The following is a 56,659-nucleotide window of genomic DNA, read 5'->3' on the forward strand; positions in this document are numbered from 1 at the left end:
CTGGCTTGGATTGAAGGATGTTCACGTGGCGGCGGAAACGATACGCACCCTACGCGAAATGGGGGCGCTCAAGAGTTGTGTATAACGAGGTGGGTTCAAAGTCACCGAGATTTATCGCAAGTATTACGATCCACTTCCAGAAAAATCGATGCGAGCCTTTCTGATGGTGATTGCGTCGCGTGAGGCCAAGACGATTTTCCTGGCCGACGCCTATCAGAAAGCGTATCGTACGCTCCCGGCTATGAAAGGACGGCCAAAAGACAAGTTTGATGGTTTTATAACGCATCCCGAGAACGCGTTGAAGCTGGTAAGAACAGGGGAAATCGAGGACGCCGCAAAAATTCTTGCGAGAAGAAAGCAATGGACTTCGCTCCCTACTGGCAGCGAAAACAATGACTTTACCAATGAAGATATGATGCAATCGTATCAAAAATTTATGAGCCAGATAAAATGAATTCCAGTAAATTCAAGCCAGTTATCGTGGTCCTAGCCGTTTCTTTTTTCACGGCTTGTTCAAGCAATTTGCACGCAGGGAGCGCTCAAGCCAGCTGTTCGGCCCTTTCCAGTACAAAGCAATCCACCACTGTTCTCTTGGACGAAAGTGGTCATAAAATTGATCATTTCAAATTTGATGCAGGAAACGCAAGCTTTTCATCGCTAAAAAACGATTTTATCTTCTCGAAGGCAAAATATAGACTGGTACTCTTCCCGGCAAGCCGCACCATTGAAAATGATTGTTCTTTGAGCGTGTGTGTGGAAACAAAAAAAATAAAGCCCCGCTGTGTACAATCGAACGAATACATCCTGTCAATTGGCATCAGTCCAGCCAAATTCGGACCGGAAACGTTCAGGACCGAGTTCGATTTGAAAATCGTTTCCCCGGAAGGTCCCGATATCAACCGTTCGGGTTTTTCTTTTCAGGAAATAATCGAAGGCACGATAGCGATGCCTTGGCTGTCGACCGTCAAATCGCCTCAGCTATCGGCTGCCGTTCTCTCTTTGTACAAGGCAGAATTGACAACTATTAAAATTCCCATTAAAAATTCTGGAATGGTGAGCTATAAATTTAGTGACTGGCAAATGGAATCCAAAGGAGGAAAGGATTTCGAGTTACTGCCAGGTAGCTGCAAGAGCGCCACCCTGCGGCCAAATACGACGTGCTCGGTCCAGATAAAAAAATTGGCAGTTGGTGTTCCTACGACGAGCATACTTGAATGGTGGAACAAATTTGAAGGAGAGGGTTTAAATATTCGACTTCAAATTGAAAAAATCAATGATAACAAGGCTGGGATAACTATCTACAATTCAGAGTAGGCTATGCCTGTATGCAATATTTCTGGAGTAGGCTATGCCTGATGGTATATTGCTTTGCATCGATATCGCAGAATTATCACGCATTACTTCCACACCCGGCGCTACATCCGGAGCGGCTCTAGTGCACGGCATCATCTGTGATCTAGCGGTCTCGGCAAGGTAGCAGCCGCAAGAGCGCTGCGGAGTAGTATGACTTGCTTTCGAAGATACTTAGGAAGCCAAGCGAGATATTATTGCACGGGATAGAGAATGAAATGTGCGCGGGCGGAGTTCTGATTATAGTGACGCCTCGCTAAAGTATTTGCAATTTCGCCATCGCACATACCCGATCAAGCCCTCGTACGACCACGGCGTGCTCAATTCCGGCAAGATCGACGAAAAATTGGTAAGCCGTCCCGGCCCGCCCACGAACACGACAACGGCTTCCTCGAAACGGCCCCGGATCATGAGCCAATTCGAACACCGACGATGGCAGACGAAAATGTATTTCAGATGACGGGCTATGCTTGACGGTGCTCTGTCGCGGAACCGACATGGTGACAAAAATATCCGATGCTGAGAATGGAATATTAGAGGAGTGTGGCTTGGGAACGCAATACATGAATTATGCCGTTTTTAGACGGCATGTAACGTGGGCATTGAAAAAACCACAAACAATAATGCTGACAGGATCTCCGTCGGATACGCCATCCACTTATTAATCCGAAGATAAATGATGAATAAAAAAAAATTTAAGAAATATTTTATATGCCTATGTGTATCATTATTACTAAATGGATGCGGAATGAAAGAACCAAAAGCTTCGACCGAAATTTCCGAACTAAATAAACTGGTTCAGGTTTCAATACCGATGAAATCTGTACAATGGGAAATATTGATGTGGCCTTACGACGACGGCTTTCTTCCCAGTAGCACCGAATTAATAACCTTAGTTGCCGAGTTTGAGCCGTCCGATCCGAAATGGTTCGGCACGGCAAAAGAGCCCATCAAACCACACCGTCTTGCGCCGGAAGCTGGACGGGCTTGGATGTCTCCCCAGTTTAAGACATTGCTAGCGGCGGAATACCTTGATACTACCAAATATAACTGCACGGGCTACAATTCAAAACTTATAAAGAGTGGCGATCCGGTTGATGGCTTCGTCTGTGAATCCGGTGGCCGCGGGTTTCTTTACCTGCGGCTTGCCGATTACTCACCGCAAGTTGAACCTGCCTCCAACGTTACCCCGGCGCCGCCTGAAACCAAGCAAATAAAAATCACCGAGAAATGAGTTCGGAATGATGAATTCTGTAACAACCCATACAATGAAGATGATGAGGTTTTCCAACAACCACGCGTTGGCGGACCTGGCGCGCGTGGGACGGCCCGGCCTACGCGGCGTCCGCCGTGGCAATGAAGGCGTCGAACTGCTCGGCCGATAACGGCCGGCTCAGCAGGTAGCCCTGGTAGGCGCCGCAACCGTGGCTGAGCAGGAAGTCGCGCTGGGCCTCGGTTTCGACGCCCTCGGCCATGACCGACAACCCCAGGCTCTGCCCCAGCGCGACGATGGTGCGCACAATGGCGGCGTCGTTCGGGTCGGTCAGTACGTCGGCGACAAACGACTGGTCGATTTTGAGCTGCTCCAGCGGCAGGCGCTTCAGGTAGCTCAGCGAAGAGTAGCCGGTGCCGAAGTCGTCCAACGAGAAACCGACGCCCCTGCCCTTTAGCGCCACCATTTTGGCGATCGTGACCTCGACGTCGTCGACCAGCAGGCTTTCGGTCAGCTCGAGTTTGAGCAGCGCCGGGTCGGCGCCACTGCTCGCCAGCACCGCCAGCACGTCCGCGACGAAATCCGGATGGCGCAGCTGGCGCGCGCTGACGTTGACTGCCACGCTGAGCCGCGCCGTCGCCGGCCACGCCGACCACGCCACCAGTTGCGCGCACGCCGTCTCCAGCACCCACTGGCCAAGCGCCAGGATCAAGCCGGTTTCCTCAGCCAGCGGAATGAACGCGGCCGGCGACACCACGCCGCGCTGCGGATGGCGCCAGCGCACCAGCGCCTCGGCGCCGGTGATGCGGCCGCCCTCGCCCAGCTGCGGCTGGTAGTGCAGGTAGAACTCGTCCCGCCGCAGCCCCTGGCGCAGGTCGGCCTCCAGCGCCACGCGGGCGTGCACCGCCACTTGCATCTGCGGGTCGAAGAAGCGCAGCGTGTTGCGCCCGGCCGCCTTGGCCTGGTACATCGCCAGGTCCGCGCGCTTGAGCAACTCGCCAACGTCGCCGTCGTGCTCGAACAGTGTGGCGCCAATGCTGCAACTGCTATGGTGCGCGCCACCCTTGAGCAGGTACGGCTGGTTTAACGCCAGCAGCAGGCGCTCGCCGATGGTGGTGGTCTGGGCCGCCGCCACCACCCGGTCCCGGCTCAGCTCTTCCACCATGACGACGAATTCGTCGCCGCCAAAGCGCGCCACGGTATCGCTGTCGTAGACCGCCGCCTGCAGCCGCGACGCCACTTGCTGCAGCAGCAGGTCGCCCTGGTCGTGGCCGAGGGTGTCGTTGAGCGTTTTGAAGTTGTCCAGGTCGATAAACAGCAGCGCGCCGGTGCGGCGGGCGCGGCCGCTGACCGCCATCGCGTGTAGCAGCCGGTCCAGCATCAGGCGCCGGTTCGGCAGCCCGGTCAACGCGTCGTAGAACGCCAGGTACTGGATTTCCCGTTCGGCCGCCTTACGCTCGGTGATGTCGGTGTCGATCGACATGATGGCCTTGGGCCGGCCGTCGTCCTCGCTGACCAGGGTCCAGCGCACCTCCACCGTCAGCGCGCTGCCGTCCTTGCCGCGGCGGGTCACTTCGCCGCTCCATTCGCCGCTGCGCAGCACGATGGCGGTGGCGGCCTCGAGGGCGTCCTCGTCGTCGTCGAGCAAGGCGTCGACCGAGCGGCCCAGCACCTCGTCCTGCGACCATCCATACAGGCGCTGCGCGCTCTTATTCCAATACAGCACGCGCTGGTCGACGCTGCGCACGATGATGGCGTCGCGCGCCTGGTCCAGCAGCGAGGCCTGGTCGCGCATGTGCGCCTGGATGCGGCGTTGCGCGTCGCGCACGCGGATGTTGCCGACGCCGAAGGCGAGGTTGTCGGCCAGCTCGCCGAGCAGCCCGATTTCGCGCGCCGGGTCGCCGAACGGCTCGCCGGAATACAGCGCCAGCAGGCCGAAGCAGCGCTGCCCGTCGCGCAGCGGCAGGTACGCCGCGGCCCGGTAACCCGCCGCCAGCGCGACCTTGACCCATGGCTGGCAGGCGTCCAATTGTTCCAGATGCTCCAGCAGCAGCGGCGCGGCGGCGCGCACCACCCGCCCGGCCGGGCATTCACCCGGCCCGGCGGCGGCGTCGGACCAGCTCAGCGTCATGCTGCGCAGATAATCCAGGTCGTCCTCGCCGGCGTGCGCTTCCACGCTGATGCTGCGCGCGGCGTCGTCGTTGGCGTAGCCGACCCAGGCCATGCGGTAGCCGCCGACGTCGACGGCGATGCGGCAGATGCGCTCGACCAGCGCCGCTTCGTTGCCCTCGCGGATCAAGGCCTCGTTGCAGCGGCTGAGCAGTTGTAACGCGCGGTTCGAGCGCACCAGCGCCAGCTCGGCGTGCTTGCGCGCCGAGATGTCGCGAAAATGCACCGCCAGCCCCTCGTCGGACGGATAGGCGTGGCCCTCCAGCCAGCGCGCCAGCGGCGCGTAGTATTCGACGAACTCGACCGCGCAGTTGTCGCGCAGCGCCCGGTGGTATGCGCCATACGAAACGCCGCCGACGGCCTCCCGGAACTCTTCCCACGCCACCTTGCCAAGCAGTTCGCCGCGACTGCGCTGCAGCAGCAGCTCGGCCTGCCGGTTCAGATAGGTGAAGCGCCACGCGTGGTCGAACGTGAAAAAGGCGTCGGTGATGCTTTCGAGCGTGGTGGTCAGGCGCGCGGCGAGGCGGTTGGCGCGCTCCTCGGCGCGCTTCTGGCCGCTGATGTCCTGCATCGCGCCGCGCACCCGCGTGATGACGCCGCCGTCGCCGCGCACGGCCTGGCCGAGCGCGCGCACCCACAGCCGGCGGCCGCCGGCGCTGACCACCTCCAGCTCCTCGTCGTAGGGCAGCCCCACTTGCGCGCAGCCCTCGAAGGCGGCGCGCAGCCGGGCGCGCGACTCCGGTACGCACAGGCCGATCGCCTGCTCGAAGCTGGGCGGCGGCCCCGGCGCCATATCAAACAGCGCGTAGATTTCCTCGGACCAGACCACCTGCCGCGAGGGCAGCTCCACTTCCCAGCCGCCCAGGTGGGCGATGCGCCCGGCGATGTGCACCAGCGCCTCGTTCTGGCGCAGCGTGCGCTGGCCGAGCTTGGATTCGGTGACGTCGTGTAGCGAGCCGGCGAGCAGGCGCTGGCCGCGCGCGTCCGTCTCCAAGCGGCCGCGCGCGTACAGGTGGCGCTGCTCGCCGTCCGGGCGCACGATGCGGTGCTCGCGGTTCAGCGCGGGGCCGCCGCGCAGTACGTCGGCGAACGCCTGGGCCAGGTCCGCGCGGTCGTCGGCGTGGACAAAGGCCAGGAAATCGTCGAGCGCGCGCGGAAAGCGCGACGGCGCGAGCGCCAGGATGCGACCGGCCTCGTCGGACCAGTGCTGGAAGGCGCCGGACGCCCGCATCTGCCAGTGGCCAAGGTAAAAGACCGGCTCGCCCTGCGGCAGTGAGGCCGCCGGCGGGCCTTGGGTGGAAAGATCCGACGATGCCATGGCGGGATTCGACCTCAGATGTTGAACAAGTTGGTTGAACGCTGAAATTGATTCCTTCCCAGTGTAGCAACTTCCCGTTTGCCGCACACGACATTCTCGCGGCATTGGCCGTTTACCAACGTCAACAACGGGACGCCGCCAGGCCGTCACAACATTACCGAGAAATAATTTGTATTGCAAACATTTGTAAGCAATTGTAACTGCGCCGGATGCGCCGGGATCGCAGGCGTAAGGTAATACGCGTTCGCATTAATTACCACAATGCTTTTTTGCGCACGTCGGACGCCTCGCCGCGGCGCGCAAATCCACGCCGAAGCGCAGGTCCCGGGGCACGTTGCAATGAAGGAAAAATCATGCTGACTGCCACCTATGCCCTGATGACCCTGTCGATCGAACAAAAAAGGGAGCGCAATTTCATCTCGCGCTTTCGCCACTACCTGCAGGTGAACGCCGGCGCGCCCCAGAAAATGGACCCGGTGCGGCTGGCCAACCAGCTCGACGAACTGACCCGTTTCGCCGAAATGCGCCACCAGCGCAAAGTCGAAGGCTGCCTGATGCCGGCCTTGCGCCAGGCGACCCACGACGCCGACACGCTGCTGGCGGACTTGGAGACGCTCAACCGGATCGGCCGCCACACGCTGGGCTCGGCGCGGCGGCGCCTGCGCTTGGCCTTTGCCGAGAGCGCGACGCATGTCAAGATGCTGTGTTTTACCCTGGAGCGCTACTGCGAGAACTTGCTGGAGCGCCTGGCGAAGGAAGAGCAGGAATTGCTGCCGCTGGCGCAGCGCGTCATCTCCAGCGAGCAATGGTTCGCCATCGGCACCACGTTCCTGTCGTACGACGCGGCGCAAAACGAGCGCCGGCGCAAATCCACGCTGCCGCGGCTGCGCTGGCACTCGCGCCCGCCGGCGTCGTAAGCGGCCGCGTAGCGCTTATTCAAGCCGCCTGCAACTCCGCATACAGCGCCAGAAATTCCTGGCTCATCTTATGGCGCGCGTCCAGATGCACCATGGGCAGGTTGCGGTCGTGCGACTCGCGTATCCTCACCGAGCTGGACAGCTTGTTCTCGAACACCGGCAAGCCCTCCGCCTTGAGTTCGTCGACCAGGCGCTGCGGCAGGCGCGCGCGCGGCTGGAACTGGTTCACCACGATGCCTTCGATTTCCAGCCGCGGATTATGGTCGGCCTTGATCTCGGCGACATTGGCGACCAGGGTGTAGAGCGCCTGGCGCGAAAAATCGTCGCAGTCGAACGGAATCAGGCAACGGTCGGCCGCGATCAGCGCCGACTGGGTGAAGAAATTGTAGGCCGGCGGCGTATCGACGAAAATTTCGTCATAATCATTGGCCAGTTCGTTGAGGGTGTCGCGCAGCTTGTAGATCTTGTGGCGCGACTCGAGTTTCGATTGCAACTCGCCGATTTCCGGGTGCGCCACCATGATCGACAGGTTCTCGAACGGCGTCGCGTGGACGAAGCTGGCCGCCGCCTTCGGGAACATCGTGAACGCCAGCATCTGCTCGAAATACGCCGCCATGGTCGGCGCCGTCTCGCGCGCCGCGTCGCCCAGCAGGTAGCGGCTCGAATTGCACTGCGGATCAATATCGATCAAAAGCGTCCTTTTCCCCTGGTGCGCCGCGATGGCGGCGAGGTTCACGGCGATGGTCGATTTGCCGACCCCGCCCTTTTGATTGAAGATCACACGTTTCATGGCATTCCAAGAAGATGATTGATTGCACGATTCTAGCAGAGTGCTGCGGTGCAGCAACGCGCTGCACCGTTCGCCAGATGTAAAAAGTGCAATATCACAACAACAATGCGCCGGCCGAGCCGTGTTTCCAACGCTCCGGCGCGCCGGAACGGGCGCCGACGCCCTATTCGAGCATGTTCAGCTTGAGCTGGCGCGACAACTCGGTGCGCAACAGCACGTCCGGCGGCGGCGCATGGTGGGTGCCGCTCATTTCCAGTCCCACCGCCAGGGCCAGGTCCATGCTCGACAGGTGCCCCAGGAACCAGCGCGGCAGGAAGCGCACGACGTCGCGCCCGGCCGCCGTCTCCCCTTGCAGCACGTCCGACTCGGCGTAACGCAAGCCGGCCATGACCCGCGCGTGCTGTTCGGCATGCTGGCGCCGGCCCGGAAAGCGGATCTTCTCCATCAGTCCCTCTTCCTCCCGGAAGTCTTGCTCGAGCGTGTCGATCAGGTCCAGGTAGGCCGCCGCGAATTGCTCGTCCGGCGCCGCGTCCAGGCGTTCGATCTGCCCAAGCAGGGCGCGGTGCGCCCGGTCCATCGCCGGCACCCCCAAGGCCATGTCTTCCGACCATCTGACTGTCTGCATTGCATCCCCCTTTTTTGCTTCGGTCTGGTTGCCGGCGCCGCTGCGCCGGCGCCAACATCCCCCAGTGTGGGCGTTGGCGCGTCCGAAATCCTTGATTGAAGTCAAAAATGGGGAAGCGAACTGAGGAACTTCAAAAGCGGCATCGCGATCCACCGCGTTTTTCTCCTCCTTGAGCGAGATCAAAGAATATCGGGCGTGGGCGACCACACTGGACTGGTACTGGCTACGGGACTGGCACGCGCCGCTTACTTCATTAGCAAACGTTGCCGCACGCAATCTTCGGCGCTGCCTTACAATAAAGGTGAACCGAGCCTTAACCTACAGGAGCCACCCATTGCATACGCCAGCCTTCATTGCATCGACCCGCTTCAACGATCCGCGCCTGGCGCTGGAACAGGTTCAAGCCATTTACCGCAGCAGCATCGAGCACCTGCGCGACGCGCTGCAGCGTTTCGTCGGCGGCGAGGACCTGAACGGGCGCACGCGCGCCTGCTATCCCTTCGTGCGCATCCAAACCGACACCGTGGCGCGCGCCGACTCGCGCCTGGCGTACGGCTTCGTGGCCGGCCCGGGCGTCTTTGAAACCACCGTCACGCGCCCCGACCTGTTCGCCGACTACTACTTGCAGCAGTTCACGCTGCTGCTGAAGAACCACAGCCGCGACCAGAACGTGCAACTGGAAGTGGGGGTGAGCGCGCAGCCGATCCCGGTGCACTTCTCGTTCGCCGAGCACGACCACATCGAGGGCAATATGTCGCCCGAGCGGCGCATGGCGATGCGCGACATGTTCGACCTGCCGGACCTGGCGGCGATGGACGACGGCATCGCCAACGGCACCATGGAAATCGCGCCTGGCGCGGCCCAGCCGCTGGCGCTGTTCACGGCGCCGCGGGTCGACTACTCGCTGCAACGCCTGCGCCACTACAGCGGCACCGCGCCGCAGCACTTCCAGAACTACATCCTGTTTACCAACTACCAGTTTTACATCGACGAATTCGTGCGCCTGGGGCACGAGATGATGGGCCGGCCGGTCGATCCGCTGGCCGAAAGCGAGGACGACGGCTACATCGCCTTCGTCGAGCCGGGCAACGTCACCACGCGGCGCGCCGGTTGCGCCGTCGACCCCGAGGACGCCTTCGGCGCGGCGCCGCCACGGCTGCCGCAGATGCCGGCCTACCACCTGGTGCGCGCCGACGGCAGCGGCATCACGATGGTCAACATCGGCGTCGGCCCGGCCAACGCCAAAACCATCACCGACCACATCGCCGTGCTGCGCCCGCACGCCTGGCTCATGTTGGGCCACTGCGCCGGCCTGCGCAACACCCAGAACCTGGGCGACTACGTGCTGGCCCACGCCTACGTGCGCGAAGACCACGTGCTCGACGAGGATTTGCCGCTGTGGGTGCCGATCCCGCCGCTGGCCGAGGTGCAGCAGGCGCTGGAGGCGGCCGTGGCCGAGGTGACGCAGCTGACCGGTTACGATTTGAAGCGCATCATGCGCACCGGCACCGTGGCCAGCACCGACAACCGCAACTGGGAATTGCTGCCGCATCGCACGCCGGAGCGGCGCTTCAGCCAGAGCCGGGCGATTGCGCTGGACATGGAAAGCGCGACCATCGCCGCCAACGGTTTCCGCTTCAGGGTGCCGTACGGCACGCTGCTGTGCGTCAGCGACAAGCCGCTGCACGGCGAGATCAAGCTGCCGGGCATGGCCAACCACTTCTACCGCGAGCGCGTCGACCAGCATTTGCGCATTGGGATCCGGGCGCTGGCGCTGCTGCGCCAGCAAGGCATCGACCAGCTGCACAGCCGTAAGCTGCGCAGCTTCGCCGAGGTGGCGTTCCAGTAGCGGTTTGGTGGCGGAATAAAAAACCAAGGGCGTCAAACCGGGGTCGGACCTGAAGCTCCGACCCCGGCTCGACGCCCTTGGTGTATTTTGGCGCCGTCGGCGCCTTGATGCCGTTACGACTTGATGTTGAAGGCGTCGCGGCCGGCGTACGAGGTGGCGATGCCCAGTTCTTCTTCGATGCGCAGCAGCTGGTTGTACTTGGCCATGCGGTCCGAACGCGACATCGAGCCGGTTTTGATTTGCAGCGCGTTGGTGCCGACGGCGATGTCGGCGATGGTCGAGTCTTCCGTCTCGCCGGAGCGGTGCGAAATGACGGCGGTGTAACCGGCGCGCTTGGCCATTTCAATCGCGGCGAAAGTTTCGGTCAAGGTGCCGATCTGGTTGATCTTGATCAGGATCGAGTTGGCGATGCCCTTCTGGATGCCCTCTTTCAGGATCGTCGTGTTGGTCACGAACAGGTCGTCGCCGACCAGTTGCACCTTCTTGCCCAGCGCTTCGGTCAGAATCGCCCAGCCTTCCCAGTCGCCTTCGGCCATCGCGTCTTCGATCGAGATGATCGGGTACTTGTCGCACCAGCTCGCCAACAACGCGGTGAAGCCGGTTGCCGTCAGGCTCAGGCCCTCGCCTTCCAGTTCATACTTACCGTTCTTGTAGAACTCGCTGGCGGCGCAGTCCAGGCCCAGCGCGATCTGCGTGCCCGGCTGGTAGCCGGCTTCCTCGATCGCCTGGATGATCAGCTTGATGGCTTCCTCGTGGCTGGCCACCGACGGCGCGAAACCGCCCTCGTCGCCGACCGCCGTGGTCAAGCCCTTTTTCTGCAAGATCTTCTTGAGCGTGTGGAACACCTCGGCGCCGTAGCGAATCGCCTCCTTGAAGGTGGGCGCGCCGACCGGGATAATCATGAACTCTTGAATATCGAGGTTGTTGTCGGCGTGCGCGCCACCGTTGATGACGTTCATCATCGGCACAGGCATGCGCATCTCGGCGGAGCCGCCGAAATAGCGGTACAAGGGCAGCCCGGCTTCCTGCGCGGCCGCCTTGGCGACTGCCATCGACACGGCCAGCATGGCGTTGGCGCCCAGGTTGCTCTTGTTGTCGGTGTTGTCCAGGTCGATCAGCATGCGGTCCAGGAAAGCTTGTTCGTGCGCTTCCAGGCCGGTGACGACGTCGGCGATGACGGTGTTGATGTTTTCAACGGCCTTCAGCACGCCCTTGCCGAAATAGCGCTTCGGGTCGCCGTCGCGCAGCTCGATCGCTTCGCGCGAACCGGTCGACGCGCCCGACGGCACGGCCGCCCGGCCGGTGGCGCCGGATTCGAGCAACACGTCGCATTCCACGGTCGGATTGCCGCGCGAGTCGATGATTTCACGGCCGGTCACTTCTACGATAACGCTCATTGTTCTGTACTCCAGTGTAATTCGTTGATTATATGGTTGCTTCTTTTTTAGGCCGGATCACGCCTTGCCAATCCGGCCCACGGTACTCATATGCGGCGGCACTTTAACTCAGTGCTGGCCGATCTTCGTAATTTTAAGCGAATTGGTGCCGCCCACCTGGCCCATCGGCTCGCCCCAGGTCATGACGACGGTGTCGCCGCGCTCGACCAGGCGGTGTTCCAGCAGCAGGTCTTCGGCCGCTTTCAGCACCGCGTCGCGGTCGTTCGATTGGATCAGGTTCAGCGTGCTGACGTTGCGATACAGCGCCAGCTTGCGCTGGGTCGACACGCTTTGGGTCAGCGCGACGATCGGCACGTCGATATGGTGGCGGCTCATCCACAGCGCCGTCGAACCGGACTCGGTCAGCGTGGCGATCGCTTTCACGCGCAAATGGTGCGCCGTGAACAGCGCGCCGTAGGCGATCGACTGGTCGATGCGGGTAAACGTCATGTTCAAGAAGTCGGCGTCGAGCTTGCAGCTGTCCCATTTTTCCGCGTCCAGGCAGATCGCGGCCATCGCCTCCACCGTTTCAACCGGATACCGGCCGGACGCCGTTTCGGCCGAGGTCATGACGGCGTCGGTGCCGTCCAGCACGGCGTTGGCGACGTCGGACACTTCGGCGCGGGTCGGCACGGCGTTGACGATCATCGACTCCATCATTTGCGTGGCGGTGATGGCCAGCTTGTTGGACGCGCGCGCCATCTTGATCATGCGCTTTTGCAGCGCCGGCACGGCCGCGTTGCCCACTTCCACCGCCAAATCGCCGCGCGCGACCATGATGCCGTCGGACGCGTCGAGGATTTCCTGCAGCGCGGGAATCGCCTCGGCGCGCTCGATCTTGGCGATCATCAAAGGCTTGTGGTCGTACTGTTCGCCGGCGATGTTGGCCAGCTGGCGCGCCATCACCATGTCGGTGGCGTTTTTCGGGAAGGAAATGGCCAGGTAGTCGGCCTGGAAGCTCATCGCCGTCTTGATGTCTTCCATGTCTTTCGCCGTCAGCGCCGGCGCGGTCAGGCCGCCGCCCTGGCGGTTGATGCCCTTGTTGTTCGACAGCTCGCCGCCGATGCGCACGGTGCAGTGGATGGCGCTGCCGATGATCTTGTCGACGACCATCACGATCAAGCCGTCGTTGAGCAAGAGCACGTCGGCGTTCTTCAGGTCGCGCGGCAGTTCCTTGTAGTCGAGGCCGACGCGTTCCTGGTTGCCCAGTTCGCCGTTTTCGCCCCACTTGGCGTCGAGGATGAACTTGTCGCCGTTTTCCAGCTGGATCTTATTGTTTTCGAACTTGCCGACGCGGATCTTCGGACCCTGCATGTCGGCCATGATGGCCACTTCGCGGCCGCAATAGGCCGCCGCCTCGCGCACCATGGCGGCGCGGTCGATGTGGTCCTGCGCCTTGCCGTGCGAAAAGTTCAAGCGCACGACGTTGACGCCGGCCTTGAACATCTTGATGAGGGTTTGCAGGTCGTTGGACGCCGGTCCGACGGTGGCTACAATTTTTGTCGCGCGTTGCATAGGGCTTTGCATGGCTTTAGCGGCACGGGCCAGGGCTGGCGTGCCGTCCTTTCTGTAGATGGTGGAGTGGCGGGTTTATTGCGCTGCCATCAAGGCAACGGTGGTGTCGAGCATGCGGTTCGAGAAACCCCATTCGTTGTCGTACCACGACGATACTTTCACCAGGCGGCCCGATACCTTGGTCAGCGTCGAATCGAAATTCGACGACGCCGGGTTGTGGTTGAAGTCGATCGACACCAGCGGCTCGGTCTGGTAGGTCAGAATGCCCTTCAGTTCGCCTTCCGAGGCGGCCTTCAGCAGCGCGTTGACTTCGTCGACGGTGGTGTCGCGCTTGGCGATGAAGGACAGGTCGACCAGCGACACGTTGATGGTCGGCACGCGAATGGCGAAACCGTCCAGCTTGCCGTTCAACTCGGGCAGCACCAGGCCGACCGCGGCGGCGGCGCCGGTCTTGGTCGGGATCATGCTCATCGTGGCCGAACGGGCGCGGCGCAGGTCTTCGTGCATCACGTCGGACAGCACCTGGTCGTTGGTGTAGGCGTGGATGGTGGTCATCAGGCCGGTTTCGATGCCGATGGCGTCGTTGAGCGGCTTGACCAGCGGCGCCAGGCAATTCGTGGTGCAGGAGGCGTTCGAGATGACGGTGTCGGACGCTTTCAACACGGCGTGGTTGACGCCGTAGACGATGGTGGCGTCGACGTCCTTGCCACCCGGCGCCGAAATGATCACTTTCTTGGCGCCGCCGACCAGATGAGCCGAGGCCTTTTCCTTGGTGGTGAAAAAACCGGTGCACTCGAGCACGACGTCCACGCCCAGCTCGCCCCACGGGATTTCCGCGGGATTGCGCTGCGCGAACACGCGGATGGTGTCGCCGTTGACGATCATGTTGTCGCCTTCGACCGTGACGGTGCCGGGGAACTTGCCGTGCGCCGTGTCGTAGCGCGTCAGGTGGGCGTTCGACTTGGCGTCGCCCAGGTCGTTGATGGCGACGATCTGGATGTCTTGCCGCTTGCCGCCTTCGTAGAATGCGCGCAAGACATTGCGGCCGATGCGGCCATAACCGTTGATTGCAACTTTGATCGTCATGCTGTCTCCTATATATCTATTGTTAAGGCGCTGATACGCCGCTGGCTTTCATTGCATTGCTAACTACTAGCCGCTGTTGCGCAGGCCGGCGGCGATGCCGTTGATCGACAAATGGATGCCGGTGCGGGCCTTGTCGTCCTGGCGCCCGTCGCGGAAGCGCTGCAGCAACTCGACCTGCAAGTGGTTTAGCGGATCGATGTAGGGGAAGCGGTGGCGGATCGAGCGCTGCATCAGCGGATTGGCCTGCTGCAGTTCCTCTTGCCCGGTGATGAGCTTGAGCGCGTCCAGCGTGCGCGTGTGCTCGGCGCGGATGCGCTCGAAAATCGCTACGCGCAGCGCCGCGTCCTTGACCAGCGCCGCGTACTTGCCGGCGATGGCGATGTCGCTCTTGGCCAACACCATGTCCATGTTCGACAGCAGCGAGGTGAAGAACGGCCAGTCGCGGTACATTTCGCGCAGCAGCGCCGGGCCGTCGGCCGGATGCGCCGCCAGGTAATGCCGCACCGCCGAACCGAAGCCGTACCAGCCCGGCAGCATCAGGCGGCACTGGGCCCAACTGAGCACCCAGGGAATGGCCCGCAGATCCTCGATCGACGTCGATTTCTTGCGCGAGGCCGGGCGGCTGCCGATGTTCAGCGCGGCGATCTCGGCGATGACGGTCGATTCCCAGAAATATTTCTCGAAGCCGTCGGTCTCGTACACCAGCGAACGGTAGGAGCGCAGCGCTTCGCCCGACAATTCCTCCATCGCGCCCAGGTAGGCGCCGCTCGGCTCGGGCCGCTGCGGATGCAGCAGGCTCGCTTCGATCGTCGCGGCGGCCAGCACCTCCAGGTTGCGCCGGCCCACTTCCGGGTTGGCGTACTTGGCGGTGATGACTTCGCCCTGCTCGGTCAGGCGGATCTGGCCCTGCACGGCGCCGGCCGGCTGCGCCAGGATCGCCTCGTAGCTCGGCCCGCCGCCGCGGCCGACGGAGCCGCCGCGGCCGTGGAACAGGCGCAATTGAATGCGGTGTTGCTTGAACACCGACACCAGGTCGATTTCGGCCTTGTAAAGTTCCCAGCCGGAGGTCAGGAAGCCGCCGTCCTTGTTGCTGTCCGAATAGCCCAGCATGACTTCCTGCTGGTTGCCGCGCGACTCCAGCAGGCGCCGGTACAAGGGCAAGCCGAAGGCGCGCGCCATGATGTCCGGACCGGCGCGCAAGTCGTCGATGGTTTCAAACAGGGGAATGATGTTGACGTCGAGGGTGCCGTCCTGCTGGCTCAGCAAGCCCACTTCCTTCAGCAGCAAGGCCACCTCAAGCAAGTCGGAGACGCTGGCGGCCTTCGAAATGATGCAGTTCGGCACCGATTCGGGGCCGTATGTGCGGTGCGCTTCCTTGATCGCGCGGAAGATGTCCAGCTCGGACAGCGTTTCCTCGGAATACGTCTGGTATGGGGACACCAGCAGGCGCGGCGAACCCAGCTCGGACAGCAGCAGGTCGACGCGCTGGTCTTCCGGCAAGCCCTGGTAGGCCAGGCCCGGGCGCACGCTGGCGAACAGCTCGCCGATGACGCGCTCGTGCACGTCGGAGTTCTGGCGCAGGTCGAGCGGCGCCAGGCTGAAGCCGAACACCTTGACGGCGCGGCGGATCTGCCGCAGGCGGCCGCGGGCCAGCGTGCGCAAGCCGTTGTGGACCAGCGACTGGTGGACGACGTCTAATTCGGCCAGCAACTCGGCGGCCGACGCGTACGGCGCCTCGGCGGCGTTGGCGCCGGCTGCGCGCGGCGCCCCGGCGCCGGCCGCCATGCCGGCGCGGGTCGCCTCGACGCGGGCGTGGATGCCGTAGATGGCGCGACGGTACGGCTCGTCGAGGCGGTGCGGCGACTGGTCGGCCGAGCGCTCGGCCAGTTGGCGCAGCGCGCCGGTGCAGGCGTTGAGCTTTTCGGCCAGCGACAGTTGCGAGGCCAGCTTGTGCAGTTCGCCCAGGTAGAAGTCGAGCGCCTTGTCGGATTGGCGTTGCAGCGTGCTGCGCAGCACCGCGGCGGTGACGAAGGGATTGCCGTCGCGGTCGCCGCCGATCCAGCTGCCGACCTTCATAAAGGTCGGCAATTCGGTGTCGACCCAGCGCTCGTCCCGCTGCGCCAACATGGTCTCCAGCGACGAATACATCTGCGGCAATTCGGTCAAAATCGTGTGGTCGAAGAAGGACAGGCCGTTTTCCACCTCGTCCATCACCGACAGCTTGGTGTTGCGCAACAGGCGGGTTTGCCACAGCGTCATAATGCCGCGGCTGAGCGCCTCCTCGTTGTGGGCGGCCTCCTCCGGCGTCATCTGGTAGCGGTCGCGCTCGTTCAACAGGCGCGCGATCGACATTTGGCAATTCAGAATGCTCTTGCGCTGCACTTCGGTCGGATGGGCGGTAAACACCGGGCCGACGTAGGCGTCGTCGAAAAAGCCGAGCAGGGCGTCGCCCTGGTCGGCGGCGTACACCTTGCCGACCGCGTTCGCCAGGCTGCCCTGGCGCGGCTTGGAGCCGGCGATCAAATGGGCGCGGGTGCGGCGGATGTGGTGTTGGTCTTCAGCAATATTGGCCAGCAGCGAGAAGTAGCTGAAGGCGCGGATCAGTTGCGTGCTTTCCTCTTGCGACAGCGCCTGTAGCGAATCGGCCAGCTGGCCGCGGGCCTGCTCGTCGTTGTCGCGCCGGAAACGAATCGCCAGTTGGCGCACGTTTTCAATGCGCTCGTAAGCCACCTCGCCCAGATGGCTGCGGATCGCATCGCCAAGCAGGCGACCCAGTTGCCGGATATCGCCGCTCAGCAGCTCGTCTTTCACTTCGTCTATAGATTGCATATCTACCACTTTGAAGGGCCCGGTCCGAAGCCGCGCGCCGCCAGTCTGACGGCGCGTCGTGCCCCCGGCGCCGACGCCCGGTTTAAAAGCTCACACGGCCGCAAGGCGCAAAAATCGGAGACACCGGACAGAATGATTTTTACAGCAACGCGACACACTATGATTCATATTTGTAGGATATTTACATCGAAAAGCCGCAAGCTCCGTGGCCGCCGCACCCGCTTTACCCGGTTTGAGCGGCCATATGGCGCTCAAAGCAGGCTGGTCAGCTACGTTAATGAAAATTTACTACGTATTTTAGGTAAAAGCAACCAGCTTCCGTAATGATTCCGACAAAAACCATACGCGCGGCGTGATGTTGCCTGCCCGGCGGTGGTGAATGCCGCGGCGTTGGCCCGGCCGGCGCCGCTATGTGCCCTAGCGAACGGTGAAGTGATTCCTTTAGCGCTATCGTGGCTTTGTTCTCTCCACAATATCGCATCCCTAGAGGAAAAAAATGAACGTCATCATCACCCTCATCGTCTACCTCGTGGTATTCGGGCTCATCTGGTGGCTCATCAGCATGCTGCCCCTGCCCGCGCCGGTAGGCCAAATCGTCCGCGTGCTCTTCATTATCTTGTTGATCTTGATCGTCTTGTCGGTGTTCGGCATTATTCCAGGCGGTTATCTGCCGCGTCTGAACCTGTAGCGTACGCCCGGCGCGTATCAACAAGCCCGGCCTTCGCGCCGGGCTTTTTTCGTCCGCGACCCGGCAAGCAAGCCCCTGTGTGGGCCGGCGAACGGAACATGGACGTGAAACGGCTAGCATGAAGCCATACGACCAACCGCGCGAGGCGCTCCATGATGCCCTTTCCCTCCCCTGTGACGCCGTCCGGCGTTGCCGCGGCGGCTCCCTTGCCGCCGACTGCGCCGCTCGGTTCGAACGCCGCCGCCGCGTCCGTGGCGCCGGCCGTGGTGGAATCGAGCACCGTTGAATTGTCCCGGCTCGGCCTGTTCATGTCTTCGCTGGCGCTGGCGCGCAAGCGTTTGGCCGACCAGCGCGTGGCCACCGCCGCCGATGCCGGCGCGCGCGCTTCGGCGACCGCGTCGGCGGACGCCGAAGCGGCGGGCCAGGAACTGGCGCAGGCGTTCAACGTGTTGCGCGCCGGCGGCGTCGAGGCCAGCCGTACGCCGGCCGACGTTTTGCTGGAGGCACGGTTGCTGCACACCTTCACGCAGCCCGACAACGACTCGGCGGCCGCCTTCTTTACCTTGCCGCAGCCTAAACCGAGCGTTGCTCCCACGCCCGCCGGCGTCGACGCGGCGCGCCTGCGCGTCGACGTGCAGGCGCTGCGCGCCGCCGCCGAGGCCGACCCGCGCCAAACGCTAGCGCGGCTAGAGCGCACCGCCGAGCAGTTTGCCGAGCTGGGCGCCGCACTCGCGCGGCCCGCCAGCGACATCGCCGCCGCTGTTAGCGCGTCCGTCGCCGCCGGCGGCGTCGTCAATATCCCCGACGACAGCGCGGCGGACGCCGTCCAGCTCCCGTCCGTCGAAGTGGCAGCGCCGCCGCGAACCGATATTGCCCAACGCGAGCGGGCTGCGGCGGCCGCGCCGGTCCTGGCGCCACCACCGGACATCGACCATGCCAAGCTGCTGGCGCGCGACCCCGCCGTCGCGGCCGCCCTCGCCGCCTACCACCTCAACCAAGGCCCGTTCAGAACCGCCACCAACATCGAGCCGGCGGCGCCAAGCCGCGCCAGGGTGCCAGCCGTCGCGCCGGTGCAGGCCGTTACCCCGGTTGCGGCAATCGGCGACGCCCGCAGCGACACGGGGCCGCGCACCTGACGCGGCCCCGCGTTGTAATCGCACTCCGACACCAACTTAGGCGGGTGCCGATTGCGGCGCCGGCGCACGCCGCCGATAATGGTTCCTCCCCTTGTCGACAGCCCACCCGGTGCCCCATGTCCATTGCGCCCTTCCCCCATTCCGAGCAGATCGTTGACACGCTGGTCATTGGCGCCGGCCCCGGCGGCCTGACGGCCGCCATCTACCTGCGCCGCTTCTGCCGCAGCGTCGCCATCGTCGACAAGGGCAACAGCCGCCTCGGGCTGATCCCGGTCAGCCACAATTTCCCCGGCTTTCCGGACGGCGTTCCCGGCGCGCTGCTGCTGGAGCGGCTGCGCCGGCAACTGCTACGCTACGACACCGGCGTCACGCGGGGCGAGGTGACGCGGCTGGAGCGGCGCGGCGAGCTGTTCGTGGCAAGCCACGACGGCGCCGGCGGCGGCGGCGACATCCAGGCGCGCACGGTGGTGCTGGCCAGCGGCACCGCCGACGGCGGCTTGCCGGTCGAGGGTTGGCGCGAGGCCGTCGCCAGCGGCGCGGTGCGGCTGTGCCCGGTGTGCGACGGCTTCGACGTCATCGACAAACGCATCGCCGTGGTGTCGTCGGAGCACAACCGCACCGCCCACGCGCTGTTCATGCGCACCTATTCGAGCGACGTCGCGCTATTCGAACGCGCCGAGGGCGCGCCGCCGCTGGACCAGACCGAGCGCCAGCAAATGCGTGACGCCGGCATCCGCTACATCGCCTCGCCGTTGCTGGGCGTAACCCTGAGCGCCGCCAAGGCGCCGCTGCTGCACACCAAGGACGGCGAAAGCTACCGCGTCGACGTGCTCTACCCGATGCTGGGGGAAACCGCGCGCTCCGACCTGGCCACCGGGCTGGGCGCGGGCAGCGCCGATTGCGCCAAATTGCTCACCGACGCGCACCAGCGCACCGCGGTGCCGGGGCTGTACGCGGTCGGCGACGTGTGCCAGGGATTGAACCAGATCAGCGTGGCGGCGGGACAAGCGGCGGTGGCCGCCACCGCCATCCACAACAGCCTGCCGTTGCCCTGGCGCGCCAAGCGGACGTAGGCCCGCGCCGCGCTCAGTTACAATGCGGATTCCTTTTTCACCACCAAGGTGGCCGGCCGATAGCCTGGGCGGGTCTGCGCCAAGCGCCGGCGGCCACCCTATTGCACATGACATTATTCTCGATTCTCGCGCTGGCGTTGGCCGGCGCACAGGCCGGCGCCGCCGCCACGGAAAGCATTGAAACAGGCTGGAGCACGTCGGCCGAGCTAGGCGCCATCAGCACCTCCGGCAACACGGTCGGCGCCTCGGTCACCGGCAAAATCGACGCCAAGCAGGAATTGGATAGCTGGAGCAACGACTACATCGTCAGCGGCTACTTCAAGGAGGACGAAACCACCCTCGACGACGGCGAAAGAGTCCGCGAACGTTCGGGCGAGCGCTTCTCGCTGTCGGCCAAGTCGGCCTACAAGCTGATGCAGGAAGGCGAAAAGCTGTTCGTACTGGCCTCGCACGTGGACGACAAGTTCGGCGCCTATAGCCGGTATACGACGGTGGGCGTCGGCCACGGCTCGCGCTGGTACGGTTCCAGCGGCAAAAGTATCGATGTCGAAGTCGGCCCGGGCTACTTCACCGGCGTGCGCACGGACGGCGAAACCGAACGCGGCTTCACGGTGCGCGGCGCCGCCGCGCTGAAGTGGAAGATCAGCCCGTCGGCGGTGTTTTCGCAAACGCTCAGCGTCGAACGCGGCACCTCGAACGTCCATTCCAGCGCGGAGGCGGCGCTCAGCACCAAGATCAACGGCACCATGCAGATGAAGGCCGCCTTTATCGCGCGCAACGACACCGTTGTGCCCGACGACAAGAAAAACACGGACACCCAGACCTCGGTGACGCTGGTGTATTCGTTCTGAGGCTGGCAATGCCCGCGGCTTAGCCTTCCTTGCCGTCGATGCGCGGGCGCAGTAAATACGGACCGTAGGTCAGCGCGTACAAGCCGAACGCCAGCGTCCAGCACAGCGCCGCGGCGACCAGGGCCGTGTCGTACCACGCCGCCGGGCCGACGCCGGCGAGCAAGCGCGCCACCGCGCCAAGCTGGATCAGCCAGAACATCGCCGTCTCGGCCCGCCCCGCCTTGAGCGCCCGGCCGGTGTGGCCCAGCGTGGTGCGCGTCATCATGCCGATGATCAGGCCGGCCATCGAGCCGACCGTCAGCGCGTGGAAGGCGGCGCTGGCCGACACCAGGTTCAAGGCGGCGCCGCCGAGCAGCGCGAAGCCGATCGGAATCCAACCGTACGACAGGTGCATTATCCACAGCAGCGGTACGCCCAGCGTGCGCTGCGGTTGCCAGCCGGCCAGGCGCACCAGCGAGGCCGACGCCGCCGCCAGCGCCAGCGTGGCGCTCAGCGGCGCCGGGGCGCCGGCGACCCAGGCCAGCGAGGCGGCCACCAGCAGCACCATGGCGGCGACGTCGCGGCGCGGATTGGCGACGGCGTTGGCGCCGGGCGCGCCGTTGCGGGTAAACATGGGGATCACGCGCCCGCCGATGACCGCTTCGATGACGACGATCAGCAGGATCGCCGCCTGCACCGGCACCGTCGGCGCCAGTGCCAGCAGGCCAAGCGCGGCGGCGTGGTACAGGCAGTTGGCGATCGCCAGCAAGCCGAGCAAGACGGCGAGGAAGACGTTGCGCTTGTTGCCGGACTGCGCCAGCACGCGGTACAAGGGCCAGGCGCACAGCGGCAGGAAGGCGATGTCGACGACCGCAGCCGGCGCGCCGGGCGCGACCAGCAGCGCGACGCGAGCGGCCAGCCAGAGCGCCGCCAGCGCCGCCAAGTGGCCGCCGCGCGGCGTCCACACGCCGGTCCAGGCGCGCGCGGCCGTGAAAAGGAAACCGACGACCACGGCGACGGCCATGCCGAACACCATTTCGTGCATGTGCCACCCCAGGCCGACTCGCGGCCAGCCGCGCAGCCAGCCCAGGTATTGGACGATCCACAGCGGCACGGCCAGCGCCGCGAACAGCGCCGCCATCAGGTAGAACGGACGGAAACCCAGGCGCCAGACGGCGTGGCCGCCCTGCCACAGCGCGGCGCGCTTGCCGCCGCCGGGTTCGTCGATCGATAACAGGCTCATCACTCTCTCGCTTCTATTCAAAGACATGGTGCTGATGCTACTTTTATTGGCGCGCCGGCACAACGGCATATGGAACTAGGTCGCGGGCGGCAGATGGTTGTCGGGTTACGCACTTTGGGCTAAGCCGACTAAGCCGACCTACGAATAACCCGCGCCGGCGCGGTCGCACGCCGGGGGGGCGCAGCGCGGAATTCACCTGGATCAAGGATTTCGCAGATGCCGGCGCGCCGCGCTGGACTGGCGTTGCCGGCTCGCCTAAGCTGCTTGGGTTCGCCGCCGCGGCGCTCTTCGATATCGCCGCGGCGCGCCGAATGTCCGCTTTTTAACCGATTTCGCCACGAGGCTGTTATGCAAACGAAGATTTTGAAGATCCAGGGTATGAACAACCAAGGCTGCGCCGATATGGTCACGCGCACGCTGCGGGCATTGGCCGGCATCGGCTCGGTCAGCGTGTCGCTGGCCGGCCAGCGCGCCACCGTGCAAATCGATGAGACGCTGGCCACGCCGGCGCGCTTGGAGTCGGCGCTGAACGGGGCCGGTTATCGCCTGGAGACGGCCGAGGCAGGCGGTTGCTGTGGCGGGTGCTGCGGTTCTTGACTGTTCAAGCGGCGCTCGGGCTAGGCGCGGCGGCGGGCGCCCTGGGCTGCTCAAGCAAGGCCGCCGCGTCGCCCTATTTCGCTTGGCGGTGTTCGACCGCGTACACCGCCGCTTGCACGCGGCTGGTCAGTTTGAGTTTTTTCAGGACGTTTTGGACGTGAATTTTGACGGTGCTTTCGGCCAGGTCGAGCGTGCGGGCGATGCCCTTGTTGCTCTCGCCGCGCGCCAGGCAGCCGATGATGTCCTTTTCCCGCGGCGTCAGTTTGTCGAGTTCCGAGGCCGGCTCGCCGCGCTGGCTGCCGGCCTGCAGTTGCGCCACCAGTTTGCCCGTCATCGCCTCGGCCACCACGGTTTCGCCGGCGGCGGCGCGGCGGATCGCCCGCACCAGGTAGTCGGCGTCGATGTTTTTGATCAGGTAGCCGCTGGCGCCGGCGCGCAGCGCCGCCGCCAGGTCTTCGGCGTCCTCGGAGACGGTGAGGATCAGGATGGCCGCGTCGGGGCAGTCTTGTTGCATCAGTTGCAGCGTCTCGACGCCCGACATGCCGGGCATGTTCAAGTCCAGCAGCACGACGTCGGGCTGCAGTTGCTTGGCGCGCTTGATGCCGTCGACGCCGTCCGCCGCCTCGCCGACGACGGCGAACTCGGTGTGGCGCTGCAGCAGCGAGCGTATGCCGCTGCGAAACAGGGTATGGTCGTCCACCAGCAGCACGCTGATTGGTTTTTCGGGTGTATCCATGGTGGTTGCGTTTTCTCGTTTTCTATAAAGTGGTTCAGGCGGCGCGCCGCTGTTCGTGGCGCAACTGCAGTGCGACGGTGGTGCCGCGCCCCGGCGCCGAGTCGACCGCGAAACTGGCGTCGATGCGCTGGGCGCGCTCGCGCATGATGTTCAGGCCGACGTGGCTGTCGCCCTTTTGCAGCAGGGTGGCAGCGTCGAAGCCGATACCGTTGTCGTGGATCGTCAGGATGAAGTCCTGGCTGTCCTGCAGCCGCACTTCGACCCGACTGGCCAGCGCGTGCTTGCGGATGTTCGACAGCGCCTCCTGCACGATGAACAGCAGTTGCAGCTGCTGCTCGCGGGGAAACGGCGCGCCGTCGACGTCGGCCACCAGCTCGGCGGCGATGCCGGTCTGGCGGCTGAACTTGTCGATGGTGGTTCGCAGCGAGCCGATCAGATCGTCTTCCATCAGCCGGGTGCGGAAGTTCAGCAGCAGTTCGCGCACGTCCTCGTAACTCTCCTGGACGCCGATGCGCAGCGCCGGCACGATGCCGGCGATCTCGTCGAGGCGCAGCTGTTTGACCGAGTCGTCCAGCATCTGCACTTGGAGGTTCAGGTAGTTCAGGCTCTGCGCGATGCTGTCGTGCAAGCCCTGGGCCACCAGGTTGCGCTCCTCCGAAATCGCCATTTCGCGCTCGCGCGCGGCCAGGCGCAGGTTTTCCAGCGCGATGCCGAGCACCCGGCCCAGCGTCTCCAGCAGCGCCTGCTCGGCCTTGTCGAATTCCTTCGGCTCGCGAAAATGCAGGTTGAAAAAGCCCATGTGCTGTCCGTGCGCGTGGATGTGGAACACCGAGACGGTGGCGAAACCCTCGCGGTGGCACTGCAGCTTGTAGCCGCGGTCGATGCTGCGCATGTCGTGCACCATCGTGATTTTTTTCGTCACGGCCTCGCCGCACAGGCAGTCGCCGACCTTCAGGCAGTGCTCGGCCTCGACCAGTTCGGCCGACAGGCCGTGGTGCACCACCATGTGCAGGTTGCCGCGCGCGGCGTCGAGCACGCGCACGGAGCCGCCGTCGGCGCCGAAATACAGGCGGATGCGTTGCAGGAAGCCCTCGCCGAGCGCTTCCACCGGCAGCGGCAGTTGCAGGAAGGCGGCGATGTCGTACAGCAGCGCCAGTTCGCGGTTCTGCTCCTCCAGTTCGGCCGTCTTGGCGCGCACGCGCTCCTCCAGCTTGCCGTACACCGCCTGGACCCGGTCGGCCATCCGGTTGAAGCCGTCGGCCAGTTGGCCGAACTCGTCGTCGCTCTCGACCGCCAGGCGGACCCCGAAGTCCTTGTCCTTCATGCGCTGCATGCCTTCGCGCAGGCGCGTCACCGGTTCGATGATCAGCATGAACATCAGGTAGATCATGCTGACGGTGCCGCACAGCGCCATGCCCAGCAAGCCCAGTTGCGAGCCGCGCAGCCAGAAGGCGCGTTGCTCGCTGTCGCGCTCGATCAGGCGCACCAGGCCGTCGACCTGGGCGACGAAGTCCTCGGCCTTGCGCTGCAAGGCCAGCAGGCGCGCCGGCTGGCGCGCGCCCGGCGCCAGCAGGCTGGCCGCGTCCGGGCGCAGGCTGCGCCACCAGGCCTGGTCGATGCGCTCGAATTCGTCGTGGATGTCCCTGCCGGGCGGCAGGAACAAGGGGCGCTGCGGGTCGCCCCGCTGCAGCCGCCGCAGCGTGTAGTCGATCAGTTGCACCTGGCGCGCGGCGGCCGGGCGCAGGCCGGCGTCGAGCGCTTCGGCGTCGAGCCGGGTCAGCAGCATGGACAGGCGGTAGCTTTGCATGCGCAGGCTGCCGGTTTCGTTGATGGCCGCCGAGCTGCCCTCCAGTTGCCACGACAGGAACAGCGTCGCGCCGATCGCCAGCAGCGCCAGGGTCAGGAAAAACAGCAGCGCGCCGACGATTTTGGTCGACAGTTTTTCCCACGACGAGCGGATGGCTTCACGCACCATATGCCCTGCGCTTGCCGTCCATTGCCTTGCCTTGCATCGTAGCCTCCGGTTTGACGTCAGTATAGGCGGGAATCGCCGTTGATGGGTTTGAAACCAGGGGCAAGGGCGGGCTTCGCGTTGCCGGTGTCTTTTTCCTTTATCCTCCGGTTTGCGCCATGAAGCGGAGGATTTTGCCGGGCTGCGCGCTGAAGTCGTGCTGCCGCGGTTTCAGTTCAATGGCGGCGCGGATCGCCGCCTCCAGTTCGGCGTCGCTGGCGCCGCCGCGCAGCAGCGGGCGGAATTCGAATTTCTCCTCCTGGCCCAGGCACAGGTACAGCGTGCCGTCGACCGCCAGCCGGACCCGGTTGCAGCTGGCGCAGAAGTGCTGCGACATTGGTGTGATGAAGCCGATGCTGCCGCGCCCGTCCGGCGTGGCCAGGTAGCGCGCCGGTCCGCCGCCCAGTTCGGCCGCTTGCGCCACCAGGCCGAACTTGCGCTGCAGCCGCGCCTGGATCGGCCCGAGGTCGAGGTAGGCGGTGTCGCGCCCGGTCGCGCCCATCGGCATCGCTTCGATCAGGCGCAGGATGAACTGTTGTTCGATACAAAATTCGACCATGTCGTCGATCTGCTCTTCGTTGACGCCGCGCATGGCCACCATGTTGATCTTGATCGGCGCGAAGCCGGCCGCCTTGCCGGCGCGCAGGCCGGCTAGGATGGGCGCCAGGCTGTCGCGCCCGGTGATGCTTTCCATGCAGCCGCGCTCGAGCGAGTCGAGGCTGACGTTGATGCGCCCGACGCCGGCGCATTTCAGCGCCTCGGCGTGGCGCGCCAGTTGGGTGGCGTTGGTCGACAGCGACAGGTCGCGCAGGCCCGGCAGCGCCGACAGACGCCCGGCCAGCAAGGGCAGGTCGCGCCGCAGCAGCGGCTCGCCGCCAGTCAGGCGCACCCGCGTCGTGCCCAGCCGCACGAAGGCGGCCAGCAGGCGTTCAATTTCGTCGAAGGTCAGCCAGTGTCGCGGTTCTTCGAAGCCGCGGAATCCTTTCGGGATGCAGTAGCTGCAACGCAGATCGCAGCGGTCGGTGACCGACAGCCGCAGGTAGTCGATGGTTCGACCAAATCGGTCGCGTAGCATCGCAGACTCCTTCTCTTTAGGTGGACGATTGTAGCGGCTGGGGCCGCGCTTGGCTGTGGGTATTTGGGGCTAGGCGGTGTAGTTATTTCGAACTAGGCCGTCGGCGGCGCTACGGGTGTTGATTCGACGGCTATGTTTTCGACGGCTTTGTTTTTTCGACGGCTCTTTTTATTGCACTAGCGGGGTGTCGGCGCCTTCCAGCGCGACGCCTTCGACGTCGGCGCGGCCCACCAGTATCCGCAGGTATTGGTGCAGGCCGCGTTGCCACGCCGCGCGCTTGAGGCGGTCGGCGATTTGCGCGTGCACGGCGTCGAACGGCAGCGCCGCGCCGTCGACACGCCGCAGTACCTGGACGATGTGCAGGCCGAAGCGGCTTTCCAGCAGGTGGTCGGCGAGCGCGCCCGGCGCCAGCCGGAACAGCAACTTGTCGAATTCCGGCACGGTTTGTCCCTGCGACAGCTGGCCCAGGCTGCCGCCGACCGCGCCCGACGGGCAGTTCGAGTATTCGCGCGCCAGGTCGGCGAAGCGCTCGGGGTGGATCCGCAGTTCGGCCAGCACCGCCTGGCCGGTCGCCCGCAGCAGTTCCAGCGGCACCTCGGGCGTGACCTGGAACAGGATGTGGCGCGCCTCGACCATGGCGCCGCTGCTGAAGCGCCGCGGCTGGTTGCGGTAAAAGGTGGCGCAGGCGGCGGCGTCGGCCTCCGGCACCTTCACCTCTTGGGCGAACAGCGCTTCGATGCGGGCGTCGTCGTCGGCGCCGCCGATGGCCAGGCGGTCGGCCTCGTGCAGCAGCACGCTGCGCAGCACCAGTTCGTGCACGCTTTGCTTGAGCGGGTTGCCGGCGTCCTGGTGGTGCGGCAGTTCTTGTTCGATGGCGTGGTCGGTGATGTCGACGCCGTTGACGGATATGCCCATGGTCCCTCTCCTTTTAGCGCGGACGCACCAGTTGGTAGGCGCGGCCCAGGTAGGCCAGCGCGCCGAAGCCGCTCCACACGTGCACCAGGCGGGTGAACGGGAAGATGACGAACAGCGACATGCCCATGAACAGGTGCAGTTTGAAGATCAGCGGCGCCTCGCTGATGAAGGCGGCGGCGTCGCCGCGGAAGGTGGCGACGTGCTGCGCCCAGTTCATCAGTTGCAGCATCGTGTGGCCGTCCATGTGGTCGGCCGAGACGGCGATCGAGCTCAGGCCCAGCAGCAGCGTCAGCAAAATCCACAGCAGCACGACCTTGTCCTTGAAGGTGGTGACGGCGCGCAGGCGGTCGTTGCCGAAGCGGCGCACCAGCAGGATCAGCACGCCGGCCAGGCACAGCCCGCCCATGACGCCGCCGGCGGCCATCGCCACGCCCTGCTTGAAGCTGTGCGAGACGCCCAGCGCGTGCCACACCCAGACCGGCGTGAGCAGGCCGGCGGCGTGGCCGAACAGCAGGCCGATGATGCCGACGTGGAACAGGATGCTGCCGGCGCGCAGGCCGCCGCGGTGCAGCACCTGGCTCGATTCCGACTTCCACGAATACTGCTCGCGGTCGTAGCGGATCAGGCTGCCGAGCAGGAAGATCGCCAGCGCGATGTAGGGATAGATCCCGAATACGAATTGATGCAGATAGTCCATGATGCGCTCCTTGTGCTCTTGTTAAGCCGCCTTCTGGGCGGCGCGCCTTGCCGTCGGGTGGAAATTGATCGGCTGCACGCCGGCGCCGAGCTTCTTCAGCAGCGGTTCGACGCCGTCGGCGCTGGGGCCGAAGGTTTCCAGCGCCTCGTCCATGTCGCGCACCGGCGGCTCCGACAGCGCCTCGGCGGCGACCGGGCTAAGACGTTCGAGCACCTCGAACACCACCGCGTACGGGCTGCCGTTGGCGGCCAGCTTGCGCCCGATGTGGGCCAGCACGTGGATCGCGTCCGACAGCAGGCGGGTGGCCTCGGCCTGGTCCTGCTGCGACAGGAATTCGAGGAACAGCGGCACGAAGTCGGGCAAGTCGTCGCCGGTCATTTCCAGGCCGTGCTTCTGGTACTCCTCCATCAGGTCGACCATGGCTTGGCCGCGGTCGCGCGACTCGCCGTGGATGTGTTCGAACAGGTGCAGCGAGTGCGACGGCGTGCGGTCGAACGTCATCACGTATTCCTGCTGCAGGTCGATCAGGCCGGTGCCGGCCAAGTGCGCCAGCAGCGGGCGCAGCATGGCGTGCCATGGCGGCGTGTCGGCCAGCGCCAGCGCCAGTTCGGGCAGATTGGCGATCAGTTCGGCTTCCGGGTACAGCAGCAAGGCGGATAGAACCTGGTAGTGTTGCATGTCGTTCTCCTCGTCGATCAAGCGCTTTTGCGCGATTTCGGCATCGACATGAAGATCGCCGAACCGGATTTTTTCTTGCCGAACAGCGTAGGCTCGCTGCTGCCGTCGGAGCAGCCGTTGCCGAAGGTGAAACCGCACGACCCCTTCTCGTTGAAGCTGTCCTCGGCCATTTCCTTGTGGCTGCTCGGGATGACGAAGCGGTCCTCGTAGTTGGCGATGGCCATGATGTGGTACATGTCCTCGACCTCGGCCTGGCTCAAGCCGACCTGCTTGAGCACCGTCAGGTTTTCGACCTTGTCGACGCTCTTGCCGCGCATGTAGGCGCGCATCGCCAGCATGCGGTCGAGCGCGGTGACGACCGGCGCCTCGTAGCCGGCCGTCAACAGGTTGGCCAGGTACTTGACCGGGATGCGCAGGCTGCGGGTGTCCGGCAGGATGCCGTTCAAGCCCATCTTGCCGGACTCGGCGGCGGCCTGGATCGGCGACAGCGGCGGCACGTACCAGACCATCGGCAAGGTGCGGTATTCCGGATGCAGCGGGAACGCCACCTTCCATTCGACCGCCATCTTGTACACCGGCGACTTGGCCGCGGCCGCCAGCCACAGGTCGGGAATGCCCTGGCGGCGGGCTTCCTCGATAATGGCCGGGTCGTGCGGGTTGAGGAACAGGCCCAGTTGCGCCTCGTACAGGTCGTGCTCGTGCGGCACCGACGCCGCCGCCTCGATCATGTCGGCGTCGTACAGCAGCACGCCCAGGTAGCGGATGCGCCCGACGCAGGTTTCCGAGCACACCGTCGGCTGGCCGGCCTCGATGCGCGGGTAGCAGAAGGTGCATTTTTCGGCCTTGCCGGACGACCAGTTATAGTAAATCTTCTTGTACGGGCAGCCGGAGATGCACATGCGCCAGCCGCGGCACTTGTCCTGGTCGATCAGCACGATGCCGTCGTCCTCGCGCTTGTACACCGAGCCGGACGGGCAGGACGCCACGCAGGTCGGGTTCAGGCAGTGTTCGCACAGGCGCGGCAGGTACATCATGAAGGTGTTTTCAAAGGTGCCGTACATCTCCTTTTGCATGTTGTCGAACAGCTTGTCCTTGCTGCGCGCGGCGAACTCGCCACCCAGGTCGTCCTCCCAGTTCGGCCCCCATTCGATCTTGTCCATCTTCTTGCCGGTCAACACCGAGATCGGCCGCGCCGTCGGCGGCGTTTCCGACAGCGGCGCGTTTTGCAGGCGCTCGTAGTCGAAGGTGAACGGCTCGTAGTACTCGTCGATGGCCGGCAGGTTCGGGTTCGAGAAGATGTTCGCCAGGATCTTCAGGCGGCTGCCCTGGCGCGGTTCGATCTTGCCGGAGGCGCCGCGCTTCCAGCCGCCGTTCCACTTGTCCTGGTTTTCCCATTCCTTCGGATAGCCGATGCCGGGCTTGGTCTCGACGTTGTTGAACCACGCGTACTCGACGCCGTCGCGGCTGGTCCAAACGTTTTTGCAGGTGACCGAACAAGTGTGGCAGCCAATGCACTTGTCCAGGTTCAGCACCATGCCGATTTGCGCTCTGATTTTCATACTGCCACTCCTTGCTCTTTCTCTTGCAGCGGGCCTTCCAGCCACTCGACGTTTTTCATCTTGCGCACCAATACGAACTCGTCGCGGTTGGAACCGACGGTGCCGTAATAGTTGAAACCGTACGACAGCTGGGCGTAGCCGCCGATCATGTGGGTCGGCTTGGTCACGGCCCGGGTGACCGAGTTGTGGATGCCGCCGCGCTTGCCCGACAGCTCCGCGCCGGGCACGTTGATAATCTTCTCCTGGGCGTGGTACATCATCGTCATGCCCTCGGGGACGCGCTGGCTGACCACCGCCCGCGCCGTGAGCGTGCCGTTGACGTTGAAGACCTCGATCCAGTCGTTGTCGACGATGCCGGCGGCCTTGGCGTCGACCTCCGACAGCCACACGTGCGGGCCGCCGCGCGACAGCGTCAGCATGCGCAGGTTGTCCGAGTAGGTCGAGTGGATGCCCCACTTCTGGTGCGGCGTGATGAAGTTCAGCGCCAGCTCCTTGTTGCCGTTCGGCTTGGCGCCCAGCATCGCCGCCGTGGTCTTGGTGTTGATGGCCGGCTTGTAGACGCACAGGCCCTCGCCGAAGTCGCGCATCCACAGGTGGTCCTGGTAAAACTGCTGGCGCCCGGTCAGCGTGCGCCACGGGATCATTTCATGCACGTTGGTGTAGCCGGCGCTGTAGCTGACCTCCTCGCTCTCCAGGCCCGACCAGGTCGGCGAGGAGATGATCTTGCGCGGCTGCGCCTGGACGTCGCGGAAGCGGATGGTGTCGTGCTCGCGCGGCAGCGCCAGGTGGGTGTGGTCGCGCCCGGTCATCTTCGACAGCGCGGCCCAGGCCTTGACCGCCACGTGGCCGTTGGTTTCCGGCGCCAGCGACAGGATCATCTCGGCCGCGTCGATGGCCGTGTCCAGCCGCGGCTGGCCCTGCGAGACGCCCTCCTCCAGCACCGTGCGGTTGACGCCGCGCAGCACCTCGACCTCGTGTCCGGTCTTCCAGCCGATGCCCTTGCCGCCGTTGCCGATGTTTTCCAGCAGCGGCCCGATCGAGGTGAACTTCTTGTAGACGTCGCGGTAGTCGCGCTCGACCACGGTCATGCTCGGCATGGTCTTGCCGGGGATCGGTTCGCACTCGCCGGCGCGCCAGTCCTTCGGATCGAAGGGCTGGCCCAGTTCACCCGGGGTGTCGTGCAGCAGCGGCGTCAGCACCAGATCCTGCTGCGTGCCGAGCAGCTCGCCGCCGATTTCGGCGAACTTCTCGGCGATGCCCTTGTAAATTTCCCAGTCCGACTTCGACTGCCACAGCGGTTGCACCGCCTCCGACAACGGATGGATGAAGGGGTGCATGTCGGAGGTGTTCAGGTCGTCCTTCTCGTACCAGGTCGCCGTCGGCAGCACCACGTCGCCGTACAGGCAGGTGGTCGACATGCGGAAGTCCAGCACCACCAGCAGGTCCAGCTTGCCTTCGACGGCCGGGCGCACTTTGACGTGGCTAGGTTTGATGCAATCGTTCTCGTCGCTCATCAGGGCGTTCTGCGTGCCCAGCAGGTACTTCAGGAAATACTCGTGGCCCTTGCCGGAGCTGCCCAGGATGTTCGAGCGCCAGACAAACATATTGCGCGGGAAATTGGCCGGGTTGTCCGGGTCGTCGCAGGAAAAATTCAGCTTGCCGGCCTTGATCTGCTCGACCGCGTAGGTTTGCGCGTCCTGGCCGGCGGCGGCGGCGGCGCGCGTCACCTCCAGCGGATTGGTTTCCAGCTGCGGCGCCGACGGCAACCAGCCCATGCGCTCGGACTTGGCGTTGTAGTCCAGCAGCGACATCTGCGCCACCGCGCCGTTGGCCGACGGCGAGGAAATCTCCGACGTGTGCAGCTTCTCGTGGCGCCACTGGCTGGTGTGGGCGTAGAAGAAGGAGGTGCCGTTCATCTGGCGCATCGGCCGGTTCCAGTCCTGCGCGAAGGCCAGCGGGGTCCAGCCGGTTTGCGGACGCAGCTTTTCCTGGCCGACGTAATGGGCCCAGCCGCCGCCGGACTGGCCGACGCAACCGCACATCATCAGCATGTTGATAATGCCGCGGTAGGTCATGTCCATGTGGTACCAGTGGTTCAGCGCCGCGCCGACGATGACCATGCTCTTGCCGTGGGTCTGGTCGGCGTTCTGGGCGAACTCGCGCGCCACGGTGACGACGTCGGCGGCCTTGACGCCGGTGTGCTTCTCCTGCCACGTTGGCGTGTAGGGCACGTCGTCGGCGTAGCTGGTGGCGACGTTGCCGCCGCCCAGGCCGCGGTCGATGCCGTAGTTGGCCAGCGTCAGGTCGAACACGGTGGTGACCAGCACGCTGCTGCCGTCGGCCAGCACGACCTTCTTGACCGGCACGTTACGCATCAACATGTCGGAGGCGTCCTTGCCGCCGAAATAGGCGAAGCCGACCGGCACTACCGCGTCGCTGCAAGCGATTAGCGACAGGCGCGGGTCGACTTCCTTGCGGCTGCTGCCGGCTTTTTGCTCCAGGTTCCATTTGCCGGACTCGCCCCAGCGGAAGCCGATCGAGCCGGACGGCGCGATGACGTCGCCGCTGGCGTCGTCGATCAGCAGCGTCTTCCATTCCGGGTTGTTGCTCTCGTCGAGGTTGTTGGCCAGGTGCGAGGCGCGCAGGAAGTATTCCGGCACCAGCGTGCCGTTGGCCTCCTTGAGCATCACCAGCATCGGGAAGTCGGTGTATTGCTTGGCGTAGCCGCGGAAATACGCGGACTGGCCCTCGGCGTGGAACTCCTTGAGGATCACGTGGCCCATCGCCATCGCCAGCGCGGCGTCGGTGCCCTGCTTCGGCGCCAGCCAAATGTCGCCGAATTTCACCATCTCGCCGTAGTCGGACGACACGGCGACGGTCTTGGTGCCCTTGTAGCGCACCTCGGTGTAGAAGTGGGCGTCGGGCGTGCGCGTCATCGGCACGTTCGACCCCCACACCATCAGATAGGTGGAGTTGTACCAGTCGGCCGATTCCGGCACGTCGGTCTGCTCGCCCCACACCTGCGGGCTGGCCGGCGGCAAATCGCAGTACCAGTCGTAAAAGCTCAGGGCGACGCCGCCGATCAGGCTCAGGTAGCGGGTGCCGGCGGCGTAACTGACCATCGACATGGCCGGAATCGGCGAGAAGCCGACCACGCGGTCGGGACCGTATTTCTTGATCGTCAGCGCGTTGGCGGCGGCGATGATCTCGTTGGCCTCGTCCCATTTGGCGCGCACGAAACCGCCCAGGCCGCGCACTTCCTTGTAGCGCTTGGCCCGTTCCGGGTTTTGGCTGATGTAGTCCCAGGCCGTCACCGGGTCCATGGTGCGGCGCGCTTCGCGCCACATTTCCATCAGGCGGCCGCGCACCATCGGGTACTTGACGCGCTGCGCCGAATACACGTACCAGGAATAGCTGGCGCCGCGCGGGCAGCCGCGCGGTTCGTGGTTGGGCAGGTCGGGACGGGTGCGCGGATAGTCGGTCTGCTGGGTTTCCCAGGTGATCAGGCCGTTCTTGACATACACCTTCCAGCTGCACGAACCGGTGCAGTTGACGCCGTGCGTCGAGCGCACGATTTTGTCGTGCTGCCAGCGCTGGCGATAGGCGTTTTCCCAGGTACGGTCCTCGTCGACGACGGCGCCGTGGCCGTTGGAAAAGGTTTCCTTGGGCTTGTTGAAGAATTTCAGACGATCCAAAAAGTGACTCATGCTGCCTCCACACACGCACCGCAAACGATGCTGGGTAATTAGAACGTTGCAAGACGGACATTGCAACGTCGATGGGGCCAGTCTACGCAGCGGGGTCGGCAATGGGTATTGGCAAGAAGTCGGTTCCGCGGGCCGAGAATGACTAGGCGCCCTAGTCCCTTCTAGCTATGGGCCGGCGCGCCGCTTTGCGGTATACCTAGGGGGAGAGGCGCGGCGCGGCGTGCCACGCACCAATTCACGCAACTTTCGAAAGCTTTGATATGGAAATTAACAGTTACGACAGCCTGCTGGGCGCGGCCCGCGCGCAGGCGCAACCGCAGCGGCTGCTGTTCGCCTTCGCCCAGGCCGAGGCGGCTAGCGCCCAGGGGCGCAGCCTGACGCCGGTGATGTGCGTCGACAAATTACCGGACGAGGCTGGCAGCTTCGCCGCGCTGGTCGAGGAATCGCGCCATATGCAGGCGCACTGGGACGTGGTCTTCGTGGCCAGCCTGGGTGGCAAGGACGGCCAGCCGCCGGCTGCCAGCGAAGCCGAGGCGCCGCTGCGCAAAATGATCACGGCGATCCAGGAAGGGCAAATCAAGGGGTATCTGGCGTTCGACCGCGACGGCGAACTGCTGAATTTTTTCTAGTCGGGGAAAGCCGGCGGCCGCAAGGCGCCGTCCCCGCAAAAAGGACCGGTGTCGGTTCCAATTTTTAAACCTCTAGGGCATTCCTGCTCGTTCGAGGTGCGCATTCGTACTCGTTTTGTCTAATTTGAACTCATCATTAAAGCGCTTGTCCAACAAGAGAAACCAGACAAAACCAGACAAAACGCACAGGAGAAACGAGTATGCTTGCCCTACAGAGTCCCATTTTGACACCCTCTACTCTCCTCGAACTCGATGCCTATATGCACGATGCGCGCGGCCGCCTGTCGCCGTCCGAGATTGCCAACCTAGCCATCCGGGAATGGCTGGCCAGGCCGGAGAATACGCCGGCCGCCGCGCTTGGGCAGGGTAGCCGTGGTTATCAATGGAAAGAGATGTTTTTGCCGGAATCGACGGATGTGCGCATGCAATATTTGGGCGAGTGTTTTCATGCGAAGGTGGTCGGCGACGCCCTCATCTTCAGCGGCAGCAGGGTCTCGCCGCGGCAGATGACGCTGGCCGTGGCGGGCGACGGCCGCAACGCGTGGCGCGACCTGTCGCTGCGCTTTCCCGGCAATCCGCGTTGGAAAACGGCGTGCGTGTGGCGCCGCGCGCTGCGGGCCAACGCGCACAGCGCGCCGACGTCGCCAATCGACGCGATGGCGGGCGCCGCGGCCAGCATGTCGGCCGCGCTGAAGGCGGCCTTGCTACTGGTCGAGCACGCCAACGCCCGCAGCGTCGTGCAAGCGGAGCGGCGCCTCGACCGGCACCGGCGCAAGGAAGATCTGATGATCGACGATTGCCGGCGCGACTAAGGACCGCAGGCGCTACCTTAGTCTCGCTTGTTGCAGCAACTGGCGTCCGGCGCGTTGACCACCGCTTCAAGCCGATGTCCGTCGGGGTCGAAGACAAAGGCCGCGTAATAGTCGTCACCGTAGTCGGGCCGCAATCCGGGCGCGCCGTTGCAGCGGCCGCCATGGAGTAAGGCGGCCTGGTGGAATTGCCCGACCTGTTCGCGCGTGCCTGCTGTCAACGCCAGGTGGAAACCCTCGCCGGGGATCACCAGCGTCGCCGCCGGCGTCAGTTTGAGCGCGAGTTTGTCGCCGCCGCCCTCGTAGCCGTAACCGAGTGCCTCGTCGTCGCCCCATACCCGGACATAACCCAACGGCGCCAGCGCGGCGTCGTAGAACGCCGCCGCCCGGTCGAGATCCAAAACGCCTAATGAAAGGTGGTGAAGCATATGAACAATCCTTGTGAACGCGTTAAAAGTGATGTGCTGCTATTTTTACGCCGCACCGTGCCGCCGGCCGGGCATGCCGTAGCTCAGGCCGTAGACGATGACGTCGTGCATCAGCGCCAGGCTGGCGCTGCCGTCCACCACCACCTGGGACGGCGCCACGCCGAGCAGTTCGCCGAATACCGCGCGCGACTCCGACTGGATGGGCGCTGCATGCATGGCGGCTTGGCTCCGGGAATAGATACTACCTAATACTAAACTGTTTCGCGGAAGCCGGCTGGCGTGGCGCATGGCCGTGGCGGCGAAGCGGCGGCCCCAGGCGGCCACGACAGGAGTCCAGGGCAATATTCATTGCGCAGATGCTATAATTATTCAGGGATGCAGCAAACACCGATCTTGTCAACCCGCCAACGCAGACCAATCACCAACGGGACCCATATTGTTGCCGTCAACTATAGCCCTGCGCGCCAGCCGCCTTTGCCGCCGCAGCGCGGCGCCGCTGGTCCGCGGCCTGCTCGCGCTGGCGCTGGCCTTTGGCGCGGCGGGAGCGGCCACGGCCGGCCCGGACTGCCCGCGCCCGTTCACCTTGGCGCTGCACGAGCACGGCCTGCTGTATTCGGCCGCCACCGACAGCGGCATCGACAAGGATTTCGCCGATGAGCTGATCCGCCGCAGCGGTTGCAAGGTCGTCGTCAGCCTGATGTCGCGCGCGCGCATCTGGCAGTTGATCGAGACCGGCGCGCTGGACTTCAGCCTGTCCGGCATCGCCAACGAGGAACGGCGCCGTTACGCCGGCTTCGCCTGGTACTTCAGCAATAAATACTATCTGCTGGCGCGCAGGGACGCCAATGTCCAGCGGTTCGCCGACGTCGAGGACAACCCGCGCTTCCAGCTCGGCGTGATCCGCAGCTTCCGCTACAGCGACTCGGCCAACGGCCTAGTCGACCGCCTGCAGGCCGCCAGCCGCGTCAGCCAGGCCGGCGGCCTCGACCCGCTGTACCAGGCGCTGCGCGCCAACCGCATCCAGGGCATGATCATGGAGCCGTTCGACTACCCGGCGGCCGGCGAGAAGGCCATCCGCGACATCAGCGCCGTGATCGAGTTCAACGACCCGGCCGTGCAGCACGGCCTGATCATGTCGCGCAAGGCGCTGCCGGCCGCCGAGCAGGACAAGTGGCGCGCGTTGGTCAACCAGATGCGCGCGGACGGCACCGTGCGGCGCATCTTTGAAAAGTACTTCGACGCCAGGCTGGCCACTTCGATGGTCGAGTTCCAGGCGCGCCCGTGACGCCGTCCGGCCCGTCCGGCCCGTCCGCCTTGCCCGGGCCGGCGCGCCCGCGGCGCTTGCCGCGCTTGCCGCGCTTGCCGCTGGCGCCGCTGTTGCTGCCGGCGCTGGTGCTGGCGGCCGGCCTGGGCCTGACCTGGACGCTGTGGAAGCACGAACGCCAGACCGCGCGCAACGAGTTGCGCGCCCAGTTCGACTTCGCGCTACGCGAATCGGTCAGCAGAGTCGAGCAGCGCATGGCCGGCTACGAAAAAATGCTGCTGGGCGTGCGCGGCTTGTTCGGCGCCAGCGGCGCGCTCGATCGCGACAATTTCCACCAATACGTCGGCGCGCTCGGGCTCGACGCCAACTTCGCCGGCGTGATGTCGATCGGCGCGCACGCCTGGCTGCCGGACGGGCGCGCCGCCGCCGCCGCGCTGCCGGCGACGCCGCGCTTCGGCCCGGCCGGCGGCGCCGCCACGCCCCCGGGCGGCGCCGCGCAGTCGGCGCCGATCGTGCTGCGCGAACCCGGCGCCGACGCCGGCGTCGAGCGCGTCCTGCTCGACTTCGACGCCTGGGCCGAGCCGGTACGGCGCGAGGCGATGGCGCGCGCGCGCGATTCCGGCAAGGCGGCCCTGTCGGGCAAGCTGCGCCTGGCGGTCGACGCCGCCGGCGCCGCCCCGGCCGGCTTCGCCATGTACCTGCCGATCTACGCGCCCGGCCAGCCGGTGGCCAACGTCGCCGAGCGCCGCGCCAGCCTGGTCGGCTGGGTCTACGCCGCCTTCCGCATGCGCGACATGATGGCCACGCTGTACGGCGAGCAGCCGCCCGGCCTGGCGCTGGCGGTCTACGACGGCATCGGCCAGGCCGACGGTTCGCGCATGTACCCGCCCGGCGAGCTGGCGGTGGCGCCGCCGTCGGCGACGCTGGCGGCCAACGAATACCTGGTCGTCGGCGGCCACACCTGGATGCTGTCGCTGAGCGCGCTCGACGACTTCCACGCCCGTTTCGACCGCAGCGCCGCGGCCCTGATCGCCGGCGCCGGCGCCGGCCTGAGCCTGTTGCTGGCGCTGCTGGCGTGGCTAGTAGCGACCGGGCGCAGCCGCGCGCTGCGGCTGGCCGCGGCGATGACGGTCGAGCTGCGCGCCAGCGAGGAGAAATTCCGCGCCATCGCCGACTGCACCGTCAACTGGGAGGTCTGGTGGGGGCTGGACGGCCGCCCGCGCTGGATCAACCCCTCGGTGCGCGACTACACCGGTTACACCGTCGACGAATGCATGGCCATGGACGACTTCGTCGGCACGCTGGTCTACCCCGACGACGCCGAGCGCGTCGCGCCGGAATTCCTCAAGGGCCGCCGCGGCGAGCGCGGCCACGACCTCGAGTTCCGCTGCGTGCGCAAGGACGGCTCGCTGTTCTGGCTGTCGGTGTCGTGGGTGCCGATCAGCGACGCCAAAGGCGCGCTGACGGGCTTTCGCACCAGCGGGCGCGACATCACCGAGCGCAAGCTGGCCGAGTCCGAGCTGCGCATCGCCGCCGCCGCCTTCGACTCGCGCGAGGGCATGATGATCACCGACGCCAACAGCGTGATCCTGCGCGTCAACTGGGCCTTCACCGAGACCACCGGCTACAGCGACGCCGAGGTCGTCGGGCGCACCCCGCGCCTGCTGCAGTCGGACCGCCACGACGCCGCCTTTTACCGCGACATGTGGGCGGCGATCGGGCGCAACGGCGGCTGGCAGGGCGAGATCTGGGGCCGCCGCAAGAACGGCGAGACCTACCCGAAATGGCTGACCATCTCGGCCGTGCGCGGCGCCGACGGCGCCGTCACCAACTATATCAGCACGCACCACGACATCACCGAGCGCAAGAAGGCTGAAAAGAAGATCGAGGAACTGGCCTTTTTCGACGCCCTGACGCAACTGCCCAACCGCACCCTGCTGCTCGACCGCTTGAAGCAGTCGATGACCGCGGGCAGCCGCAACGCGCACCACGGCGCGGTGCTGTTCATCGACCTGGACCACTTCAAGACGCTCAACGACACGCTCGGCCACGACCAGGGCGACCTGCTGCTGCAACAGGTGGCGCGCCGGCTCGAAGGCTGCCTGCGCGGCGGCGACACGGTGGCGCGCCTGGGCGGCGACGAATTCGTCGTGGTGCTGGAAAGCCTGGGCCCCAACGCCGCCGAGGCCGCCGGCCAGACCGAGGCGCTGGGCGAGAAGATCCTGGCCGCCCTGAACAAGCCCTACCAGCTCGGCGCGGTCGAGCACCGCAGCACCGCCAGCGTCGGCGCCACGCTGTTCCACGGCCACGACACCAGCATCGACGAGCTGCTGAAACAGGCCGACCTGGCGATGTACCAATCCAAGGAAACCGGGCGCAACGCGCTGCGCTTCTTCGACCCGGGCATGCAAACGGTGGTGATGGAGCGCGCCGCGCTCGAGGCCGGCCTGCGCGAGGCGATCCGCGCCAACCAGTTCGTGCTGCACTACCAGGCCCAGGTGGTCGGCGACGGCCGCGTCACCGGCGCCGAGGCGCTGGTGCGCTGGCAGCACCCGCAGCGCGGCATGGTGGCGCCGGCCGCCTTCATCGGGCTGGCCGAGGACACCGGCCTGATCCTGCCGCTCGGGCTGTGGGTGCTGCGCAGCGCCTGCGCCCAGCTGGCGGCGTGGGCGGCGCAACCGTTGATGGCGCACCTGACGCTGGCCGTCAACGTCAGCGCCAGACAATTTCGCGAACCGGACTTCGTCGCCACGGTGCTGGCGGCGCTGGCCGAAAGCGGCGCCAACCCGATCCGCCTGAAGCTCGAACTGACCGAGTCGCTGCTGGTCGACAACGTCCAGGACGTCATCGAGAAGATGCACGCGCTCAAGGCCAAGGGCGTCGGCTTCGCGCTCGACGACTTCGGCACGGGCTACTCCTCGTTCTCCTACCTGCGCCGGCTACCGCTGGACCAGTTGAAGATCGACCAATCCTTCGTGCGCGACGTGCTGGTCGACCCGAACGACGCGGCCATCGCCCGTACCATCGTCGCGCTGGCGCAAAGCCTGGGGCTGGGCGTCATCGCCGAGGGCGTCGAAACGCAGACCCAGCGCGACTTCCTGGCCGGCTCCGGCTGCCACGCCTACCAGGGTTACTACTTCAGCCGGCCGCTGCCGCTGGCGGCCTTCGAACACTACGCGACGACGGCGAAAGCGGCGGCCTAGGCATGCTGCCGCACAGTGAAGCTTCCGTAGGTCGCGGATTAGCGGCGCGGTCGCGCGTCGCGGCGCAGGCGCGCCAGCACGCGCCCCGGCGCCAGCGCGGCCAACTCGAAGGCCGGCGCCTCCAGCGCGTCGAGCGTGTTCTTGAACAGCAGGCCCAGTTCGGTGTCGCCCTCCAGCGCCAGGCGGCGGCTGAAGAACAGCGTGTCCGGGTCTTCCTGGCGCCGCGCCAGCAACAGCAGGTCGTGCACCGCCGCGCCGATGGTCAGGTCGGTCTCGGCCCGCGGCCGGCAGGCGCGAAAGGCGCCGCCGCGCCAGACGAAGTCGAAGGCCAGGCCGGCGTCGTCCAGGCGCAGGCGCAGCCGCTTGCCTTCCAGGCGCTGGCGCACGTCGGCCGGCAGTTGCCGCGCCAGCGCCAGGTTGAGCGCCTGGACGAACAGCCAGGAGCCGGGATAGGCCGGCAGCAGCGCCAGCAGCTTGGCCGCCGGCTCGGGTAGGGTGTAGGGTTTTCCTTGCATTGGTTGCTCCTTGGCGGGTGCCGCGGTGTTAGTGCTGGTCGTGGCGGCGCAGCTCCTGGCCGGGCTTGCCGTACCAGTAGCCGTCGCAGGCGGCCGACGGCTGCCACGCGGCGATCTGCGCGCCGGCCGCGGCGCCCGCGGTCGCGCCGCGGCGGACCCGGTCGAAGGCGTCGATGACGCGCCCGGTGTCGCTGGCCTGCGGGCTGATGCGGGCGACGTCGACGCCCATGCGGCCCATCGCGTCCAGTTCCGCCACCAGGTTATACACCAGCGCCGACTGCGTTTGGGTGCCGTTCAAGACCAGGAACGGCGCGTGTTCGCGCGTCTGCAGCAGCAGGCCGTCCGGGTGCTCCAGGCAGCTGAAGCGGCAATCGTCCTTCGCCAGGTTGCGGTTGCGCGCGGTGAAGCAGCGCGCCGAAAACGCCAGCGGCATGCGCCCGTAGGCGAACACCTCGGTCTGCATGCCGGCCGGGCGCGCGGCCAGCATCTGCGCCAGGCCCTCGCGGCCCATTTCCAGCGGCATCACCCAGCGCTTCGCGCCCAACCCGGCCAGCAGCGCCAGCGTCGGGCCGTTGTACAGGTTCAGGTGCGGCCCGGCGACGAAGGGCGCGCCGCCCTTCAGGCGCTGCACCGCGCCCATGTCGTTCGCCTCGACGGCGAAGCGGCCGTTCTCGGCGATCTTGCGCATCGCCGTCAGTTCGCTGCCGGACTCGATCAGCGCCTGCGTCGACAGCACCACCTCCTTGCCGGCGCCGGCCAGCAACTCGGCCACGTCGAGCCAGTCGGCTTGGCGCAGCTCGCGCCGGCGCGAACACACCGTCTCGCCGAGGTAGACGATATCGACCGCGCTGTCGGCGACCATGTGGTAAAACTCGAACACGGCGGCGCGCGGCCAGTAGTACAGGATCGGTCCCAATGCCAGTTTCAACATGCTTTTTCCATTGTTTAGATTATTTCCACGAGCGGTGGTAGGCGCCCAGCGTGTGCTGCTGCCCCTCCGCCACCTTGTCGAGCGCAGCCATCCAGGCCGGCTTGACCGAATAGCGCTGGGCGTTGCCGGCGTAGCAGTCGAGCGCCTCGCGCCACACCCGCGTCACCTGCGCCACATAGGCCGGGCTGCGCTGGCGCCCCTCGATCTTGACGGCGCGCACGCCCATGCCGACCAGCGCGGGAAGCAGCTCCAGCGTGTTCAGGCTGGTGGGCTCTTCCAGGGCGTAATAATTTTCGCCGGCGACGTCGAAACGCCCCTTGCACAGCGTCGGATAACTGGCGTTCTCGGCGTCGGCGTAGCGGTCGATCAGCACGCCGTTCAGGCGCGACTCCAGGCCCTTCGGCGTCGGCACCCAGCGCACCGACCTGGCCGGCGAGCAGACCCCGTGCGTGTTGGGCGCCTCGCCGGTGGCGTACGAGGACAGCGCGCAGCGGCCCTCGACCATCACGCACAGGCTGCCGAAGCCGAACACCTCGATGTCCACCGGGGTGTTCTTGGCGACCTGCTCGACCTGGGTCAGCGACAGCACCCGCGGCAGCACCGCGCGGGCGATGCCGAAATGCTCGTGGTAGAAATTGATGGCCTCGTAATTGGTGGCCGAACCCTGCACCGACAGGTGCAGCCGCAATTGCGGGTGGTGGCGCAGCGCGTAGGCCATCAAGCCCGGGTCGGCCAGGATCACCGCGTCGATGCCGGCGTCGGCGGCGCGGTCGATGGCGCCGCGCCACAGCGTCCAGTTGGACGGCTGCGGATAGGTGTTCAGCGCCAGCAGCACCTTGCATCCGCGCTGGTGGGCGTAGCCGACGCCCTCGTCGATGGCCTTGTCGTCGAAATTGAGGCCGGCGAAGTTGCGCGCGTTGGTGGCGTCGCGGAAGCCGAGGTAGACGCAGTCGGCGCCGTTGTCGACGGCCGCCTTCAGGGCCGGCAGGCTGCCGGCCGGGCAAACCAGTTCCAGCGGCGCGCGCGCCGCTGCGGGGGTGGGATCGTCAATCATAAGCCTTTTCCTGTTCGTGAACGCCGCGCGCCGCCGCCGTCCATCAATCCGGCGACGTGAAGCGCGCGCTGCGGTATTGCGCTGCGGCGAACTATAGGCCCGGCAAATATAAAAGTCCTTAACCTGGGTCAAGGATTAAAACCTTGTCCGGGATGCACAATGGCGCTTTGCACAGAACGGGACAGCCATGCGGGACATTTCCCTCGACGTCTGCGCGCTGGCGCCGCCCGAACCGATGCAGCGCGTGCTCGAGGCGCTGGGCGCGATGGCGCCGCGGCGGCGCCTGGCCGTGCTGATCGAACGCGAGCCGCTGCCGCTGTACCGCATCCTGGACCGGCGCGGCTACCGCCACTGCATCACGCGCCGGCCCGACCTGCGCTACGACCTGCTGATCTGGCGCGCCGCCTGATGCAACGCCGCCTCGCGCTCGAACGCAGCGCGCCGCTGTGGCTGTCGATGCGCTTTTTCGCCAGCGCGCCGCTGTTCGCGCTGCTGGCCGGCGCCCTGCTGCTGTGGCAGGGGCCGCCGCTGCTGGCCTCGCGCTGGTCGCCGGCGGCGCTGGCGGCGACCCACCTGTTCACGCTGGGCGTGCTGACCATGGTCATGAGTGGCGCGCTGCTGCAACTGCTGCCGGTGGTGGCCGGCGTCGACATTCCGCGCGTCGGCCTGGCCGCGCCCGCCATCCACGCCCTGTTAAGTGCCGGCACGCTGCTGCTGGCCGGCGCTTTTTGCTGGCCGCGCCCGCTGCTATTCCAACTCGCGCTGGCGCCGCTGGCGCTGGCGCTGGCCTGGCTGCTGGGCGCCTGCGCCCTTGGCCTGTGGCGCGCACGCGCGGACCCCGCCGCCGCCGCCCGCGCCGGCGCGGCGCAGCCCATGCTGGACGGCGTGCGCATCGCCCTCGGCGCCCTCGGCGTTACCGCGGCGCTGGGCGCCGGCATGGCCGCCGCCCTGGCCTGGGCGCTGCCGCTGCCGCTGGCGCGCCTGGCCGACCTGCACGCCCTGTGGGGCCTGGCGGGCTGGATCGGCGTGCTGGTGATCGCCATCGCCCACCAAGTAATTCCGATGTTCCAGGTCACGCCGCTGTACCCGGCCGGCCTGACGCGCGCCTTGAACCGCGCGGTGCTGGGGCTGACGCTGGCCGCCAGCGCCGCGCAACTGGCCGGGCACTGGAGCGCGGCGCCGCTGCACGCGCTGCTGCTGGGCGCCTTCGGCGTCTTCGCCGTGGCCACGCTCGACCTGCTCAGACGGCGCAAGCGCCCGGCCGACGCCACCACCCTGTTCTGGCGCCTGGCCATGGCCAGCCTGCTGGCCTGCGCGGCGCTGTGCTTGGCGCCGCCACCGGCCGGCGCCAGCGCACTGTTGCCCGGCCTGCTGTTCCTGCTCGGCTTCGCCTACTCGGCGGTGCTCGGCATGCTCTACAAAATCGTCCCCTTCCTGCTGTGGCAGCACTGGCAGGAAAACGCGGACGACAAACCAGTGCCGGGCATCCGCCACATCATCACGGAAGAAGCGGCGCGCGGCCAATTCCGCGGCCACCTGGCGGCGCTGGCGCTGCTGGCGGGCGCCGCGCTGTGGCCGACACCGCTGGCGCGCGCGGCCGCCGTGGCGATGCTCGCCTCGACGCTGCACCTCGCCTGGATACTCTGGCGCGCGCTGCGCCTGCGAGCGACGCACTAATCCTACAAAATAGGGTTAGGTCTCGATATGCCGGGTTTGTTGCAGATTCGGCGCCGATCTAAGGCTTGTTGGCCGGCGCCGGCCTGGCCACGCTGATCAAGCGCCAGGCGCCGGGCTACGCGCATATCCGTTCCTGGCGGCGCTACGGCTTGTCGGACGGATCGTCGGCGCTCCAGCCCGACAGGACTTTAACGTCCAGGTGGAAGTACGCCATCGCCGCCAGCCAACCCTTGTCGGTGGCGAGCGTGTCGATGGCCTCGTTGAGCGCCTTCAGCATGGCCGGATTGCCCTTGCCCACCAGAATGTGCCGGGCGAAGCACTGCAGCGGCTTGGCGGCGACGTACAGTTGCTTGGCCAGGGTTTTGTCGGCGCCGAACTGGCTGAAGATGGAATAGGGCACGACGGTGAGGTCGACCCGGCCCAGCGCCACCTTGCGCAGGCCGCTCAACTCGTCCTGGCTGTCCTCGCGCGCCAGCTTGCCCAGACGTACCATGTCGTCGATGTGGACGTAGCGATAACCGCGCACGCCGCCAAAACGCAGCCCCCATAAGGTCGACAGGCCGACGTATTCGACGGGTTCGTCGACCCTTGAAATGACCAGGTTGCAATCGACGAACAGCGGTTTCGACCACAGGAAACGGGTTTTCGCGGCGTCGCCGACGAAGCGCGGGTTGACGAACAACACCACGCCGCCGAACTGGTCGCCTTTGTTGAGTTCGATCGCGTCGAGCCGGATGCGCGGAATGTGGCTCAGGCTAAGCTGCTGGCCCGGTCCGATTTTGTCGTTCAGCCGGTCGACCAGCGACTGCGCCAAGCCCTGCTGCGCATCGACCAGGTAGGGGCCGACCATGTAAGTGTTGTACGCCGTGGTGGCGGACGCGCGGGCGTGGGCGGCGGCGCAGCAGCAGGCGGCCAGCAGGGCGAGCGTCAGCAGCGAAAAGCGGTTCGGCGCCATATGCGATCCGTCAATCGGGGTGAGCTAAAGTGCGGATCATGGGTAGGCGCCTTCCGTCGTTGAGTGTCCTGCAATCAGTATATCAGGGTGTCCGGCCGGCCGGCGTCGCTTTGGCCGCAAGCGTCGCGCCCCTACCCGTACCGGCGCAGCCGCTCGATGTCGAGGATGGTGACGTTGCGCCCGCTGACGGCAATCATGGCGTGCCCGCTCAAGTCGGACAAGATGCGCGAATGAACAGCCGCCGGCTTGCGGCGGCGTGTCGGGTTGCGCGCCCGCGCGACGAGGACCGTAGGTCGGCTTAGCGCGCAGCGCGTAAGCCGACGGCGTCGCCGCGGCCTAGATGGTTTTCGAGTAGCGCTGCGGCGCCGGGCCGGCGCCGCCGGCGCGGCCCAGGTAGTTGTCGAACACCATGCAGATGTTACGGATCAACAGGCGCCCTTTCAAGCTCACGCGCAGCCCGTCCGCGTCCATGTCCAGCAGGCCGTCGGCCGCCAGCGGCGCCAGCGCCCGCAGTTCGGCGGCGAAGTAGTCGGCGAAACCGGCCGCGTCGGGCAGGCCGGCCTCGGCGTAAGACAGCGCGAAGTCGCACATCAGGCGGCCGATGATGTCGCGCCGCAGCAGGTCGTCCGGGTCCAGGGTGATGCCGCGGGCGATCGGCAGGCGCTTCTGGTCGAGCGCCGCGTAGTAGCCGCCGAGGGTCTTGTCGTTCTGGCTGTAGCAGCCGCCCAGCGCGCTGATGCCGGACACGCCCAGCGCCACCATGCCGGCCTCGGCGTGGGTCGAATAGCCCTGGAAGTTGCGGTGCAACCTGCCCTCGCGCTGGGACACGGCCAGGTCGTCGTCGGGCTTGGCGAAATGGTCCATGCCGATGTAGACGTAGCCGGCGGCGCCGAGCATTTCGATGCACAGGCGCAGCATGTCGAGCTTGGCGTCGGGCGTGGGCAAGTCGGCCGCCACGATCAGGCGTTGCGACTTGAACAGGTGCGGCATGTGGGCGTAGTTGTAGACCGCGATGCGGTCGGGATTGGCGGCGATCACCTTGTGCAGCGTCGGCACCATCGTCGCCGGGCTTTGTTTCGGCAAGCCGTAAATCAGGTCGACGCTGATCGAGCGGAAGCCGGCTTGGCGCGCGGCGTCGATGATGCCTACCGTCTCGGCCTCCGGCTGGATGCGGTTGACCGCCCGCTGGACGTCGGCGTCGAAGTCCTGCACGCCCAGGCTGATGCGGTTGAAGCCCTGCGCGCGCAAGGTGCGGATGCGCGCCGGCGTGACCGTGCGCGGGTCGACCTCGACCGAATATTCGCCCTGCGCGTCGGGCGCGAAGTCGAACCAGCGGCGCAGGCAGGCCATCAGGTCGTCCATCTGCCCGTCGCTCAGATAGGTCGGCGTGCCGCCGCCGAAATGCAGTTGCTCGACGCGGTTCATGCCGGCCAGCAGCCCGCCCTGCATGGCGATTTCGCGCTTCAGGTAGTCGAGGTAGAGCACCGCCTTGTCGCGCTCCCGCGTGACGATCTTGTTGCAGGCGCAGTAATAGCACAGCGACTCGCAAAACGGGATGTGCACGTACAGCGACAACGGTGCCGCGCGGGCGCCGGCGCGCACCCGCGCCACCGCGTCGACGTAGTCGGCCTGCGCGAAATCGCCGCTGAAGCGGTCGGCGGTCGGGTACGAGGTGTAGCGCGGCCCCATCTGGTTGAGCTTGCGGATCAACGCCGCGTCGAATTCGACCGACGGGAGCAGCGCGACGACGGTGCGGGGAGGGTTCATGATAGGACTCCGGTTGCAAGAGTTAGCAAGGCATGGCGGCGTTTTTGCGCGCGTAGCACCACCAAGTGATGGCAATGCAACTGACGTAGAAGCCGACGAAGCACCACAGCGCGGCGTCCGGGCTGCCGGTCAGGGCGATCGAGGTGCCGTAGCTTTTCGGGATGAAGAAGGCGCCGTAGGCCGCCACCGCCGAGGTAAAACCGAGCACGGCCGCCCCTTCGCGGTTGGCGTCGACGATGGCCCGCTCCTCGGCCGGGCGGCCCTTGCCGGCGGCGGCGCGCTGGCGCTCGGTCAGGAAGATCACCGGTATCATGCGGAAGGTCGAGGCGTTGCCGATGCCGGTGCCGGCGAACAGCAGCATGAACATGCAGAAGAAGCCGGTGAAGTTGCCGGCCACGTCGCCGTGCGGCGCGAAGCGCAAGACGCCGACGACCGCGGCGATCATCAGGAAGAACGACCACAGCGTGACGCGGGCGCCGCCCAGTTTGTCGGCGATGACGCCGCCGGCGACGCGCGAGAGGGCGCCGACCAGCGGGCCGAGGAAGGCGTACTCCAGCGGATTGACGTCGGGGAACTGGATCTTGATCAGCAGCGGGAAGCCGGCCGAATAGCCGATGAAGGAACCGAAGGTGCCGGTGTAGAGCCAGCACATCAGCCAGTTGTGCCTGCGCTTGAAGATCACGGCCTGGTCGGCGAAGGAGGCCTTGGCCGAGGCGATGTCGTTCATGCCGAACCACGCCACGACGGTGCTCAGGACGATGAACGGGACCCAGACGAAGCCGGCGTTTTGCAACCAGAACGCCTTGCTGGCGCCGGCCTTGGCCCAGGTCTGCGATTCGCCGCCGAGGCCGCCGAAGACGCCGACGGTGATCACCAGCGGCACCACGAACTGCACCACCGACACGCCCAGGTTGCCCAGGCCGGCGTTCATGCCCAGCGCGAAACCCTTGCGCGCCTTCGGATAGAAGAAGCTGATGTTGGCCATCGACGAGGCGAAGTTGCCGCCGCCGAAGCCGCACAGCAGGGCCAGCACCAGCATCGTCGGGTAGCCGGTGTTGATGTCCTGCACCGCGAAGCCGATGCCGATGGCCGGGATCAACAGCGATCCGGTGGACAGCGCCGTCCACTTGCGCCCGCCGAAAATGGGCACCATGAAGGAATAGAAAATGCGCAGCGTCGCGCCGGACAGGCCGGGCAAGGCGGTCAGCCAGAACAGCTGGTTGGTGCTGTACTTGAAGCCGACGTTGGGCAGGTTGACCACCACCACGCTCCACACCATCCATACCGCGAAGGCCAGCAGCAGCGCCGGGATCGAAATCCACAGGTTGCGGTCGGCGGTCGACTTGCCGCTCCGCTTCCAGAAACTCGGGGTTTCCGGCTCCCAGGTATTGATCATATATCTACTCATCACACTCTCCTCGATTTCTACACAATTAGATAGCCGGGGCCATGGCGGGGACCGCCACCGGGACCCGTTTGAACGAAAAATACATCCACACCAGCGAGACGCAGACGCTGCCGTACAGCAGCATGAAGGCGCTGGAACGCACCCCCGTCAGGTCGACCAGCGCGCCGAACAGGATCGGCAGCACGAAGCCGCCCAGGCCGCCGGCCAGGCCGACCACGCCGCTGACGGCGCCGATGTTGTCGGAAAAGTCGTCGCCGATGAATTTGAAGACCGAGGCCTTGCCGATCGCCATGGCGATGCCGACGACGAACAGCAGCGCGGTAAACATCCACGGCGACAACGCCAGGTCCAGCGCCATCTGGCCCGTCACCGTCTTGACGACCATGCTGGTCTGCGGGTACGACAGCAGGAAGAAGCAGACCCAGCAGACCCACATCACGGCCCAGGTAACCTTGATGGCGCCGTATTTGTCGGCGATCCAGCCGCCCAGCGCGCGCAGCACGCCGCCCGGCAGCGAAAAGCAGGCCGCCAGCAGGGCCGCGTGGCGGATGTCGAAGCCGTATTCGGCGACGTAGTATTTGGTCATCCACAACGCCAGGCCGACGTAACCGCCGAACACCACCGAGTAGTACTGGCAGTAGCGCCACACGCGCGGATCCTTGAGCACCTTCATCTGCTCGGCGAAAGAAACGCCGGCCGGCGCCTGGTGCGCCTTGTCGGTGAAGGAAAACAGCCAAAACAGCACGGCCGTGGCCAGCATGGCGACCGCGTAGACCTTCGGCAGCATTTGCCAGCCGAAGGCGGCGATAATGCCGGGCGCGACGAACTTGGTCAGCGCCGAGCCGGAGTTGCCGGCGCCGAAGATACCCATCGCCAAGCCGCGGCGCTCCTTGCCGAACCAGCGCGCGACGTACGGCGTGCCGACCGAGAACGAGCCGCCGGCCAGGCCGACGAACATGCCCAGCACCAGGAAGTGCCAGTAGGCGCTGGCGTAGGAGATCAGGTAGATCGGCACGACGCTGGCGAGCATCAGCGCGAAGAAAACGACGCGCCCGCCGAACTTGTCGGTCCAGATGCCCAGCGGCACCCGCACCAGCGAGCCGGTCAGCACCGGCATCGCCGCCAGCAGGCCGAATTGGGTCTCGTTCAGGCCGAGGTTGTTCTTGATTGGAATGCCCAGCACCGCGAACATCATCCAGACCGCGAAACAGATCGTGAACGCGAACGTGCTGCTGACCAACACCGAGACCTGCTTTTTATTCCGTACCACCATACCCTCCTTAGACGCAGCAACCGATACGGCACAGCTTACGTCGCGGGCGGCAACGGCACTATTGGCCGTAGGGGTACTTCGGCGAAGGCAAGCTACCTAGCCGAGTCGGCCGAATGGAGTAGGTCGGATTACGCCGTGCGGGCTAGGCGAGGATTCGGATTTTCATAGGTCGGGTTAGCTGTTGCCAGCGCCACCGGCTGGAAGCACTGCTCGCCGCCGATCAGGTCGGCCAGCGAGACGCCGTCGAGCACGGCCAGATAGGCCGCCGTCGCCGCGCACAGCGCACTCTTGAGTTTGCACGCCGACGCGTACGCGCAGCCCGCCTGCCCCGCCTTGAAGCACTCGGCCATGAAAAAATCGGTTTCGGTGCCGCGCACCACCGCGCCGACGTTGATGCTGGCCGGCTCGGCGCCCAGTCGCAAGCCGCCGTTGCGCCCGCGTACGGTCTTCACCAGCCCGCTCTGGCCCAACTGGTGCACGACCTTCATCAGGTGGTTCTTGGAGATGTCGTGTAACTCGGCAATATCCTGGATCGTCACCAGCCGGCCCCGGTGCAATCCCAGATAGATCAGCGTACGCAAGGCGTAGTCGGTATAGGCGGTGAGTCTCATCGCTGGCAAAGCTCCTTGTGTCATGCCCTTCAGGCCGGGACTGGAAACGGTCGCGACAAATAGAGTATGCATAATATTTGTTTAAAGGACTACACGGCAATACTCCCGAATGCCTATGGTCAAAGTCGTATTAAGGTAGATAAGATACATCTTTAACGGTGCAGGCAACCCTGCAACGCTCCGCTTTTTCAACCTCCGATAAGGAACCCCCATCATGCACGCCACACGCAAACTATGGACCTGGCTCGCAGTCATCTGCGTGCTGTCCTTTGCCGTCCTCGGCTGGGTAGGCACAGAGATCTATTTGACGGCGCCGCCTATCCACAAGCAAGTCGTCAGCACCGACGGCTCCGTGCTGTTCGACGAAGGTTCGGTCCAGCGCGGGCAGCAAGCCTGGCTGACCGCCGGCGGGCAGCAACTCGGCTCGGTCTGGGGCCACGGCAGCTACCTCGCGCCGGACTGGTCGGCCGACTGGCTGCACCGCGAAGCTGTGGCGCTGCGCGCCATCTGGGCGCAACAGGACTTCGGCAAGCCGTTCGAGCAGTTGAGCGTCGGCCAGCAGGCCGAACTGGGCGCCCGCCTGAAAGGCGAAATGCGCCGCAACACCCATGACGCCGTCACCGGCGTAGTCACGCTGTCGCCGCAGCGCGCCGCCGCCGTGCGCGAAGTCACGGCCCACTACACTGCCCTGTTCGGCAACGACCCGAACCTCGACAAGCTGCGCGAACAGTACGCGATGAACCCGGGCACCCTGCCCGACCCGGCCGATTTGAAGGCGCTGCCGTCGTTCTTCTTCTGGTCGGCCTGGTCGGCCGCCACCGACCGTCCCGGCGAAACCGACCTGAGCTACACCAGCAACTGGCCGCACGAACCGCTGGTGGCCAACACGCCGACCGCCGGCGCCGGCATGTGGTCGATCGCCAGCGTCATCTTCATGATCGCCGCCATCGCCGGCATGATCCTGTTCCACTCGGCCAGCAAGGAAGAAGGCGACCCGATGCCGCCGAAGGCCGATCCGCTGTTCGACCTGAAACCGACGCCGTCGATGCGCGCCACCAAGAAATACTTCTTCGTCGTCATCGGCCTGATCCTGGCCCAGGTCGGCATGGGCGTCATCACTGCCCACTACGCCGTCGAGGGCCAGAGTTTCTTCGGCTTCCCGCTGGGCCAGATCCTGCCGTTCACCGTCAGCCGCACCATCCACACCCAGTTCGCGGTACTATGGATCGCCACCGCCTGGCTGGCCACCGGCTTGTACATCGCCCCGGCGATCTCCGGCCACGAGCCGAAATTCCAGAAACTCGGCGTCGACGTGCTGTTCTACGCGCTGCTGTTCATCGTTGTCGGCTCGACCGCCTTCGGCTGGCTCGGCACGCTGCAACACCAGGGCAACGACTTTAGCTTTTGGATCGGCAACCAGGGCCTGGAATTCACCAGCATGGGCCGGGTCTGGCAAATCCTGTTGTTCGTCGGCCTGCTGTTCTGGGTCCTGCTGCTGGGCCGCGGCTTGATGCCGGCGCTGAAAAAACCGTCGGAAAGCCGCGGCCTGATCGCCATGGTGTTCCTGGCGGCGATGTGCATCGGCGGTTTCTACGCCACCTCGCTGACCTGGGGTCCGCATACCCACTATTCGATGGTCGAATACTGGCGCTGGTGGTTGGTTCACCTGTGGGTCGAGGGTTTCTTTGAAGTGTTCGCCACCGCCGTCATCGCGCTGCTGTTCACCCGTCTGGGCCTGATCCGCGCGGCCACCGCGAATAGCGCCATCGTGCTCGAAACCATCGTGTTCCTGTTCGGCGGCATCCTCGGCACCCTGCACCACCTGTACTTCACCGGCACGCCGACCTTCGTCATCGCCATCGGCGCCATGTTCTCGGCCCTGGAAGTGGTGCCGCTGGCCATGATCGGCGTGGAAGCGCTGCGCAACTACCAGCGCTCGAAAGCGGCGCCATGGGTGCAGGCGTACAAATGGCCGATCCTGTGCTTCATCGCGGTCGGCTTCTGGAACGTGATCGGCGCCGGCCTGCTGGGCTTCACCATCAACACGCCGATCGCGCTGTACTACATGCAAGGCTTGAACATGACGGCGGCGCACGGCCACGCCGCGCTGTTCGGCGTGTACGGCATGCTCGGCATCGGCCTGCTGCTGTTCTGTCTGCGCGGCCTGAGCGAGCGCGCCGCCTGGTCCGACAAGTTGTTGGCGCCGATGTTCTGGATGCTCAACATCGGCCTGGCCATGATGGTGTTCATCTCGCTGGTTCCGGCCGGCATCTACCAGGCTTGGGCCAGCATCACCAAGGGCATGTGGTACGCCCGCTCGCCGGAGCTGGTCCACTCGCCGTTTATGGAAACGCTGGTGTGGATGCGGGTGCCGGGCGACGTCGTCTTCGCCATCGGCTGCGGCTTCCTGGCGCTGTTCGCGCTGCGCCTGCTGACCAAGGGCCGCAAGCAGCCGCAACTGGTGCCGATCGCCGGCGCCAAGCAGGCGTAAGCAAGTAAGAGCAAAGCAATAGCAGCAACGCCGCGGGCGGCTCGCCCGCGGCGTCAACCAAGACAAGGAGTTCCACCATGGCACACGATTGTTACAACCCGGTCCGCCCCGACGCGGTCTATCCGTTCGACGCCCGCGGCGTCGCCAAGCGCTTCCGCCACGCCGCCATCTTCGGCGCCCTCGACGCGCTGCGCCAGGGCGAAGTGATGCGCTTTTGCAACGACCACGATCCCCTGCCGCTGCTCGACCAGATCGGCCAATACTTCGGCGACCGCGTCAAGATGGCCTACGTCTCGCGCGCACCCGGCGAAATTGTCATCGACTTCCTGATCGCGGCATAAACCGTGCAGCGGCGCCGCTTGGCGGCAGCCTTTCTCGCGCCGGCTGGCGGCAAGTCTCGTCGGGCAGCCTTGCCCCGCCCAGTGAAGCGGTAAAACTTGCTAAAAATCAATTCGCAAAATCGCCAGTCGGCGACTCTATGGAGGTGGGCGCGGAGCTGGCAGGCCTTGCACCCGCACATGTTGGTAAAACTGTAGGGCAAATTTGTTGCAGATATGTTACTTTCGTATCTAGCACTGTTAACTGATAAATATCGAAACCATAACGGGGAACTCCAGATGGCTCTCAGGGACGACGTCAAAACAGATGTAGTTTTAGTATTCGATATCATTTGCTCGCTCAGCCTGGCGCACATGGCCGGGGACGAGGTCGAGGTTATCCGGATCAAGGAAACCGCCGGCGTGTTGGCGCCTATGACAAAGGCGCTCAACGTGCCCTTCTCCCGCATTGCGCGGATGTATGGCAAGGAAAACAGCAGGACCATTTCATCGATTGAAACCGGCCGGCTGAAAACGGTCGGCGGCGCGATCAACCTCACCATGGCCGCCGCGGAGGGCAGAACGTTCGACGGCGTGTAGCCCGCCACCGGGTGCCATACCGGCAAAGAGTTTCGCAGGTCGGCTCAGCCCGCCATCCTTTACACGGCGTCGGTAAGCCGACCGGCGCCAGCGGCGGCTTGGTTTGCAATCGTTTGTAGCCCTGGCTTCACGGCGCTGTGGCGTCAGCAATTCCACCCAGCCGCAGCCGCTTGAGCAAGCTCGCGACTGCGCCGGCAAAACGACGCAGCTCGAAATTTTGAGGGTCGTCGTGGCCGTCGGGAATGCCCTCATCGAGCGCCGCGTGAAACGCCGGAATCATAAACACGCCGCTACGCGCGCTTGCCGCCGCATACAGCAAAGCGAGTTTTTCATACTGGGCGGCGGTGAACCCGGGTTTCGGCGCAATGGCGTCGTTGTTACGGTTGACGGACGCATCGCGGCGTCGCGGCTGCAGCAACTCAACATGCAAAAACATGCCCTTTGCCGGCTCGCCCACGACGTCGTTTTCCAGTTTCGTGCCGCGCCAGGGTATGCCGAAATCGTGGCCTTGCAAGGTCTTGCCAAGGCGATCCACGAATACATGCGCGACCGACTCCGGCCCGGCGTACCGGTCCAAGGCGTTGAGCTCCGCCGTTTTATCACCCGGGAATTTTTTGGCATCGGCATACAATGGCCAGCTCGTGTCATGGATAACGAAATAACGCGCGACGGGCGCGCTGGCGGCGCCATCCCGGCCGCGCGAAAGCGCGGCGTCGAGCGACCCACCTATCTCGTTCTCGTTCATTTTTGCCGCGACGAGGTAGCGGCCCAAGTCTGCCCGCAGCGTATTGACCGGCTTTCCGATAATGGCATCCAAAGGCGCCGGCAAAGTAGCCGCGCCCGGCTGCACCTTTCCCCATTTGGCCACATGCCGCAACAAGCACGAGGCTTGTTCGCGTGGAGCGCCGGAGAACTGAAGATCGGCTTGATCAAAACGGCAACGTCCAAGTTCGCTCGCCTCCGACAATGGCGCAACAAGCACTAACAGCGGCAACCAGAACGACGTTCTCATTTATATCTCTTCAATATCCTTCGCATTTGAATCGCGCACCTGCCCTGGGGCGCCGCGGCGAACAGCTCAATGTGCCTCGGCACGCTCCTTCCACAGCTTATCATTGATTTCTTGGCTTCACCCTCGACATAGCCTCGCTCGACAAGCTGGTACTCAAACCCGTTGAGAAAAGGCCGAAGCGAGCGTCGAAGGACAATTGAAGAAATTTGCGGCTTTCTCCAATAGCCGCGGATAGGCCCTCGCAAATAACCATCGTCCTCACTGTCTGGCGCCCACCATCATTGCTGTTGAGCAACATCAACCTACACTCAGCGCAGCGGGACGATAATGGTAAGCAACATTCCTGCCACACCATAGCCGGGCGGCAGTCTCTCACAGGCTAAAAACAAGGAAGCGCCAAGATGAAATCCCGTCAACTCGCGGTATTGATGATCGCCGGCATCGCCATGGCAACCCAGCTGGGCAGCATGGCGCCGCCGAAGCGGCCCTGGCCCGGCGCGACGATGGTGGCGTTCTCCGGGGAGCCAAGCGGCGCCTCAAACAACACCTACCCCCGCCAATAACAGGCTTTTGGACATGCGTGCTGGCCGCGGGTACTGTCCGCTGCTCCGCAAAATCGGGGCGCCCGGCAAATCCGGTGAAAAATAAGACGGCGTTGAGCCACCGCGCCCGCGACACCTCTCCCTGAGGCAGAGGCGGTTCGGGAATCCGAAGGGGTTTGCTGGCCATTGGCCATTGGTATACGCGCAGCGATTGCCCCCTGCCCGTCCACAGCGACGGCAACGCCGCGACGCACCGGAAAAATTATCACTTTATAGCTCAACACGCACCACAAAAGTGCGCCTGAGCGCTTCCGTCGGCTCCTCCCCGGCGACCGGCACAAAGCTGCCGGCCAATTCGTAGTCGCCCGCCGGTATGCCCTTCGGCAGTTCGACGTCGACCGACACCCGGTCGGGCCGCAGCGAAAACAGCGGCGCCAGGCCCGGCACGGCCGGCGTCATCTGCAAGAACGCCGCCTCGCGCAGCAAGCGGTTCGCCTTCACGGTGGCCGTCAGCGCGGCGGTCCTGGCCAGCGGGCGCACCACCTGCGCGGCCGGCATCAGCTCCAGCGCCGCCTGCGCCGGATCGGCCCTCGGCGCCGTCCACGTCGCCCGGTCCGACTGCGCGAACGCCTGGCGCAGCGCGACCGAGTCCGCGCTCATGTCGACGCGAAAGAAGACCGGCTCCGGCGCCGTGCGCGGCACCTGCCCGGCCGGCCCGTGCGCCGCCGCCAGCCCTTGCGCCACGGCCGTGCGCGCCCACGCGGCCGCGTCCAGCCGCACCAGCATCTCCGCCAACGCCAGCCTGGCCGTGAAAATCTGCGTGGCGATACTCGACGGCGCGCCCGGCTGGCCGCGCAACTCCAGCAGCAGCGCCAGCTTGCGCTGCGCGATGTCGACATCGAGCTGCGCGTCCCGCCGCAGCTTGTCGGCGGCGGCCAGCGCGGCGCGCTCGCGCTCGGCGGCGGCCTTCTCGGCGGCGGCGTCCGCCTTGGCCCGCGCGGCGGCGGCGTCGGCCCCGGCGGCGCGCGCGCTCGCCGCCGTCTGCACCAGTTGCTTGCCGATGCCGCTGCCGTCACCGTTGAACGACACGGTGTCGAGAAAGCCCTTCTCGTTGCGCTCCACCGCCAGCGT

At 65.4% G+C, this 56,659-nt stretch carries 48 protein-coding genes (1 of these 48 cut by a window edge); 20 read left to right on the forward strand and 28 right to left on the reverse strand.

Translation table 11 applies throughout. The features are described from left to right. Positions 1 to 148 precede the first annotated feature (148 nt). The 3 genes from ACFDR9_RS06435 (at position 149) to ACFDR9_RS06445 (ending at position 2,584) form a co-directional block, all read left to right on the forward strand. Positions 149 to 454 carry a hypothetical protein gene (locus tag ACFDR9_RS06435; protein ID WP_409030456.1) on the forward strand — a complete coding sequence of 102 codons (306 nt, stop codon included), beginning with the start codon at positions 149 to 151 and terminating at the stop codon, positions 452 to 454. Then, positions 451 to 1,314 (forward strand): hypothetical protein, encoded by an 864-nt coding sequence (locus ACFDR9_RS06440; RefSeq protein WP_409030457.1) that lies wholly within the window; start codon positions 451 to 453, stop codon positions 1,312 to 1,314. The genes ACFDR9_RS06435 and ACFDR9_RS06440 overlap by 4 nt, the downstream gene beginning before the upstream one ends. A 784-nt stretch (positions 1,315 to 2,098) precedes the next feature. Continuing rightward, complete coding sequence (locus tag ACFDR9_RS06445) at positions 2,099 to 2,584, forward strand: hypothetical protein (protein WP_409030458.1); 486 nt, start codon at positions 2,099 to 2,101, stop codon at positions 2,582 to 2,584. A 100-nt stretch (positions 2,585 to 2,684) separates the two neighbouring features. Here the strand turns inward: ACFDR9_RS06445 and ACFDR9_RS06450 are convergent, their stop codons facing one another. Next, positions 2,685 to 6,050, reverse strand: a complete 3,366-nt coding sequence (locus tag ACFDR9_RS06450) for an EAL domain-containing protein (protein WP_409030459.1) — start codon at positions 6,048 to 6,050, stop codon at positions 2,685 to 2,687. A 353-nt stretch (positions 6,051 to 6,403) separates the two neighbouring features. On the opposite strand from ACFDR9_RS06450, the gene ACFDR9_RS06455 reads away from it, so the two are divergent. Beyond that, the gene (locus ACFDR9_RS06455; protein ID WP_017875326.1) at positions 6,404 to 6,967 is read left to right on the forward strand and encodes a hemerythrin domain-containing protein; all 564 of its coding nucleotides are present in this window, start codon (positions 6,404 to 6,406) and stop codon (positions 6,965 to 6,967) included. A 19-nt stretch (positions 6,968 to 6,986) separates the two neighbouring features. On the opposite strand, the gene ACFDR9_RS06460 is transcribed toward ACFDR9_RS06455, so the two are convergent. Both ACFDR9_RS06460 and ACFDR9_RS06465 read right to left on the reverse strand, forming a co-directional pair. Beyond that, positions 6,987 to 7,757 (reverse strand): ParA family protein, encoded by a 771-nt coding sequence (locus ACFDR9_RS06460; RefSeq protein WP_017875325.1) that lies wholly within the window; start codon positions 7,755 to 7,757, stop codon positions 6,987 to 6,989. 163 nt (positions 7,758 to 7,920) lie between these two features. Further along, positions 7,921 to 8,382, reverse strand: a complete 462-nt coding sequence (locus ACFDR9_RS06465) for a bacteriohemerythrin (protein WP_081611756.1) — start codon at positions 8,380 to 8,382, stop codon at positions 7,921 to 7,923. A 334-nt stretch (positions 8,383 to 8,716) separates the two neighbouring features. On the opposite strand from ACFDR9_RS06465, the gene ACFDR9_RS06470 reads away from it, so the two are divergent. Further along, positions 8,717 to 10,231, forward strand: coding sequence for an AMP nucleosidase (locus tag ACFDR9_RS06470; RefSeq protein ID WP_409030460.1), 1,515 nt, complete (start codon positions 8,717 to 8,719; stop codon positions 10,229 to 10,231). A 113-nt stretch (positions 10,232 to 10,344) separates the two neighbouring features. On the opposite strand, the gene eno is transcribed toward ACFDR9_RS06470, so the two are convergent. The 4 genes from eno to ppc form a co-directional block, all read right to left on the reverse strand. Beyond that, positions 10,345 to 11,628 carry a phosphopyruvate hydratase gene (gene eno / locus ACFDR9_RS06475; RefSeq protein ID WP_409030461.1) on the reverse strand — a complete coding sequence of 428 codons (1,284 nt, stop codon included), beginning with the start codon at positions 11,626 to 11,628 and terminating at the stop codon, positions 10,345 to 10,347. Positions 11,629 to 11,736: 108 nt separating this feature from the next. Then, positions 11,737 to 13,182: a pyruvate kinase gene (pyk, locus tag ACFDR9_RS06480; RefSeq protein ID WP_017875321.1), complete on the reverse strand. Its 1,446-nt coding sequence runs from the start codon at positions 13,180 to 13,182 to the stop codon at positions 11,737 to 11,739. Positions 13,183 to 13,257: 75 nt separating this feature from the next. Then, positions 13,258 to 14,268 (reverse strand): type I glyceraldehyde-3-phosphate dehydrogenase, encoded by a 1,011-nt coding sequence (gene gap, locus ACFDR9_RS06485; protein WP_409030462.1) that lies wholly within the window; start codon positions 14,266 to 14,268, stop codon positions 13,258 to 13,260. Positions 14,269 to 14,334: 66 nt separating this feature from the next. Then, positions 14,335 to 17,097 carry a phosphoenolpyruvate carboxylase gene (gene ppc / locus ACFDR9_RS06490; protein WP_409030463.1) on the reverse strand — a complete coding sequence of 921 codons (2,763 nt, stop codon included), beginning with the start codon at positions 17,095 to 17,097 and terminating at the stop codon, positions 14,335 to 14,337. Positions 17,098 to 17,593: 496 nt separating this feature from the next. On the opposite strand from ppc, the gene ACFDR9_RS06495 reads away from it, so the two are divergent. From ACFDR9_RS06495 to ACFDR9_RS06510, 4 genes are all read left to right on the forward strand, one after another. Continuing rightward, on the forward strand, positions 17,594 to 17,785 hold the full coding sequence (locus tag ACFDR9_RS06495; protein WP_017875318.1) for a Thivi_2564 family membrane protein: 192 nt from the start codon (positions 17,594 to 17,596) through the stop codon (positions 17,783 to 17,785). A gap of 152 nt (positions 17,786 to 17,937) precedes the next feature. After that, entirely contained in the window at positions 17,938 to 18,921 is a 984-nt protein-coding gene (locus ACFDR9_RS06500; protein WP_409030464.1) for a hypothetical protein, read from the forward strand. Between the two features lie 116 nt (positions 18,922 to 19,037). After that, positions 19,038 to 19,994 (forward strand): NAD(P)/FAD-dependent oxidoreductase, encoded by a 957-nt coding sequence (locus ACFDR9_RS06505; protein WP_409030465.1) that lies wholly within the window; start codon positions 19,038 to 19,040, stop codon positions 19,992 to 19,994. 107 nt (positions 19,995 to 20,101) lie between these two features. Continuing rightward, positions 20,102 to 20,845 carry a YdiY family protein gene (locus ACFDR9_RS06510; RefSeq protein WP_409030466.1) on the forward strand — a complete coding sequence of 248 codons (744 nt, stop codon included), beginning with the start codon at positions 20,102 to 20,104 and terminating at the stop codon, positions 20,843 to 20,845. 19 nt (positions 20,846 to 20,864) lie between these two features. On the opposite strand, the gene ACFDR9_RS06515 is transcribed toward ACFDR9_RS06510, so the two are convergent. After that, a complete protein-coding gene (locus ACFDR9_RS06515) occupies positions 20,865 to 22,067 on the reverse strand; it encodes an NnrS family protein (RefSeq protein ID WP_409030467.1) in 1,203 nt (400 codons plus the stop codon). Between the two features lie 348 nt (positions 22,068 to 22,415). On the opposite strand from ACFDR9_RS06515, the gene ACFDR9_RS06520 reads away from it, so the two are divergent. After that, positions 22,416 to 22,664, forward strand: a complete 249-nt coding sequence (locus tag ACFDR9_RS06520; protein ID WP_017875314.1) for a heavy-metal-associated domain-containing protein — start codon at positions 22,416 to 22,418, stop codon at positions 22,662 to 22,664. A 73-nt stretch (positions 22,665 to 22,737) separates the two neighbouring features. Here the strand turns inward: ACFDR9_RS06520 and ACFDR9_RS06525 are convergent, their stop codons facing one another. The 8 genes from ACFDR9_RS06525 to ACFDR9_RS06560 form a co-directional block, all read right to left on the reverse strand. Further along, complete coding sequence (locus ACFDR9_RS06525) at positions 22,738 to 23,400, reverse strand: response regulator (protein WP_017875313.1); 663 nt, start codon at positions 23,398 to 23,400, stop codon at positions 22,738 to 22,740. A gap of 34 nt (positions 23,401 to 23,434) precedes the next feature. Continuing rightward, positions 23,435 to 25,375, reverse strand: coding sequence for a type IV pili methyl-accepting chemotaxis transducer N-terminal domain-containing protein (locus ACFDR9_RS06530; RefSeq protein ID WP_409030468.1), 1,941 nt, complete (start codon positions 25,373 to 25,375; stop codon positions 23,435 to 23,437). 136 nt (positions 25,376 to 25,511) lie between these two features. Next, on the reverse strand, positions 25,512 to 26,486 hold the full coding sequence (gene moaA / locus ACFDR9_RS06535) for a GTP 3',8-cyclase MoaA (RefSeq protein ID WP_409030469.1): 975 nt from the start codon (positions 26,484 to 26,486) through the stop codon (positions 25,512 to 25,514). Positions 26,487 to 26,654: 168 nt separating this feature from the next. Next, entirely contained in the window at positions 26,655 to 27,401 is a 747-nt protein-coding gene (locus ACFDR9_RS06540) for a peptidylprolyl isomerase (RefSeq protein ID WP_409030470.1), read from the reverse strand. Positions 27,402 to 27,414: 13 nt separating this feature from the next. Further along, positions 27,415 to 28,098 carry a respiratory nitrate reductase subunit gamma gene (narI, locus tag ACFDR9_RS06545; RefSeq protein ID WP_409030471.1) on the reverse strand — a complete coding sequence of 228 codons (684 nt, stop codon included), beginning with the start codon at positions 28,096 to 28,098 and terminating at the stop codon, positions 27,415 to 27,417. A 21-nt stretch (positions 28,099 to 28,119) separates the two neighbouring features. Continuing rightward, complete coding sequence (narJ, locus tag ACFDR9_RS06550; protein ID WP_026132550.1) at positions 28,120 to 28,776, reverse strand: nitrate reductase molybdenum cofactor assembly chaperone; 657 nt, start codon at positions 28,774 to 28,776, stop codon at positions 28,120 to 28,122. Positions 28,777 to 28,793: 17 nt separating this feature from the next. Then, entirely contained in the window at positions 28,794 to 30,335 is a 1,542-nt protein-coding gene (gene narH, locus ACFDR9_RS06555; protein WP_409030472.1) for a nitrate reductase subunit beta, read from the reverse strand. Further along, positions 30,332 to 34,042, reverse strand: coding sequence for a nitrate reductase subunit alpha (locus ACFDR9_RS06560; protein ID WP_409030473.1), 3,711 nt, complete (start codon positions 34,040 to 34,042; stop codon positions 30,332 to 30,334). Before ACFDR9_RS06560 ends, narH begins: the two co-directional genes overlap by 4 nt. Positions 34,043 to 34,302: 260 nt before the next feature. Between ACFDR9_RS06560 and ACFDR9_RS06565 the strand changes: the two genes are divergently transcribed. Continuing rightward, positions 34,303 to 34,671, forward strand: a complete 369-nt coding sequence (locus tag ACFDR9_RS06565) for a hypothetical protein (RefSeq protein WP_017875305.1) — start codon at positions 34,303 to 34,305, stop codon at positions 34,669 to 34,671. Positions 34,672 to 34,871: 200 nt separating this feature from the next. Continuing rightward, on the forward strand, positions 34,872 to 35,483 hold the full coding sequence (locus ACFDR9_RS06570) for a hypothetical protein (protein WP_409030474.1): 612 nt from the start codon (positions 34,872 to 34,874) through the stop codon (positions 35,481 to 35,483). Positions 35,484 to 35,500: 17 nt separating this feature from the next. Here ACFDR9_RS06570 and ACFDR9_RS06575 read toward each other — a convergent pair whose 3' ends face one another. Both ACFDR9_RS06575 and ACFDR9_RS06580 read right to left on the reverse strand, forming a co-directional pair. After that, entirely contained in the window at positions 35,501 to 35,908 is a 408-nt protein-coding gene (locus ACFDR9_RS06575; protein ID WP_409030475.1) for a VOC family protein, read from the reverse strand. A gap of 45 nt (positions 35,909 to 35,953) precedes the next feature. After that, entirely contained in the window at positions 35,954 to 36,124 is a 171-nt protein-coding gene (locus ACFDR9_RS06580) for a hypothetical protein (protein WP_409030476.1), read from the reverse strand. Positions 36,125 to 36,404: 280 nt separating this feature from the next. Here ACFDR9_RS06580 and ACFDR9_RS06585 point away from each other — a divergent pair, with 280 nt between their 5' ends. Continuing rightward, entirely contained in the window at positions 36,405 to 37,193 is a 789-nt protein-coding gene (locus ACFDR9_RS06585; protein ID WP_409030493.1) for a substrate-binding periplasmic protein, read from the forward strand. Between the two features lie 65 nt (positions 37,194 to 37,258). Next, entirely contained in the window at positions 37,259 to 40,375 is a 3,117-nt protein-coding gene (locus ACFDR9_RS06590) for an EAL domain-containing protein (protein WP_409030494.1), read from the forward strand. A gap of 38 nt (positions 40,376 to 40,413) precedes the next feature. On the opposite strand, the gene ACFDR9_RS06595 is transcribed toward ACFDR9_RS06590, so the two are convergent. The 3 genes from ACFDR9_RS06595 to ACFDR9_RS06605 are packed head-to-tail and all read right to left on the reverse strand — an operon-like array spanning position 40,414 to position 42,875. Then, entirely contained in the window at positions 40,414 to 40,890 is a 477-nt protein-coding gene (locus ACFDR9_RS06595) for an SCP2 domain-containing protein (RefSeq protein WP_409030477.1), read from the reverse strand. Between the two features lie 28 nt (positions 40,891 to 40,918). Continuing rightward, positions 40,919 to 41,818 (reverse strand): U32 family peptidase, encoded by a 900-nt coding sequence (locus ACFDR9_RS06600; RefSeq protein ID WP_409030495.1) that lies wholly within the window; start codon positions 41,816 to 41,818, stop codon positions 40,919 to 40,921. Between the two features lie 22 nt (positions 41,819 to 41,840). Next, entirely contained in the window at positions 41,841 to 42,875 is a 1,035-nt protein-coding gene (locus ACFDR9_RS06605; protein WP_409030478.1) for a peptidase U32 family protein, read from the reverse strand. Positions 42,876 to 43,062: 187 nt separating this feature from the next. On the opposite strand from ACFDR9_RS06605, the gene ACFDR9_RS06610 reads away from it, so the two are divergent. Both ACFDR9_RS06610 and ACFDR9_RS06615 read left to right on the forward strand, forming a co-directional pair. Next, a complete protein-coding gene (locus tag ACFDR9_RS06610; protein WP_409030479.1) occupies positions 43,063 to 43,284 on the forward strand; it encodes a DUF2249 domain-containing protein in 222 nt (73 codons plus the stop codon). Next, complete coding sequence (locus tag ACFDR9_RS06615) at positions 43,284 to 44,552, forward strand: permease (RefSeq protein WP_409030480.1); 1,269 nt, start codon at positions 43,284 to 43,286, stop codon at positions 44,550 to 44,552. The genes ACFDR9_RS06610 and ACFDR9_RS06615 overlap by 1 nt, the downstream gene beginning before the upstream one ends. Before the next feature lie 142 nt (positions 44,553 to 44,694). On the opposite strand, the gene ACFDR9_RS06620 is transcribed toward ACFDR9_RS06615, so the two are convergent. The 5 genes from ACFDR9_RS06620 to ACFDR9_RS06640 all read right to left on the reverse strand — a co-directional run bounded on the left by ACFDR9_RS06620 (position 44,695) and on the right by ACFDR9_RS06640 (position 50,566). Beyond that, complete coding sequence (locus ACFDR9_RS06620) at positions 44,695 to 45,507, reverse strand: ABC transporter substrate-binding protein (RefSeq protein ID WP_017875294.1); 813 nt, start codon at positions 45,505 to 45,507, stop codon at positions 44,695 to 44,697. Positions 45,508 to 45,843: 336 nt separating this feature from the next. Next, entirely contained in the window at positions 45,844 to 47,274 is a 1,431-nt protein-coding gene (gene hemN / locus ACFDR9_RS06625; RefSeq protein WP_409030481.1) for an oxygen-independent coproporphyrinogen III oxidase, read from the reverse strand. Between the two features lie 22 nt (positions 47,275 to 47,296). Next, the gene (locus ACFDR9_RS06630) at positions 47,297 to 48,682 is read right to left on the reverse strand and encodes a NarK family nitrate/nitrite MFS transporter (RefSeq protein ID WP_409030482.1); all 1,386 of its coding nucleotides are present in this window, start codon (positions 48,680 to 48,682) and stop codon (positions 47,297 to 47,299) included. Between the two features lie 25 nt (positions 48,683 to 48,707). Continuing rightward, a complete protein-coding gene (locus tag ACFDR9_RS06635; RefSeq protein WP_017875291.1) occupies positions 48,708 to 49,955 on the reverse strand; it encodes a nitrate/nitrite transporter in 1,248 nt (415 codons plus the stop codon). A gap of 128 nt (positions 49,956 to 50,083) precedes the next feature. Further along, positions 50,084 to 50,566 carry an RrF2 family transcriptional regulator gene (locus ACFDR9_RS06640; protein WP_409030483.1) on the reverse strand — a complete coding sequence of 161 codons (483 nt, stop codon included), beginning with the start codon at positions 50,564 to 50,566 and terminating at the stop codon, positions 50,084 to 50,086. Between the two features lie 214 nt (positions 50,567 to 50,780). Between ACFDR9_RS06640 and ACFDR9_RS06645 the strand changes: the two genes are divergently transcribed. The 3 genes from ACFDR9_RS06645 (at position 50,781) to ACFDR9_RS06655 (ending at position 53,974) form a co-directional block, all read left to right on the forward strand. Next, positions 50,781 to 53,057 carry a nitric-oxide reductase large subunit gene (locus ACFDR9_RS06645; protein WP_409030484.1) on the forward strand — a complete coding sequence of 759 codons (2,277 nt, stop codon included), beginning with the start codon at positions 50,781 to 50,783 and terminating at the stop codon, positions 53,055 to 53,057. A 77-nt stretch (positions 53,058 to 53,134) separates the two neighbouring features. Beyond that, positions 53,135 to 53,398 (forward strand): DUF2249 domain-containing protein, encoded by a 264-nt coding sequence (locus ACFDR9_RS06650; RefSeq protein WP_409030485.1) that lies wholly within the window; start codon positions 53,135 to 53,137, stop codon positions 53,396 to 53,398. Between the two features lie 276 nt (positions 53,399 to 53,674). Further along, the gene (locus tag ACFDR9_RS06655) at positions 53,675 to 53,974 is read left to right on the forward strand and encodes a hypothetical protein (protein WP_409030486.1); all 300 of its coding nucleotides are present in this window, start codon (positions 53,675 to 53,677) and stop codon (positions 53,972 to 53,974) included. A 127-nt stretch (positions 53,975 to 54,101) separates the two neighbouring features. On the opposite strand, the gene ACFDR9_RS06660 is transcribed toward ACFDR9_RS06655, so the two are convergent. Continuing rightward, entirely contained in the window at positions 54,102 to 54,986 is an 885-nt protein-coding gene (locus ACFDR9_RS06660) for a hypothetical protein (protein WP_409030487.1), read from the reverse strand. 401 nt (positions 54,987 to 55,387) lie between these two features. On the opposite strand from ACFDR9_RS06660, the gene ACFDR9_RS06665 reads away from it, so the two are divergent. Then, complete coding sequence (locus ACFDR9_RS06665) at positions 55,388 to 55,549, forward strand: hypothetical protein (protein ID WP_157406446.1); 162 nt, start codon at positions 55,388 to 55,390, stop codon at positions 55,547 to 55,549. 249 nt (positions 55,550 to 55,798) lie between these two features. On the opposite strand, the gene ACFDR9_RS06670 is transcribed toward ACFDR9_RS06665, so the two are convergent. After that, on the reverse strand, positions 55,799 to 56,659 hold the 3' portion of the coding sequence (locus ACFDR9_RS06670; protein WP_409030488.1) for a hypothetical protein. The gene runs 246 nt beyond the window's last position; 861 of the gene's 1,107 nt are visible here — the last part of the coding sequence; the start codon falls outside the window, past its right edge; the stop codon is at positions 55,799 to 55,801.

This window comes from Janthinobacterium sp. CG_23.3 (genome assembly GCF_046115965.1).
Classification (GTDB): domain Bacteria; phylum Pseudomonadota; class Gammaproteobacteria; order Burkholderiales; family Burkholderiaceae_D; genus Janthinobacterium.

Bases quoted from the DNA above. Each gene is read 5' to 3' on its own strand.
- ACFDR9_RS06435 (WP_409030456.1), top strand. From the start codon at position 149: ATGCGAGCCTTTCTGATGGTGATTGCGTCGCGTGAGGCCAAGACGATT.
- ACFDR9_RS06440 (WP_409030457.1), top strand. From the start codon at position 451: ATGAATTCCAGTAAATTCAAGCCAGTTATCGTGGTCCTAGCCGTTTCT.
- ACFDR9_RS06445 (WP_409030458.1), top strand. From the start codon at position 2,099: ATGAAAGAACCAAAAGCTTCGACCGAAATTTCCGAACTAAATAAACTG.
- ACFDR9_RS06450 (WP_409030459.1), bottom strand. From the start codon at position 6,050: ATGGCATCGTCGGATCTTTCCACCCAAGGCCCGCCGGCGGCCTCACTG.
- ACFDR9_RS06455 (WP_017875326.1), top strand. From the start codon at position 6,404: ATGCTGACTGCCACCTATGCCCTGATGACCCTGTCGATCGAACAAAAA.
- ACFDR9_RS06460 (WP_017875325.1), bottom strand. From the start codon at position 7,757: ATGAAACGTGTGATCTTCAATCAAAAGGGCGGGGTCGGCAAATCGACC.
- ACFDR9_RS06465 (WP_081611756.1), bottom strand. From the start codon at position 8,382: ATGCAGACAGTCAGATGGTCGGAAGACATGGCCTTGGGGGTGCCGGCG.
- eno (WP_409030461.1), bottom strand. From the start codon at position 11,628: ATGAGCGTTATCGTAGAAGTGACCGGCCGTGAAATCATCGACTCGCGC.
- pyk (WP_017875321.1), bottom strand. From the start codon at position 13,182: ATGCAACGCGCGACAAAAATTGTAGCCACCGTCGGACCGGCGTCCAAC.
- gap (WP_409030462.1), bottom strand. From the start codon at position 14,268: ATGACGATCAAAGTTGCAATCAACGGTTATGGCCGCATCGGCCGCAAT.
- ppc (WP_409030463.1), bottom strand. From the start codon at position 17,097: ATGCAATCTATAGACGAAGTGAAAGACGAGCTGCTGAGCGGCGATATC.
- ACFDR9_RS06495 (WP_017875318.1), top strand. From the start codon at position 17,594: ATGAACGTCATCATCACCCTCATCGTCTACCTCGTGGTATTCGGGCTC.
- ACFDR9_RS06500 (WP_409030464.1), top strand. From the start codon at position 17,938: ATGATGCCCTTTCCCTCCCCTGTGACGCCGTCCGGCGTTGCCGCGGCG.
- ACFDR9_RS06505 (WP_409030465.1), top strand. From the start codon at position 19,038: ATGTCCATTGCGCCCTTCCCCCATTCCGAGCAGATCGTTGACACGCTG.
- ACFDR9_RS06510 (WP_409030466.1), top strand. From the start codon at position 20,102: ATGACATTATTCTCGATTCTCGCGCTGGCGTTGGCCGGCGCACAGGCC.
- ACFDR9_RS06515 (WP_409030467.1), bottom strand. From the start codon at position 22,067: ATGAGCCTGTTATCGATCGACGAACCCGGCGGCGGCAAGCGCGCCGCG.
- ACFDR9_RS06520 (WP_017875314.1), top strand. From the start codon at position 22,416: ATGCAAACGAAGATTTTGAAGATCCAGGGTATGAACAACCAAGGCTGC.
- ACFDR9_RS06525 (WP_017875313.1), bottom strand. From the start codon at position 23,400: ATGGATACACCCGAAAAACCAATCAGCGTGCTGCTGGTGGACGACCAT.
- ACFDR9_RS06530 (WP_409030468.1), bottom strand. From the start codon at position 25,375: ATGGTGCGTGAAGCCATCCGCTCGTCGTGGGAAAAACTGTCGACCAAA.
- moaA (WP_409030469.1), bottom strand. From the start codon at position 26,486: ATGCTACGCGACCGATTTGGTCGAACCATCGACTACCTGCGGCTGTCG.
- ACFDR9_RS06540 (WP_409030470.1), bottom strand. From the start codon at position 27,401: ATGGGCATATCCGTCAACGGCGTCGACATCACCGACCACGCCATCGAA.
- narI (WP_409030471.1), bottom strand. From the start codon at position 28,098: ATGGACTATCTGCATCAATTCGTATTCGGGATCTATCCCTACATCGCG.
- narJ (WP_026132550.1), bottom strand. From the start codon at position 28,776: ATGCAACACTACCAGGTTCTATCCGCCTTGCTGCTGTACCCGGAAGCC.
- narH (WP_409030472.1), bottom strand. From the start codon at position 30,335: ATGAAAATCAGAGCGCAAATCGGCATGGTGCTGAACCTGGACAAGTGC.
- ACFDR9_RS06560 (WP_409030473.1), bottom strand. From the start codon at position 34,042: ATGAGTCACTTTTTGGATCGTCTGAAATTCTTCAACAAGCCCAAGGAA.
- ACFDR9_RS06565 (WP_017875305.1), top strand. From the start codon at position 34,303: ATGGAAATTAACAGTTACGACAGCCTGCTGGGCGCGGCCCGCGCGCAG.
- ACFDR9_RS06570 (WP_409030474.1), top strand. From the start codon at position 34,872: ATGCTTGCCCTACAGAGTCCCATTTTGACACCCTCTACTCTCCTCGAA.
- ACFDR9_RS06575 (WP_409030475.1), bottom strand. From the start codon at position 35,908: ATGCTTCACCACCTTTCATTAGGCGTTTTGGATCTCGACCGGGCGGCG.
- ACFDR9_RS06580 (WP_409030476.1), bottom strand. From the start codon at position 36,124: ATGCATGCAGCGCCCATCCAGTCGGAGTCGCGCGCGGTATTCGGCGAA.
- ACFDR9_RS06595 (WP_409030477.1), bottom strand. From the start codon at position 40,890: ATGCAAGGAAAACCCTACACCCTACCCGAGCCGGCGGCCAAGCTGCTG.
- ACFDR9_RS06605 (WP_409030478.1), bottom strand. From the start codon at position 42,875: ATGATTGACGATCCCACCCCCGCAGCGGCGCGCGCGCCGCTGGAACTG.
- ACFDR9_RS06610 (WP_409030479.1), top strand. From the start codon at position 43,063: ATGCGGGACATTTCCCTCGACGTCTGCGCGCTGGCGCCGCCCGAACCG.
- ACFDR9_RS06615 (WP_409030480.1), top strand. From the start codon at position 43,284: ATGCAACGCCGCCTCGCGCTCGAACGCAGCGCGCCGCTGTGGCTGTCG.
- ACFDR9_RS06620 (WP_017875294.1), bottom strand. From the start codon at position 45,507: ATGGCGCCGAACCGCTTTTCGCTGCTGACGCTCGCCCTGCTGGCCGCC.
- hemN (WP_409030481.1), bottom strand. From the start codon at position 47,274: ATGAACCCTCCCCGCACCGTCGTCGCGCTGCTCCCGTCGGTCGAATTC.
- ACFDR9_RS06630 (WP_409030482.1), bottom strand. From the start codon at position 48,682: ATGAGTAGATATATGATCAATACCTGGGAGCCGGAAACCCCGAGTTTC.
- ACFDR9_RS06635 (WP_017875291.1), bottom strand. From the start codon at position 49,955: ATGGTGGTACGGAATAAAAAGCAGGTCTCGGTGTTGGTCAGCAGCACG.
- ACFDR9_RS06640 (WP_409030483.1), bottom strand. From the start codon at position 50,566: ATGAGACTCACCGCCTATACCGACTACGCCTTGCGTACGCTGATCTAT.
- ACFDR9_RS06645 (WP_409030484.1), top strand. From the start codon at position 50,781: ATGCACGCCACACGCAAACTATGGACCTGGCTCGCAGTCATCTGCGTG.
- ACFDR9_RS06650 (WP_409030485.1), top strand. From the start codon at position 53,135: ATGGCACACGATTGTTACAACCCGGTCCGCCCCGACGCGGTCTATCCG.
- ACFDR9_RS06655 (WP_409030486.1), top strand. From the start codon at position 53,675: ATGGCTCTCAGGGACGACGTCAAAACAGATGTAGTTTTAGTATTCGAT.
- ACFDR9_RS06660 (WP_409030487.1), bottom strand. From the start codon at position 54,986: ATGAGAACGTCGTTCTGGTTGCCGCTGTTAGTGCTTGTTGCGCCATTG.
- ACFDR9_RS06665 (WP_157406446.1), top strand. From the start codon at position 55,388: ATGAAATCCCGTCAACTCGCGGTATTGATGATCGCCGGCATCGCCATG.